At 59.7% G+C, this 57,671-nt stretch carries 50 protein-coding genes and 1 pseudogene (2 of these 51 running past the window's edge); 16 read left to right on the top strand and 35 right to left on the bottom strand.

Going from position 1 to position 57,671, the window contains the following annotated elements; genetic code table 11:
• A protein-coding gene (locus BMY84_RS21540) for an energy transducer TonB (protein WP_256215351.1) crosses the window boundary here: on the top strand, window positions 1–166 show its end. It extends 623 nt beyond the left edge of the window; 166 of the gene's 789 nt are visible here — the last part of the coding sequence; its start codon lies beyond the left edge, outside the window; its stop codon occupies window positions 164–166.
• Window positions 163–1,056, top strand: a complete 894-nt coding sequence (locus tag BMY84_RS21535) for an alpha/beta hydrolase (RefSeq protein WP_093086470.1) — start codon at window positions 163–165, stop codon at window positions 1,054–1,056. The genes BMY84_RS21540 and BMY84_RS21535 overlap by 4 nt, the downstream gene beginning before the upstream one ends.
• 356 nt (window positions 1,057–1,412) lie before the next feature.
• Here BMY84_RS21535 and BMY84_RS21530 read toward each other — a convergent pair whose 3' ends face one another.
• From BMY84_RS21530 to BMY84_RS21520, 3 genes and pseudogenes are all read right to left on the bottom strand, one after another.
• Entirely contained in the window at window positions 1,413–3,662 is a 2,250-nt protein-coding gene (locus BMY84_RS21530; protein WP_093086467.1) for a FepA family TonB-dependent siderophore receptor, read from the bottom strand.
• A 180-nt stretch (window positions 3,663–3,842) separates the two neighbouring features.
• Window positions 3,843–4,727 carry a LysR family transcriptional regulator gene (locus BMY84_RS21525; protein WP_256215350.1) on the bottom strand — a complete coding sequence of 295 codons (885 nt, stop codon included), beginning with the start codon at window positions 4,725–4,727 and terminating at the stop codon, window positions 3,843–3,845.
• Between the two features lie 198 nt (window positions 4,728–4,925).
• Window positions 4,926–6,077 (bottom strand): annotated as a pseudogene (locus BMY84_RS21520) (IS3 family transposase).
• A 241-nt stretch (window positions 6,078–6,318) separates the two neighbouring features.
• On the opposite strand from BMY84_RS21520, the gene BMY84_RS21515 reads away from it, so the two are divergent.
• On the top strand, window positions 6,319–6,780 hold the full coding sequence (locus tag BMY84_RS21515) for an Hsp20 family protein (RefSeq protein ID WP_093011411.1): 462 nt from the start codon (window positions 6,319–6,321) through the stop codon (window positions 6,778–6,780).
• 92 nt (window positions 6,781–6,872) lie between these two features.
• Here BMY84_RS21515 and BMY84_RS21510 read toward each other — a convergent pair whose 3' ends face one another.
• The 8 genes from BMY84_RS21510 to ccmC all read right to left on the bottom strand — a co-directional run bounded on the left by BMY84_RS21510 (window position 6,873) and on the right by ccmC (window position 13,880).
• Window positions 6,873–8,795 carry a potassium transporter Kup gene (locus BMY84_RS21510; RefSeq protein ID WP_093086463.1) on the bottom strand — a complete coding sequence of 641 codons (1,923 nt, stop codon included), beginning with the start codon at window positions 8,793–8,795 and terminating at the stop codon, window positions 6,873–6,875.
• A gap of 146 nt (window positions 8,796–8,941) precedes the next feature.
• Window positions 8,942–9,586, bottom strand: coding sequence for a tetratricopeptide repeat protein (locus BMY84_RS21505; RefSeq protein ID WP_093086462.1), 645 nt, complete (start codon window positions 9,584–9,586; stop codon window positions 8,942–8,944).
• Window positions 9,583–9,993 (bottom strand): cytochrome c-type biogenesis protein, encoded by a 411-nt coding sequence (locus BMY84_RS21500; protein WP_093086460.1) that lies wholly within the window; start codon window positions 9,991–9,993, stop codon window positions 9,583–9,585. The genes BMY84_RS21505 and BMY84_RS21500 overlap by 4 nt, the downstream gene beginning before the upstream one ends.
• Window positions 9,990–10,517 carry a DsbE family thiol:disulfide interchange protein gene (locus BMY84_RS21495; protein ID WP_093086459.1) on the bottom strand — a complete coding sequence of 176 codons (528 nt, stop codon included), beginning with the start codon at window positions 10,515–10,517 and terminating at the stop codon, window positions 9,990–9,992. The genes BMY84_RS21500 and BMY84_RS21495 overlap by 4 nt, the downstream gene beginning before the upstream one ends.
• Complete coding sequence (locus BMY84_RS21490) at window positions 10,514–12,442, bottom strand: heme lyase CcmF/NrfE family subunit (protein ID WP_093086457.1); 1,929 nt, start codon at window positions 12,440–12,442, stop codon at window positions 10,514–10,516. Before BMY84_RS21490 ends, BMY84_RS21495 begins: the two co-directional genes overlap by 4 nt.
• Window positions 12,443–12,566: 124 nt before the next feature.
• The gene (gene ccmE, locus BMY84_RS21485; protein WP_093086455.1) at window positions 12,567–13,013 is read right to left on the bottom strand and encodes a cytochrome c maturation protein CcmE; all 447 of its coding nucleotides are present in this window, start codon (window positions 13,011–13,013) and stop codon (window positions 12,567–12,569) included.
• Window positions 13,010–13,141: a hypothetical protein gene (locus BMY84_RS30555; RefSeq protein WP_256215344.1), complete on the bottom strand. Its 132-nt coding sequence runs from the start codon at window positions 13,139–13,141 to the stop codon at window positions 13,010–13,012. Before BMY84_RS30555 ends, ccmE begins: the two co-directional genes overlap by 4 nt.
• Window positions 13,142–13,157: 16 nt before the next feature.
• Window positions 13,158–13,880, bottom strand: a complete 723-nt coding sequence (gene ccmC, locus BMY84_RS21480) for a heme ABC transporter permease CcmC (protein ID WP_093086528.1) — start codon at window positions 13,878–13,880, stop codon at window positions 13,158–13,160.
• 200 nt (window positions 13,881–14,080) lie between these two features.
• Between ccmC and chrA the strand changes: the two genes are divergently transcribed.
• The 3 genes from chrA (at window position 14,081) to BMY84_RS21465 (ending at window position 17,710) form a co-directional block, all read left to right on the top strand.
• On the top strand, window positions 14,081–15,292 hold the full coding sequence (chrA, locus tag BMY84_RS21475; RefSeq protein ID WP_093086454.1) for a chromate efflux transporter: 1,212 nt from the start codon (window positions 14,081–14,083) through the stop codon (window positions 15,290–15,292).
• Between the two features lie 163 nt (window positions 15,293–15,455).
• A complete protein-coding gene (purF, locus tag BMY84_RS21470; RefSeq protein WP_371262268.1) occupies window positions 15,456–16,916 on the top strand; it encodes an amidophosphoribosyltransferase in 1,461 nt (486 codons plus the stop codon).
• 86 nt (window positions 16,917–17,002) lie between these two features.
• The gene (locus BMY84_RS21465) at window positions 17,003–17,710 is read left to right on the top strand and encodes an SDR family NAD(P)-dependent oxidoreductase (protein WP_093086452.1); all 708 of its coding nucleotides are present in this window, start codon (window positions 17,003–17,005) and stop codon (window positions 17,708–17,710) included.
• Window positions 17,711–17,955: 245 nt separating this feature from the next.
• Here the strand turns inward: BMY84_RS21465 and BMY84_RS21460 are convergent, their stop codons facing one another.
• Both BMY84_RS21460 and BMY84_RS21455 read right to left on the bottom strand, forming a co-directional pair.
• On the bottom strand, window positions 17,956–19,224 hold the full coding sequence (locus BMY84_RS21460) for an SAM-dependent methyltransferase (protein ID WP_093086450.1): 1,269 nt from the start codon (window positions 19,222–19,224) through the stop codon (window positions 17,956–17,958).
• Between the two features lie 36 nt (window positions 19,225–19,260).
• Entirely contained in the window at window positions 19,261–20,637 is a 1,377-nt protein-coding gene (locus tag BMY84_RS21455; protein WP_093086448.1) for a cryptochrome/photolyase family protein, read from the bottom strand.
• A gap of 221 nt (window positions 20,638–20,858) precedes the next feature.
• Between BMY84_RS21455 and BMY84_RS21450 the strand changes: the two genes are divergently transcribed.
• From BMY84_RS21450 to BMY84_RS29390, 4 genes are all read left to right on the top strand, one after another.
• Complete coding sequence (locus BMY84_RS21450; protein ID WP_093086446.1) at window positions 20,859–21,344, top strand: RNA pyrophosphohydrolase; 486 nt, start codon at window positions 20,859–20,861, stop codon at window positions 21,342–21,344.
• A gap of 55 nt (window positions 21,345–21,399) precedes the next feature.
• The gene (locus BMY84_RS21445; protein ID WP_093086444.1) at window positions 21,400–22,308 is read left to right on the top strand and encodes a DUF481 domain-containing protein; all 909 of its coding nucleotides are present in this window, start codon (window positions 21,400–21,402) and stop codon (window positions 22,306–22,308) included.
• An 83-nt stretch (window positions 22,309–22,391) separates the two neighbouring features.
• Window positions 22,392–23,393 (top strand): cytochrome-c peroxidase, encoded by a 1,002-nt coding sequence (locus tag BMY84_RS21440; protein WP_093086442.1) that lies wholly within the window; start codon window positions 22,392–22,394, stop codon window positions 23,391–23,393.
• Window positions 23,394–23,585: 192 nt separating this feature from the next.
• Complete coding sequence (locus tag BMY84_RS29390; protein ID WP_143075126.1) at window positions 23,586–24,125, top strand: hypothetical protein; 540 nt, start codon at window positions 23,586–23,588, stop codon at window positions 24,123–24,125.
• 17 nt (window positions 24,126–24,142) lie between these two features.
• Here BMY84_RS29390 and ettA read toward each other — a convergent pair whose 3' ends face one another.
• Window positions 24,143–25,828 carry an energy-dependent translational throttle protein EttA gene (gene ettA / locus BMY84_RS21435; protein WP_093086441.1) on the bottom strand — a complete coding sequence of 562 codons (1,686 nt, stop codon included), beginning with the start codon at window positions 25,826–25,828 and terminating at the stop codon, window positions 24,143–24,145.
• Between the two features lie 125 nt (window positions 25,829–25,953).
• On the opposite strand from ettA, the gene BMY84_RS21430 reads away from it, so the two are divergent.
• The 4 genes from BMY84_RS21430 (at window position 25,954) to BMY84_RS21415 (ending at window position 29,366) form a co-directional block, all read left to right on the top strand.
• Window positions 25,954–27,327, top strand: a complete 1,374-nt coding sequence (locus BMY84_RS21430) for a M20/M25/M40 family metallo-hydrolase (RefSeq protein ID WP_093086439.1) — start codon at window positions 25,954–25,956, stop codon at window positions 27,325–27,327.
• 157 nt (window positions 27,328–27,484) lie between these two features.
• The gene (locus BMY84_RS21425) at window positions 27,485–27,697 is read left to right on the top strand and encodes a hypothetical protein (RefSeq protein ID WP_093012521.1); all 213 of its coding nucleotides are present in this window, start codon (window positions 27,485–27,487) and stop codon (window positions 27,695–27,697) included.
• Window positions 27,698–28,421: 724 nt separating this feature from the next.
• Complete coding sequence (locus tag BMY84_RS21420; RefSeq protein WP_143075125.1) at window positions 28,422–28,802, top strand: hypothetical protein; 381 nt, start codon at window positions 28,422–28,424, stop codon at window positions 28,800–28,802.
• 42 nt (window positions 28,803–28,844) lie between these two features.
• Window positions 28,845–29,366, top strand: coding sequence for an NUMOD4 domain-containing protein (locus BMY84_RS21415; protein ID WP_093086436.1), 522 nt, complete (start codon window positions 28,845–28,847; stop codon window positions 29,364–29,366).
• Window positions 29,367–29,706: 340 nt separating this feature from the next.
• Here BMY84_RS21415 and BMY84_RS29920 read toward each other — a convergent pair whose 3' ends face one another.
• The 19 genes from BMY84_RS29920 to BMY84_RS21320 form a co-directional block, all read right to left on the bottom strand.
• A complete protein-coding gene (locus BMY84_RS29920) occupies window positions 29,707–29,874 on the bottom strand; it encodes a hypothetical protein (protein WP_177204116.1) in 168 nt (55 codons plus the stop codon).
• Window positions 29,871–30,056: a hypothetical protein gene (locus BMY84_RS21405; protein ID WP_093086432.1), complete on the bottom strand. Its 186-nt coding sequence runs from the start codon at window positions 30,054–30,056 to the stop codon at window positions 29,871–29,873. The genes BMY84_RS29920 and BMY84_RS21405 overlap by 4 nt, the downstream gene beginning before the upstream one ends.
• A 37-nt stretch (window positions 30,057–30,093) precedes the next feature.
• On the bottom strand, window positions 30,094–30,396 hold the full coding sequence (locus tag BMY84_RS21400) for a hypothetical protein (RefSeq protein WP_143075124.1): 303 nt from the start codon (window positions 30,394–30,396) through the stop codon (window positions 30,094–30,096).
• Between the two features lie 58 nt (window positions 30,397–30,454).
• Window positions 30,455–39,367: a DUF7359 domain-containing protein gene (locus tag BMY84_RS21395; RefSeq protein WP_093086429.1), complete on the bottom strand. Its 8,913-nt coding sequence runs from the start codon at window positions 39,365–39,367 to the stop codon at window positions 30,455–30,457.
• 110 nt (window positions 39,368–39,477) lie between these two features.
• A complete protein-coding gene (locus BMY84_RS21390; protein WP_093086427.1) occupies window positions 39,478–40,836 on the bottom strand; it encodes a phage head spike fiber domain-containing protein in 1,359 nt (452 codons plus the stop codon).
• Complete coding sequence (locus BMY84_RS21385) at window positions 40,836–41,195, bottom strand: hypothetical protein (RefSeq protein WP_093086425.1); 360 nt, start codon at window positions 41,193–41,195, stop codon at window positions 40,836–40,838. Before BMY84_RS21385 ends, BMY84_RS21390 begins: the two co-directional genes overlap by 1 nt.
• 8 nt (window positions 41,196–41,203) lie before the next feature.
• On the bottom strand, window positions 41,204–45,304 hold the full coding sequence (locus BMY84_RS21380) for a tape measure protein (protein ID WP_093086423.1): 4,101 nt from the start codon (window positions 45,302–45,304) through the stop codon (window positions 41,204–41,206).
• Between the two features lie 7 nt (window positions 45,305–45,311).
• Complete coding sequence (locus BMY84_RS21375) at window positions 45,312–45,629, bottom strand: phage tail assembly chaperone (RefSeq protein WP_093086421.1); 318 nt, start codon at window positions 45,627–45,629, stop codon at window positions 45,312–45,314.
• Window positions 45,630–45,655: 26 nt separating this feature from the next.
• Window positions 45,656–46,189 (bottom strand): hypothetical protein, encoded by a 534-nt coding sequence (locus BMY84_RS21370; RefSeq protein ID WP_143075123.1) that lies wholly within the window; start codon window positions 46,187–46,189, stop codon window positions 45,656–45,658.
• Window positions 46,190–46,233: 44 nt separating this feature from the next.
• Window positions 46,234–47,151 carry a phage tail tube protein gene (locus BMY84_RS21365; RefSeq protein ID WP_093086417.1) on the bottom strand — a complete coding sequence of 306 codons (918 nt, stop codon included), beginning with the start codon at window positions 47,149–47,151 and terminating at the stop codon, window positions 46,234–46,236.
• Window positions 47,152–47,216: 65 nt separating this feature from the next.
• The gene (locus BMY84_RS21360; protein WP_093086416.1) at window positions 47,217–47,630 is read right to left on the bottom strand and encodes a hypothetical protein; all 414 of its coding nucleotides are present in this window, start codon (window positions 47,628–47,630) and stop codon (window positions 47,217–47,219) included.
• A gap of 7 nt (window positions 47,631–47,637) precedes the next feature.
• Window positions 47,638–47,946 carry a hypothetical protein gene (locus BMY84_RS21355; RefSeq protein WP_093086414.1) on the bottom strand — a complete coding sequence of 103 codons (309 nt, stop codon included), beginning with the start codon at window positions 47,944–47,946 and terminating at the stop codon, window positions 47,638–47,640.
• Complete coding sequence (locus tag BMY84_RS21350; protein ID WP_093086412.1) at window positions 47,943–48,296, bottom strand: hypothetical protein; 354 nt, start codon at window positions 48,294–48,296, stop codon at window positions 47,943–47,945. The genes BMY84_RS21355 and BMY84_RS21350 overlap by 4 nt, the downstream gene beginning before the upstream one ends.
• Window positions 48,293–48,733 carry a DnaT-like ssDNA-binding protein gene (locus BMY84_RS21345; protein ID WP_093086411.1) on the bottom strand — a complete coding sequence of 147 codons (441 nt, stop codon included), beginning with the start codon at window positions 48,731–48,733 and terminating at the stop codon, window positions 48,293–48,295. The genes BMY84_RS21350 and BMY84_RS21345 overlap by 4 nt, the downstream gene beginning before the upstream one ends.
• A gap of 65 nt (window positions 48,734–48,798) precedes the next feature.
• Window positions 48,799–49,797, bottom strand: coding sequence for a major capsid protein (locus BMY84_RS21340; protein WP_093086409.1), 999 nt, complete (start codon window positions 49,795–49,797; stop codon window positions 48,799–48,801).
• Between the two features lie 114 nt (window positions 49,798–49,911).
• Window positions 49,912–50,547, bottom strand: a complete 636-nt coding sequence (locus BMY84_RS21335) for a hypothetical protein (protein ID WP_093086408.1) — start codon at window positions 50,545–50,547, stop codon at window positions 49,912–49,914.
• Window positions 50,548–50,650: 103 nt separating this feature from the next.
• A complete protein-coding gene (locus tag BMY84_RS21330; protein WP_093086406.1) occupies window positions 50,651–51,343 on the bottom strand; it encodes a hypothetical protein in 693 nt (230 codons plus the stop codon).
• 14 nt (window positions 51,344–51,357) lie between these two features.
• A complete protein-coding gene (locus tag BMY84_RS21325; RefSeq protein WP_093086405.1) occupies window positions 51,358–51,552 on the bottom strand; it encodes a hypothetical protein in 195 nt (64 codons plus the stop codon).
• Window positions 51,542–53,185 carry a minor capsid protein gene (locus BMY84_RS21320; protein WP_256215349.1) on the bottom strand — a complete coding sequence of 548 codons (1,644 nt, stop codon included), beginning with the start codon at window positions 53,183–53,185 and terminating at the stop codon, window positions 51,542–51,544. Before BMY84_RS21320 ends, BMY84_RS21325 begins: the two co-directional genes overlap by 11 nt.
• 531 nt (window positions 53,186–53,716) lie before the next feature.
• Here BMY84_RS21320 and BMY84_RS21315 point away from each other — a divergent pair.
• Window positions 53,717–54,040, top strand: coding sequence for a hypothetical protein (locus BMY84_RS21315; RefSeq protein ID WP_093086401.1), 324 nt, complete (start codon window positions 53,717–53,719; stop codon window positions 54,038–54,040).
• Here the strand turns inward: BMY84_RS21315 and BMY84_RS21310 are convergent.
• Window positions 54,007–55,431 (bottom strand): DUF4055 domain-containing protein, encoded by a 1,425-nt coding sequence (locus BMY84_RS21310; protein ID WP_093086400.1) that lies wholly within the window; start codon window positions 55,429–55,431, stop codon window positions 54,007–54,009. The genes BMY84_RS21315 and BMY84_RS21310 overlap by 34 nt on opposite strands.
• A gap of 83 nt (window positions 55,432–55,514) precedes the next feature.
• Here BMY84_RS21310 and BMY84_RS30215 point away from each other — a divergent pair, with 83 nt between their 5' ends.
• Complete coding sequence (locus BMY84_RS30215; RefSeq protein ID WP_218146999.1) at window positions 55,515–56,363, top strand: nucleoside 2-deoxyribosyltransferase; 849 nt, start codon at window positions 55,515–55,517, stop codon at window positions 56,361–56,363.
• Between the two features lie 3 nt (window positions 56,364–56,366).
• On the opposite strand, the gene BMY84_RS21300 is transcribed toward BMY84_RS30215, so the two are convergent.
• On the bottom strand, window positions 56,367–57,671 hold the 3' portion of the coding sequence (locus BMY84_RS21300; RefSeq protein ID WP_093086398.1) for a phage terminase large subunit. Its footprint extends 18 nt past the window's final position; 1,305 of the gene's 1,323 nt are visible here — the last part of the coding sequence; the start codon falls outside the window, past its right edge; it ends in the stop codon at window positions 56,367–56,369.

Below are 57,671 nucleotides of genomic sequence, written 5' to 3'. Positions count from 1 at the left end.
GCTGTCGGTAGAGGTCAATCGCGGCGCCAGCTTCAAGCCCTTCGACACCGAAGCGCTCGACACGGTCCGCCGCGCCGATCCCCTTCCACCGCCGCCGCCCGAAGTGGCCGGCGACACCATCCCCATGCAAGTCCCCATCGGCTTTTATCTTCCCGGAACAAAATGAAACATTTTCCTGCGGCCGTCGGCCTGCCCCTCGCCCTTTTCGCGGGGGCGGCAGCCCCTCTATTCGCGCAGCCCGACACCAGCCTTCCGGCGCCCCAGACGATCGCAGACCGGGGCCATCCCCTCTATCGTTTCGAAACGCTGAAGGTCGCATCACCCGACGGCGCGCGCAGCTATCTGCTCAAGGTCGCGATCCCGAAACGTAAAGCGCCAAAGACCGGCTATCCGGCGATCTGGATGCTGGATGGCAAGGCCGCGATGGCGGCGATCGACGAAAAGATGCTCGACACGCTGGACGCCGCCGGGCCGCCAGTGATCGTCGCCGTCGGCCATGATAGTCCGCTGCGACTGGATACGACGGAACGGACGCGGGACTATACGCCCGGCCCGCAAAGCCAGGATACGCGCGGTCGCAAGAGCGGCGAAGCGGACGCGATACTGGCCCTCATGACCGGAGACATGCGCAGCCGCGTCGCCGCGCTCGCCCCGATCGATCCAAAGCGCCAGACCCTATGGGGCCACAGCCTCGGCGGCCTGTTCACGCTGCATGTGCTGCTCGTCCATCCACAGGCGTTCAGCGCCTATTATGCCGCCAGCCCCTCGCTCTGGTGGAATGACGGCGCGATCACCCATGGCGCGACGACTGGCCTGCGATGCCGCTGCACGCTGGTCATCGGCGAAGGCTCCACCACGGAGGTCGATCCGGCCCGCGCCGCCCGCGCAGGCCGCCGCGCGATCGGCGCAGAGGGGCGGCAGGCCTTCGATGACCGGCTAAAGGCGATCAAAGGCCTGAAGGTCCAGCGACAGGATTTCCCCGGCCTCACCCACGGCCCGATGTTCAACGCCACCATCCCGCCCGCCCTGCGCCTGTCCGTCGGATTGCGGCCGTAGGCCTCACCTTCTGAAACCGAACGAAAAGAACCGCAGCACCTCTCTGGTGTTGCGGCCCTTTCGCCATTTCGCACTTTCAGGCTGCGACGATGTTAAACTTCCGTGCATTTCAAGCGTGGTGAAAAGGCAGGTTTGGGTAGTGTGCCGACATCATCTCCTCTCCCATCGGGAGAGGAAGGGGCCCGCTCGGCGCAGCCGAGTGGGAAGGTGAGGGCAGCCACTTTCGCACCCTGTCCCCCTCACCCTTCCGCCGCTGCGCGGCTCCCTCCCCCTCCCGGTGGGAGAGGGACAAGGTTCGCCTTTGATCGCTTGGCCCCATCCGACCCCACGAGAGCACCGGATGGGAACAAAGCCTATTAGAAGGACGCCGTCGTCGTCACGAAATAAGCACGACCCGGCTCGTTATAATTGTTCGCACCCGACGCATTGTTCGAGCTTTCGCGATAGAGGCGCTTGTTAAACAGGTTGGACACGCCCGCACCGATACGGAAATTGTCGTTCACCTTCACATTGGCGTTCAGGCCGACCTGATTATAGGCCGGGCGCGGCCGCAACTGCTCCTCGGTCGGGGTCGCCCCGCTATAGAAGACGCTGTTGGGCACCTGCTTGCCGTAACGGGTGAAGGTCATCAGCAGGTTGAATTGCGGCGTCACCTGCCAGTCCAGCGTCGAGTTGATCGTATAGTCGGGAATGACCGACAGCCGTTCGCCGGTCGTCTTATTCTCATTCTGGATCATATAGGTGACATTGGTGTTGAAACTCAGCGTCTTGTGCAGCGGCAGCAGGATATTGCCTTCGATGCCTTCCACAACCGCCTTGGGCGCATTCTGCCACTGGAAGATGCGACCGATGGTCGATCCGCCCGTGGTATTGCCGATCGGCACATTGCCCGCGATGATCTTGTTGTCATAATCGTTGCGGAAATAAGTGACGCTGAAATTCCACCCCTTGGGGGCGTAGGCGATGCCGATTTCCTTGTTGACGCTGCGCTCCGCATCCAGATCCGCATTACCCTGCACATAGCAGCCGCCGCCCAGGTTCGAATAGTCAAGGGGACAGCCATTGCCGCGCGTATAATAAAGATAATTGGGGTTGGACTGATACAGGTTCGGCGCCTTGAACGCGCGGGCGATGCCGCCCTTCAGCGTCAGATTGGCGATCGGCGCGAAGGACAGGTTCAGGCTGGGCGACCAGTTGCTGCCAAACTGGCTATGCCGGTCGAAACGCATGCCCGGCGTCACCGTCACCGGCCCCAGGATGATATTATCCTCGATGAACGCGGCGAACGTATCGGCATCCGAAGTCGCATCGCGCGTGCCCTCTTCTGCGCCGGGAATTTCCTGCGTGTTCTGAAGAACCTGCGACATGGCATAGGGATCGTTCAGATATTCGTATCGGAATTCGCCGCCGACCGTCACGACATGCATCAGGCTGCCGGTCTGGAACGGCACGTCCAGCGATCCGTTCACATACCAGTTCTTCATGCGCGACGTCGAAAATTCGCTCGTCGTATTGAACGTCCCTTCAGGACCACCGGCCAGACCTTCGTTCAGGCGGCGGTTCTTGGTATATTCATATTGCGCGATCAGCTTCGCCGTACCGAAATCGAAATCGCCCTGATAATTGGCGCTGGCGGTCTGGCGCTTGATGACATTGGTCTCCTCGCCCACCATCGCCGACACATTCTCGCTGGTCGCGCCGCTGCCCGACAGGCGATATTCGCCCGCATATTCATTGCCCTGACGGCTGAAGCTGGTTTCGATGTCCAGGCGCTGGCCGCTGCCGGGCGTGAAGCGCAGCATGGCGTTGATATCCTTGTTGGTCACACCTTCGCGCGCACCGGGCGGATTTTCACCTTCGGCGGTCCCCGATGCATCGGCGTTGATCAGCGCATTATCGGCCGACGTCTTGTTATAATTGCCATAGAGGCGGAAGCTGACGATATCCTTCACGATCGGCCCGCTCAGCGAGAAATTGGCGCGCTTCGTGTTGCTTTCTGACGTGTCGTCAGGCTGCTGGATATAGCCGGTCACCGATCCGTGGAAGTCCTGCGAAGGCCCCTTGGTGATGATGTTGATCACACCGCCGGCCGCGCCCGAACCGTAGCGCGCCGCCGCCGGGCCGCGCAGGATTTCGACGCGCTCGACTTCCTCGGCCGGCACCCAATTGGTGTCGCCGCGCGAATTGCGCTCGCCGTCGCGGCCCATGCGCGTAGAATTGCGCGACTGGACCGGCTTGCCGTCGATCAGGATCAGCGTGTTTTCCGGCCCCATGCCGCGAATGTCGATCTGGCGATTATTGCCATAGGTGCCGCCCGATCCGCTGTTGGTCAGGTTGATGCCCGGCTGGCGACGGATGATGTCGGCCAGATCATTGACCGGTGGCCGCTTCTGAATATCCTCGGCCGTGATGATGGACGAACCCAGCGCCTGACGCGCCTGCGCCTCGGCCGTATCCAGCACGCGCAGTTCATCCAGAATCTGCGTCTCGGCCTGTTCTTCCTGCTGCGCGGCATTGCTGCTTTCGCTCGTCTGCGCGATCGCCGTCGCGCAGACTATGGTGCTGAGCGCAGTCGCGGACAGCAGGGTGAAGATATCCAGTTTCATAAGCCCCCTTCGAGCATAGGCACAGGACGCCGCCCCGCGGAATCACATGGGTTCCGGGGCGGTCATCCAAGAGCGTCTTTAAAAATCACGGCGCGGAAGCGCTTTATGTTTGCGATTAGCTCGCATTAGCGCCGTTGCCACAGGGGTTAGCGGAAGGCCACAATCTGAAATGAATATCGATTATGCGTGGCCCGACCGGCAGATATCGGCGACCAGATCGACAAACCAGGCGGTCGACGGGTCGCGCCGGATGCGCTCATGCCATAGCAGCCAATAGTCATAGCCGGGGATTTCCGCAGGGGCCGGCAATTGGGCCAGGCGCGGGTCCAGGCATAGCTGATCGGCTACCCGACCCGGCACCGTGGCGATCGCATCCATATCATACAGGAAGGCGCCGACGCCGAAGAAAAAGGGTATGGTCGCAACGATCTTCCGCTCGACCTGCTGAAGGGCCAGAAGGCTGCTCAGCGGATCGACGCCCTCATCGCCAACCGTCACATTGACATGCGGATAATCAAGATAGGCCCCCAGATCGATCCCGCCCGACAAGGCCAGCAGGGGATGATCGCGCCGGATCACGCAGACGGACGTTTCCGCCATCAACCGGCGGCTATAGGCCGTGCGATCGTCGGGCAAATAGCCCGATATCACGAAATCCGTCTGCCCCGACGCCAGCCGGTTTGCGACATTGTCACTATAAAACTGGATATCCACGCGCGCATGGGGTGCCAGCGCGGCCAGCCGTGCGTGCACGAGAGAAAAGATCGCGGCAAGCCCGGAATCCGTTGCCGAAATGCGGAAGGATTTTTCCAGCGCGCCGGGATCGAATATCTTGGGTTCGAACAGGGCATCGGCATTGCCCAGCCATTCGCTGAGCGGCTCCAGCAACTCCTCGGCCCGCTGCCTGCGCTGCAACCCCTGATTGGTGCGAATGAACAGCGGATCGTCGAAAATCTCGCGCAGCCGCGCCAGCCCCCGACTGACGGTCGGCTGGCTCACCCGCAACCGGCGAGCCACCACGCTCACGCTGCCCACCTGCAAAAGCTGGTTCAGCATGACAAGCAGGTTCAGATCGATGCCGTGCAGACGGATCTCGCATACTCCCTCATTCAGAAATGAATATGGGGATCACGCTATTGCGGCGCAATATCAATAACAAGGAAATAACCATTTTTGCGGCCATCCATCGGACTTCTTATAGTATCAGTGCCATATTTTATCGGTCAGCAATAAACCCAGTCTAACCAGCAATGTGAGCAACCCCTATTTTTCTGATTTCGGAATCTGCTGATGGTCGAACTGCGTGGGAGACAGCATCCAGTTCCTGACAGGCTTGCATTCCTGATTGTAAAAGATCTCGATATAATCGAACATGTCCTGCCGGACTTCCGCGCGTGTTTTGCAGGTGCGTCGTCGGATGCGCTCGCGCTTGAGCGGCGAGAAGATACTCTCGGCTAGCGCGTCGCCATGACAGTTGCCGCGCCGACTCATCGAATGCTCAAAGATTTTGAGCATGGATGAAGGCTGCCCAATCCACGCTGGTGAATTGCGAGCCTTAATCCGAATGGATCAGCATTCTCTGCTTTGGCTTGCGCCGCCATACTGCCATGTGCAGCGCCTAAAGTATCAAATCGGTGGTCGACCGGCCCTCCCTCAACCAGCCCACCGCGCGGCGGGAATAGAGATCGATCACGACGGCCAGATAGGCAAAGCCTTCAAAGGCCGGATGAAGGTGATGTCTGTCACCCAAGCCCTGTCGTGCGCAGCGACATCAGAATGTTATCGACAGTCAGGGATGGCTTGCCGCCATAGCTCTCCGGCCGGCGCTTGTAGCCGATCTGCGCCTTCACACCCGCCAGCCTTGGCGGGCGGGCAATGTGGTTTGGACTAATATCTCTCGCCTTGATCCAGCAGATCAGCATGCAGCTTGCAGTAGCCATAAACCTTGCCGTTGTCGCTTCAGGCTTGACGGATCAACTCTGTCTGCCGAGCATCCAAGCCCTCGCACTCAAGGGGCTCTTCTGACAGGCATGGAAACCGCTGGGCTGGATGCGCAGGCACCTGCATATCGACCGAACCCGGAACTGGTAGCGATGCTAAGTAACGGACGCGTATCTCACTTTGCGTCCTTGGCGAAACGAAGTGACCGCATGTCAAATACGCGGTGGCTTTTTTAGGACGTCGCGCTCCCCGTCACCCGATCCAGTTCGCGCTTAAACTGACGGAACTCTGCATCCTTGCTGACACCGCCCGCGCCAATTGCCGCTTCAATGCGTACAGAAAAATGCTGACTGAAGCCGAGTCGCTCAGAGCCGAAGGCCAGCGCACCTAAACCTCGGCTACCGGATACCCACGTTCGGTGATCTGGGCAACTGCATCACGCTTGAACTCATCGTTGAAAATGAACTTCCCCATCGCCGTCTCCTGTCCTCAAAATTAGGATGGAAGGCGTCTAGAAAACTAGGGGCTATTCAGTTCAACGCCTAAATCTCCTTCAATTTTGGAGTGAAATTGCCAACATCGCGCTCGCTCTTGAAAGCCGCAAAGCCGCAACCATATCAACGCTGTCCGGTCGCCAATTGGGGCCGGACAGACTATCGCCGGATGCCAGATACGGGTCCGGCAGGTTCATTTTGCTCTTTTGGAGATTATGACAATGCGTGGTTTCGACCTGACCCCCTATCGCCGCTCGACCGTGGGTTTCGATCGTCTGTTCGACCTGATCGAAAATAATGCCCGTCTGGCGCAGGGGGATAATTACCCGCCCTTCAATATCGAACGCCTGTCCGAAGACCGCTATCGCGTGACCCTTGCCGTCGCCGGCTTCCGCCCGGAAGAAATCGACATCACCGCGCAGCAGAACCTGCTTCAGGTGATCGGCCGCAAGGATGACAATTCGACCGATCGCTCCAAATTCCTGCATGTCGGCATCGCTAACCGCAGCTTCGAGCGCCGCTTCGAACTCGCCGATTTCGTGCGGGTGGAAAAGGCCGATCTGGCCGATGGCCTGCTGAGCATCGAACTGCTGCGCGAAGTGCCCGAAGCGATGAAGCCCAAGAAGATCGCCGTCAATGGCGGCCACCTCGTCGACATCAACGAAGGCCGCGACGCAGCCTGATCCGGCATCGTTCAACAAGATAAGCGAAGGGCGCGTGCCGCAAGGCTGCGCCCTTTTTTATGCCTGAAAATCCTCCCCTTACGGGGGAAGAATTATATCTCGACCTGGCTACCCAGTTCGACCACCCGGTTCGTCGGCAGGCGGAAAAACTCCATCGCGCTTTCCGCGTTGCGCAGCATCCAGGCGAAGATCTTTTCCCGCCACAGCGGCATCCCCGGCTTGGCGGACGGCAACAATGTTTGGCGCGCCAGGAAGAAGCTGGTGTCCATCATCTTGAACGCCTGCCCGCAACCGGTCACATTCTTCAGCGCGGCCGGCACGTCGGGTTCCTGCATGAAGCCATATTGCAGCACCAGACGGAAGAAGCCCCGGCCCAGATCCTCCAGCTTACACCGCCCATCATCCTCCACGACCGGCACATCCTTGATCTTCACTGTCAACAGGATGACCCGCTCGTGCAGCACCTTGTTATGCTTGAGGTTATGGAGCAGCGCATGGGGCACGCCATCGGGCGTCGATGTCATGAACACCGCCGTTCCCGACACCCGCACCGCGCTGTTGGCGGCGGAGGCGACGAAGACCGGGATCGGCATCGCCGCTTCGCGCAAACGATCCTGCACCAGCCGGCGACCGCGCGACCATGTGGTCAACAGGGTGAAGACGATGAAGCCGATCAGCAGCGGGAACCAGCCGCCGTCCGGCACCTTGGTCAGGTTCGCAGCCAGATAGGCGCCATCGACCACATAGAATACCGCCAGCAGCGGCGCCGCATAATACCATTTCCAGTGCCACAAGCGATAAAGCACCACCGTCAGCAGCACATTGTCGATAAACATCGCACCCGTCACCGCGATGCCATAGGCGGCGGTCAGGTTGGACGATGTCTGGAACACCAGCACCAGCAGGATCACCATCACCATCAGCCCCCAGTTGATCAGGGGGATATAGATCTGGCCCGCGGTCGACGCGCTGGTGTGGGAAATGCGCAGGCGCGGCATGAAGCCCAACTGGATCGCCTGCTGCGTGACCGAGAAAGCCCCGGAAATCACCGCCTGCGACGCGATGATCGCGGCCAGCGTCGCCAGCACAATCAGCGGCAACTGGCCCCATTGTGGCGCGAGATTATAGAAGGGGCTGTGCAGCGCCGCCGCGCCTTCGCGAAACAGCAGAGCGCCCTGCCCCATATAGTTGAGCATCAGCGCGGGCAGCACGAAGAACAGCCAGGACACCCTGATCGGCTTGCGCCCGAAATGCCCCATGTCGGCATAAAGCGCCTCCGCCCCCGTCACCGCCAGCACGACCGCGCCCAAAGCCAGGAAGGCAGGCAGCGGATCGGTGACGAAGAACATGAACGCCCAATAGGGGTTCAGCGCATAGAGGATACCCGGCGTCTTGAGGATCGAGAGGACGCCCAGCGCCGCGATCGTCACGAAATAGGTCAGCATGATCGGGCCGAAGAAGGCAGCGACCTTGTTGGTGCCCAGCCCCTGTATCCAGAACAGACCCAGCAGGATGACAATCGCCACCGGCAGGATCGCCGGGGCCAGCGCCGGATTATAGACGGTCAGACCCTCGACCGCCGAAAGCACCGACACCGCCGGCGTGATCATCGAGTCGCCATAGAAAAGCGCCGTCGCGAACACGCCCAACAGCACGATGCCGCGCGACCAGCGCTGCGTCTTGGTCTGGCCGTTGATCAGCGCCAGCAGCGCCAGGCTGCCGCCCTCGCCCTTGTTATCGGCGCGCATGATGATGCTGACATATTTCAGCGTCACGACCAGCATCATCGACCAGAACATCAGGCTGATCACGCCCAATATATGGTCGGGGTCCAGAGCAAGATGATGATGGCCCGCAAAGGTTTCGCGGAAAGCGTAGAGCGGGCTGGTACCGATGTCGCCGAAGACGATGCCGATGGCGCCGACGACCAGCTTTACCGTCGCCTTTTGCCGCCCATGGCCGTGGCCATGCTGCTCGTCATCGGCCGGCGCCGTATTGGGAAGAAGATCAGCCATGAAAGGAAAACCTGATGGTCATCGCACACCGGGCTGAGGGATACCGCGCCGAAGGATAGCGGATTGGAAAGGATATGTCATACCCTGCATAGCGCCGCGCCCTATCACGCCTCCAGACGGGGCGCAATCATCCGCGCTGCGGCGCATCATTGCGGGACAGTATCGCCATTGGCCAGCATCGCGTCGATACGCGCGATATAGGCTTCCAGTTCCGCCTTCACCTGACTGCCGGCCGGCGCGCTGGCGGCCAGCGGCGCCCACATATCCCGCGCGCCCTGCAACTGGTTGTTCCGCGCCAGCGCCAGACCATAGAAATAGCGCGGTGCCGGTCCCGCCGGATCGATCGCCAGCGCCCGGCGATAGGCGAACTCAGCACCGGGCGAGAGCACGCCATCGGCATGATTGACCAGCGCATTGCCCAACCCCAACCACAAATTGGCGTCATCGGGCGTCGCGCGCAGGCCCGATAGCAGCACATTGGCTGCCTCCTTGGTCTTGCCCTGCCGTGCGAGGCCATCGGACAGCATCATCCATTGCGCCGCCGGGCCGAAGCGTTCCGCCAGACCACGGCGCTTTTCCGCCTGCTTCTCGTCGAACGCCTCGCCTTTGCCCTGCGCCACATGGCGCGGCGCCCCGGCCTGTCCCGGATGCCCCTGCCAAGCATAGCCAGCCAGCCCCAGCAACAGCGCCGCCGCACTGATTTCCCGCGCCGACCGGGGAATGCGCCCGATCAGCAGCAGGGCGACGAAGACGAAAGCCGCGAGGCCAAAGGCGATGAACCATCCCGTCATCGGCTTTTCCTCCGCTTGATCCGGCCGCGCAGCAGCAACAGCCCCAGTCCCAGAAACAGCAAAGGCGCGCCCCAGAGCGGCCACAGGATCGGCGCGGCGGTCGGCTCATAGCTGACCCAGTCGCCATAGCGAGAGATCAACCATGTGCGGATCGCTTCGGGCTGTTCCCCGGCCATGATCCGCTCGCGGATCTGCGATCGCATGTCACCGGCCATGCTGGCACCCGAGTCGGCGATCGACTGACTCTGACAGGTGAGGCAGCGGATGGTTTCCATCAACGCCTTGGCCTTGCGCTCCTGCGCCGCATCGGGAATTTGCCGATCAGCCCAGGGCGCGGGCGGCAGCGCCGTCTGCGCCACGGCCGGTACCGCGACCAGCGCTATCAGCAAGACAAGCAGCAGCTTCATTGCGCATCCTTCAGCCGGTCGAGGATCATCGGCACGTCATCGGCGCGAATATCGCCGATATGCTGATAGGCGATCCGCCCCTTGCCATCGATCACGAAGGTTTCCGGCACGCCGGACGATCCCAGCGCCATCTGCACGGCGCTGCGCGCATCCAGACCGATCCGGGCATAGGGATTGCCATAGCGCTTCAGGAAGCCGTCGACATCAGGCCGGGCGTCGCGAATGGCGATGGCGTCAATCTCGACCCCCGCCCGTTTCAGCGCCATCAGTTGCGGCGCCTCCGCAGCACAGGGCACGCACCAGCTGGCGAAGACATTGAGCAGGCGCGGCTTGCCGGTAGCGAGTTGAGCGCTGGTCAGCGCCGGCCGGTCACTGGCCCCCGCCGGCAGGGTGAAGGCCGGCAGCGGCTGACCGACAAGACGCGAATGGATGATGCGGTCGTCGGGCTGGAAAAGCCCGCTGGCGAACAGGCCGATAAAGGCCAGAAACAGCATGAGCGGCAGCCAGATCCAGACTTTCCTCATGCCTCAGCCTCCCTGCGCGCCCGCCATTTCAGCAGCCAGCCGCGCCGCTCCCGCCCGACCAGCGCCAGCGCGCCGCCCAGCGCGATCATGATGCCGCCCAGCCAGATGAAGGTGACGAACGGCTTCCACCAGATACGCATCTGCCAGCGGCCGCCCTCCACTTCCTCACCCAGCACGACATAAAGCTGTCCGTTCCAACGGGTCAGCAATGCCGCTTCGCTGGTGGTGGTCGGCGGAGAGGCGAAGAAGCGCGATTGTGGCCGGATCAGCACCGGCGCACCGCCCCGATCGACCTGCATATCCGCCTGAAGCGCGGTCCAGTTGTCCCCCGCGATCGGCATGATCTGCACGAAGCGCAGCGTCCAGCCGGCCGTCTGGATCGTGTCACCGGGGCGCGCCGCCACCAGCTTCTCGACCGTGAAGGCCGAATCGCAGGCCATGCCGGCCAGACTGACGGCGCAGCCCAGATGCGCGATCACCATGCCCCAGGTGAAGAGCGGCGTGCGCAGCAGCTTGCGCTTCCACAAAGGCGCGATGCTCGCCGCGCCGACCGCGATGGCGATGACGAGGCCCAGGAAAGGCAGGATGCCGATCCGGCCCCATGCGAGGATCGCCAGCGCCCCCGCCGCCACGACAAGCAGCAGCGCAGGCACGATCAGCCGCTTGCCCACCGCGCTCGCGCTGTCCCGCCGCCAGCGAGTCAGCGGCCCGGCCGCCAGCACGACCATCAGCGCCAGCGCCAGCGGCCCGGCGATCCGGTCGAAATAAGGCGCGCCCACCGACACCTTATGGCCGAAGGCTTCGGTCATCAGCGGATAGAGAGTGCCGATCAGCACGATCCCCAAAATCACCGACAGCAGCAGATTATTGGCCACCAGCATGGTTTCCCGGCTCACCAGTTCGAACGGCGCGCCTTCACGCACCGATCCGATCCGCCAGCCGAACAGCGCCAGTGCCCCGCCAATATAGATGGCTAGCAGCGCCAGAATGAAGCTGCCCCGCGAAGGATCGACGGCGAAGGCATGGACGCTGGTCAATATGCCCGATCGGACAAGGAAGGTGCCGACCATCGACATGGAGAAAGCGATCACCGCCAGCATGATCGTCCAGGCGCGTAGCGCGTCGCGCGTCGCCAGCACGGTCACACTATGCAGCAGCGCCGTCGCCGCCAGCCATGGCATCAGCGATGCATTTTCGACCGGGTCCCAGAACCACCAGCCGCCCCAGCCCAGTTCATAATAGGCCCAATAGCTGCCCGCCGTGATGCCCAGCGTCAGCAGCACCCATGCCGCCAGCACCCATGGCCGCATGGCGCGCGCAAAGGCGGCATCGACCTGCCGCGTCAGCAACGCACCGATGGCAAAGGAGAAGGCGACCGACAGGCCGACATAGCCCAGATAGAGCGTCGGCGGATGGAAGGCCAAACCGGGGTCTTGCAGCAGCGGGTTCAGCCCCTGCCCGTCCGGCGGCGGATCGATCCGCGCGAAGGGATTGGAGGAAAAGAGCAGGAAGGCGTAGAAGCCCAGCGAAATCGCCGCCTGCCCGCCCAGCGTCGCCATATGCGCGTCGCGCTTGAGCGCCCGCTCGAACAGCGCGACGGCTGCGCCCGCAACGCCCATCACCGTCACCCACAGCAGCATAGACCCTTCATGATTGCCCCAGGTGCCGGCGAATTTGTAAAGCCAGGGCTTCATCGAATGGCTGTTGGTCGCAACCAGCAGCACCGACATGTCCGACCGCAGGAACAGGGTGATCAGCAGGGCGAAGGCAATGGCGGTCAGCAGCCCCTGCGCCACGGCAGCGGGGCGCACGGCGGCCAGCAATTCAGTCTTGCCACCCTTCAATCCCGCGAAGGCCAGCAGTAATTGCAGCAGAGCCAGCGCCGCCGCCAGCCACAGAGCGGCCAGACCGGTTTCGGCGATCATGCCCGCCCCCCATTCACATCATCGTCATGCCAGCGAAAGCTGGCATCTCTCTTCTTTTGCCCTCGCGCTGAAGAAGAAGTGAGATCCCAGCCTTCGCTGGGATGACGGAGGTGGAGAATTGGAATCACCGCTCCGCCTTCATCTCGTGGGTTGTCTCATTATAAGTCATCCCCTCCAACTCGCGGGGCATATAGCGTTCGTCATGCTTGGCGAGCAGGTTGGTCGCGACGAATGTGCCCTTCGCGTCGAACGAACCTTCCGCCACGACTCCGCTACCTTCCTTGAACAGGTCGGGCGCGATCCCGCTGAAGGTGGCTGGCACGGTCGCCTTGCCATCGGTCACGTCGAAATGGATGGTGACGCCATCGGCCGCCCGCTTCAGGCTGCCTTTCACCACCATGCCGCCCAGCCGGATATTCTTGCCCGGCTCGACGCCCTTGGTCTTCACGTCGCCGGGCGTATAGAAATAGGCGGCCTCATCCTTGAGCGCCGACACCGCCAGCAATCCGGCGCCGATAATCGCCACCAGCGCCGCCAGCGCCAGCATCAGCCGTTGATGTTTGGCCTTCATGACCGGTCCGACAGCTTTTCGGCCCCGCGCTCAGCACTCCGCATCGCACGCCAACTCAACAGGCTGACCAGCCCCGTCCCTATAGCCGTCACCGCATAAGCGGCGATCACGAAAGCCCATTGGTTCATCTCTACCCTCTTGCCCTTACCCTCGGGCCAGACGCTGCATGCGCGCCTCGACTTTATTCTGTGCCAGTATCGCCCGCATCCGCATCAGCACGATCGCCCCGAACCACAGCGAAAAGCCCAGCAGGGTCAGCCCAAGCGGCCAGAGCAGCGATCCGTCGATGCTGGACCCGCGCAGGGTGATGCTCGGGCCCTGATGCAGGCTGTTCCACCAGACGACGGAGCGATTGATGATCGGAATATTGACCGCGCCAACCAGCCCGAAAATGGCCGTGACATTGCTCACGCCACCCTGCCCGTCACGCGCGCTGGCATTGGCGAGCGCGATATAGCCCAGATAGAGGAACAGCAGGACCAGCATGGACGTCATGCGTCCGTCCCATTCCCACCAAGTGCCCCAGGTCGGCCGCCCCCAGATGGAGCCGGTCATCAGGCAGATCGCGGTGAACAAGGCGCCCGGCGCAGCGATCGCCCGGCCCGCAATGGCCGCCAGCGGATGGCGCCAGACCAGTTGCATCAGCGCCGCGATCGCGATGCCGCTCCATCCGCCCATGCCCAGCCAGGCGGCGGGTACATGGATATAGAGAATACGCACCGTATCCCCCTGAAGATAGTCGGCGGGCGTCACGAACAGGCCGCATGCGCTGCCGATCACGATCAGCAACAGACCCGGCCAGAACAACCAGCCGGTCAGCGGACGCGCGATCTTCAGGAAGCGGGCGGGATTGGCAAAACGGTGCATCAGGGCTGCGTGTGTAGCGGTGCGTGAAGCGCTGCGCCAGTAGGGCATTTTGCCGATAGCCATGGACCACGCACCCGCTTGACAATCGCCGCTTTCCCGATCGATACCCTGCCCTATCGGGCCGACGCGGACGCCCGGTGAGGCGGTGTCCGCCCAAGTCCGCTCCATTCGCCGCATGCGCGGCGCAAAGGGGCGTTGCCATGACCGATACCGCCGATGCCGCTGGCATCTTTCCGACCCGACCCTCCCAGTTCAGCCTGACGGCGCTGTTCCTGAAATTCCTGCGTTTCGGCGCGCTCGCCTTTGGCGGACCGGTCGCGCAGATCGCCATGATCCGCCAGTCACTGGTCGAGGAGGAAGGCTGGATTGAGCCGCGCCGCTTCAACCGCCTGCTGGCCATATTGCAGATATTGCCCGGCCCGGAAGCACATGAACTTTGCGTCCATATGGGCATGGTCGCGCGCGGCCGGATCGGCGGCCTGCTCGCGGGTCTGGGCTTCATGCTGCCCGGCTTCCTGCTGATGTTGGCGGCCGGCTGGCTCTATATAGGGTGGGTCGCGGGCAATCCGTCGCTGGCCGGCCTGCTGCTGGGCGTGCAGATCGTGGTGCTGGCGGTCATCCTGCGGGCGGTGGTGCGAATCGGACAGCATATCGTCGAAAGCCGCCTGCTTGGGCTCATCGCCGCCATCGCCTTCGCCGCTACCCTGCTGGGCGTTCCCTTCTGGCTGCTGCTCGCCACTGGGGCAATCGCGCATATGATGCCAGATCGACCAGCGCTGGCCGTCGCCATAATGCTCGGCCTGACCGTCGCGGCAAAGCTGGTACTTCCCCATCTGCCTCTACCCCATACAACGCCGATCGCCACCAGCGGCGCGCCCGTCACCCTGGCCATGCTGTTCCTTGCCGGACTGAAGGGCGGCCTCCTCACCTTCGGCGGCGCCTATACCGCTATACCTTATGTCCGGGCGGACACGGTGGGACGCGGATGGATCAGCGACGCGACTTTTCTGGATGGCGTCGCGCTGGCGGGCCTGCTGCCCGCGCCGCTCGTCATCTTCGCGACCTTCGTCGGCTATGTCGTGGGCGGGCCAGTCGGGGCGATCGCGATCACGGTCGGCATGTTCCTGCCGGCCTTCGCCTTCTCCCTGCTCTTCTTCGAACGGCTGGAGGCGGTGGTCGAGCACCCGGCCCTGCATCACGCGCTGGCCGGCGTGGCCGCCGCCGTCCTCGGCATCATCGCGGCGACCTTCGTCGATCTGGCCTGCGCAACCGGCGCCCATATAGACAATGTCCTGATCGCCTTGCCCATCTTTGCCGTCGCGCTGATCGTCGCCTGGCGGATGAAAGGCGCCTGGGTGACGCCTGCGATCATGGCCGCAGGGGCTCTAATGGGCTGCCTTTTGCCGCTATAACCAGACCCATTCTCCAGTAAATGGCCGGAAACACTGGGTTTCCGGGCCGTTCATCGCCTTTTTTATGACAGGGAGGCGACAAAGCGACCTTTACGCACTATATGCGCGCCCATGGATGACCCTTACAGGGTTGTCAGGAACGGCTATGGAACCGCTCACACCCATGATTACGACCAATCCCTTCGACGACGACAAGTTGCGCGAGGAATGTGGCATTTTCGGCGTTTCCAATGGGGAAACGGCGTCTGCCATCGTCGCGCTCGGCCTTCACGCGCTGCAACATCGCGGTCAGGAAGCCGCCGGCATCACCAGCTGGGACGGGCATGATTTTCATACCCACCGGGCCATGGGCCATGTGGCGGGCAATTTCGACCGGGACGAAGTGATTCGGGGCCTGCCGGGTGAAAGTGCCTGCGGCCATGTCCGTTACTCGACCACCGGCGAAACATCGCTGCGCAACGTTCAGCCGCTTTATGCGGAACTGAATTCGGGCGGTTTCGCCATTGCCCATAATGGCAACATCTCCAACGCGATGAAGGTGCGCCGCGAACTGATTCGTCGCGGATCCATCTTCCAGTCGACGTCGGATACCGAAGTCATCATCCATCTGGTGGCGACCTCCAGCTACCGCACCCTGCTCGACAAGTTCATCGACGCGCTCAAGCAGATCGAGGGCGCCTACTCCCTGATCGTCATGACTCCCGAAGGCATGATCGCCTGCCGCGATCCGCTGGGCATCCGCCCGCTCGTCATGGGCAAGCTGGGCGACGCCTATATTTTCGCATCGGAAACCGTGGCTTTCGACGTGGTCGGCGCGGACTATGTCCGCTCGATCGATCCGGGCGAACTGGTCATCGTCACCAATGACGGTGAAATCCGCTCGCACCGTCCCTTCGGCGAGACGCATGCGCGCCCATGCATCTTCGAACATGTCTATTTCAGCCGCCCCGATTCGATCATCGACAATTCCAGTGTCTATTCGGTCCGCAAGGCGATCGGCGCGCAACTGGCGATCGAAAATCCGGTCGATGCCGACTATGTCATCCCGGTGCCGGACAGCGGCGTGCCTGCGGCCATCGGCTATGCCCAGCAATCGGGCATTCCGTTCGAACTGGGCATCATCCGGTCGCACTATATCGGCCGCACCTTCATCCAGCCGGGCGACAAGGTCCGCCATCTGGGTGTGAAGCTGAAGCATAATGCCAACCGCGCGCTGATCGAGGGCAAGAAGATCGTGCTGATCGACGATTCGATCGTGCGCGGCACCACATCGCTCAAGATCGTACAGATGATGCGCGAGGCTGGCGCGGCCGAAGTGCATATGCGCATCGCATCGCCGCCGACCAAGCATAGCTGCTTCTATGGCGTCGACACGCCCGAACGCACCAAGCTGCTGGCGCACAAGCTGGACGTGGGCGGGATGCAGGATTTCATCCACGCCGACAGCCTGTCCTTCATCTCGATCGACGGCCTGTACAAGGCACTGGGTGAGGCCAAGCGCGCGGACATCCGTCCGCAATATTGCGATGCCTGTTTCACTGGCGACTATCCTACCAAGCTGACCGATCAGGACGACGCAGTCGTCACCAACCAGTTCGAACTGCTCGCCGAGCGCGTGGTCTGATCCTTCTTTGGGCGGCCCGATCGGGCCGCCCTTTCCATTTCTGACGCAAACAGGCTCCGGCAGTCGACCGGAGCGACGGGAGTGCCATGTCCGACCTTCCCCTTTCCGGCAAACTGGCTCTGGTCACGGGCGCAAGTCGCGGCATAGGCGCCGCCACGGCCTTGGCGCTGGGCGCGGCGGGCGCTCATGTCGTGCTGACCGCACGGACGAGCGGTGGACTGGAAGAGGTCGAGGATCGCATTCATCAGGCCGGCGGCCATGCGACGATCGCCCCGCTCGACCTGATCGACGGCGAAAGCATCGGCCGACTGGCGCAGGCAATCGGCGGACGCTGGCAGGCGCTGGACATATTGGTGCTGAACGCCGCCACGCTGGGATCGCTGGCGGCGGTGCAGGCCATTGACGCCAAGGAATTTTCCCGTCTGCTGACGCTCAACATCGCCGCGCCGCAGGCGCTGATCGCCGCATTCGACGGCATGCTGCGCGCCAGTGGTGACGCCCGCATCGTCGCGCTGACCTCCTCGGTCGCAACGCCCCGCGCCTATTGGGGTGCCTATGGCGCGTCGAAGGCGGCGCTGGAAACGCTGGTCGGCGCCTATGGCGAGGAAGTGAAGAATATCTCCGCCATCCGCACCCATATCGTCGATCCCGGCGCCACCCGCACCGCGATGCGCGCCCGCGCCTTCCCCGGCGAAGATCCGGCAAGCCTGAAGGGGCCGGAAGTGGTGGCCGATGCCATCGTGCAACTGGTCACGGCCGATACGCCGACCGGGCACAGGATGCGCGTGGAATAGAGGGAAGCAGCACAAGGGCTGCTTCCCTCCTTCAGAGACCGCTGTCCAACGGTAACAGACATCAATTTGGTGTCACTGAAGAACAACATCAGTAATATTGCTGTCTGTTTGTCACTTGCCTGCTTGACGCCTTGTCATCGCCACTCAGGGTAAGCCGAGGCGAAGCAACAAGGTACGCTTCGTTTAGCCTACCTACCCAATCTATCACAAAATGGGATTACCGCAGAACATATAATGCCGAGACATCAATTACCGGATTTGACCAGCGTCACCTGCGCCACGTCGATCCCGCCTCCGCGAAAACCGCCTTCGCAATACATCAGATAATAGCGCCACAAGGCCACGAAATGCTGGTCGAAACTGGCGGGCAACTGACCTTCCTCGATCGCCCGGTCGAAGCGCTGGCGCCAACGTCGCAGCGTCTCCGCATAATGGAGGCCGAAGCGGTGGACGTCCCGCCATTCCAGCCCCTGCGCCGCCGCCAGCGCCCGAAAGCGGCTTTCCGAAATCAGCATGCCGCCGGGGAAGATATAGGTCTGGATGAAGTCGGCGCCGCGCGCATAGCTTTCGAACAGGGCGTCATCGATCAGGATATATTGGATCGCCGCCTTCCCGCCGGGTTTCAACAGGCGATGGACCGCGGCCAGATAGGCGGGCCAATAATGCTCCCCGACCGCCTCCACCATCTCGACGCTGGCGATTGCATCATATTGCCCCTGCGCATCGCGATAGTCGGTCAGCATGATGTCCGCGCCTGATCCCAGCCGGTCGCGCGTATAGTCCGCCTGCTCGGTCGACAGGGTCAGGCCCGTATAGCGAATCGCCTGCCGCTCCATCGCCTGTTCGGCCAGCCCGCCCCAGCCGCAGCCAATTTCCAGCAGAGCGTCGCCATCCTTCAGGTCCAACCGGTTGAGGATCGCATCCACCTTGCGCCGCTGCGCCTGTTCCAGACTTTCAATCCTGCTGTCAGGGTCAAGGAACAAGCCACTGGAATAATGCATATATGGGTCCAGCCACAGGCTGTAGAAATCATTCCCCAGATCATAATGATAGGCGATGTTAAGGCGCGACCCGGCCCGGTTGTTCCGCCGCGCCCAATGCGCGATCCGGCCGATCCAGCGTGCCGGACCACGCGGCCGCGCTGCCCGCCCCAGCGCTGCGGCATTGCGCATGAACAGCGCAAAGAGCGGCACCGGGTCCGGGCTGGACCATTCGCCCGCCGCCCATGCCCGATACCAGCCGGCCGATCCGCCGCTCGCCAGTCGAAGCAGCGCGCGCCAGTCATGGACTTCCACGATGCAGGAGGGCCCATCCGCCCGGCCGCCGAGCAGCCGTCGGGTTCCGTCCGGCAGGACCGCCTCCAGCGCGCCCTGTTCCAGCCCCAGATCGATCCGGTCGAGCATGCGATGAAAGACAGGGGCCACCAACCGTGCCAGTCGCCCCGGCGATCCGCTAAGCGGCGGTTGGTGTACGGACAGGGCGCGTCGGCCGCGCCGGGGATCGGTGGCGTTCATGGCGCCGATCCTGCAACAAGGTGAACGCGGCTGCAATCATCCCTTCATATGGCGATAGGCGGCCAGCGCGCGTTCCCGTCCCTCCCGATGGCCAATGATCTTCGCGGGGTAGTTTTTGGGCCGCGCATCATGTGCATCGGGATCATGGATCACGTCGTCGGACAGGTCGGCCAGTTCCGGCACCCATTCGCGAATATAGTCAGCCGCGTCGAATTTTTCCGACTGGCTGAGCGGCGCCATGATGCGGGTGAAGAGATTGGCGTCGACGCCGCTGCCTGCCACCCACTGCCAGTTGACGCTGTTATTGGCATAATCGGCGTCGACCAGCGTATCCCAGAACCAGCGCGCGCCATGGCGCCAGTCGATCAGCAGATGCTTGATCAGGAAACTGGCGGCGATCATGCGCACCCGGTTATGCATCCATCCGGTCGCCCAAAGCTGCCGCATGCCTGCATCCACGATGGGATAACCGGTTCTTCCCGTCTTCCAGGCGGTGAAATCGGACCGGGCATCCCGCAGATCGCGCCAGCGCAGTGCATCGAATTCGCCGCGCGCATTGGCCGATCCATAGGTGGGCAACTGGCATATCTGTACATGCGCATAATCCCGCCAGATCAATTCCTTGAGGAAGATATTTATATCTTTCTGCGAAGATGTGACGCGGTGCCAGACAGTGGCAGGCGACACTTCCCCGAAATGCAGATGCGGCGACAGACGCGACGTGCCTTCAATCGACGGCAGGTTGCGCGCTTCGGGATAGTCGCCCACTTCATCAATGAAATCCGTGACATGCCGCCGCGCGCCCTCTTCGCCCGGCGTCCAGTCCCGGCTGAAACCCGCCGCCCAGTCCGGCGCGGTCGGCAGCAAGGCCCAGTCCTCCAGCGAATCGCTGGCGGGCCAATGCGCCGGCGCATCGACCCGGTGCGGCGCTGGATGGGGCTGCGCGGGCGGCATATGCTCCATCACGGCCCGCGCGAAAGGCGTATAGATACGATATTGCCCGCCAGCGCCCGTCCGCACTGCACCGGGCGGCAACAGCAGGCCGCCATCATGCAGCGTGAGGTCCAGCACCCGCCCGACCGCCTTTTCTGCATTGCGCCACCAGGGCTCATAATGGTGCAGGCCATGGACCCGCGATGCCCCCACCTCCTTGGCCAACCCCTCCAGCACCTCGGCGCAATTGCCGCGCCGCAGGATCAGGCGGGAGCCCTTCGCCCGCAGACTGGCGTCCAACTCGGACAGGCTATGGTGCAGCCACCAGCGCGCCGCACCGCCCATCGCCCATTGGCGCGGAGCCTCATCATCCAGCACATAGACGGGAATGACCGGCCCCTCGGCCGCCGCCGCGGCAAGCGCGGCCTGATCGGAAAGGCGGATATCCTGGCGGAACCAGAGCAGAACGGGATCGGACATGCCATGCCAATGCGCCGCCCCCGTCCCGGTTCCAAGCGGCCGTTGGGGCATATTGCCTTCATCGGCGCGCCTGCATCACCTCGTCGCAAATCGCCGCAATCGCGATTCGTCCAATGGACGTGGCGCGTATGCCTGCCTATTCTGACGGCGCGCGCCCATGTTCGGCGCCGAAGGCAGGCCAAGGGGTATGGTCTGCCGGGATCAGGATTATAGGGGACATAATGGCTTCGACGCCGAATGAACGGGAATTGGCATACCGGCCCTGTGTCGGAATCATGCTCGTGAACATGAATGGCCAGGTATTCGTCGGCCAGCGACTCGATAATGTCGTGGAAGCCTGGCAGATGCCACAGGGCGGCATTGACGAGGGCGAGGATGCGAAGACCGCAGCTCTGCGCGAATTGCGCGAGGAAACCGGCATCGGCCGCGAGCATGTCGAGATCATCGCCAAGGCAAAGGATGAGCATTTCTACGATCTGCCGCCGGAATTGGTCGGCAAGCTGTGGGGCGGCAAATATCGCGGCCAGCGCCAGTTCTGGTTCCTGGCCCGCTTCATCGGCGACGACAGCGATATCGATATCCAGACCAAGGATCCGGAGTTTCGGGAATGGAAATGGGCCGCGCCCGAAACGCTGCCGGAGCTGATCGTACCGTTCAAGCGCAAGCTCTATCGCGACATATTGCAGGAGTTCCGGACGCTTATCTGAACAGATAGACGTTTTGGGGGCTTAAAATTCGCGGTCGCGGCGGTATGACGGGGGCATGCGTGCCTGTCTGATCCCCATTCCGCTGCTGATCGCCACTCTGCCCGTCGCGGCCCAAGCCGCCGACGGTGCGCTATTGCCGCCGTCGGTCCGCGAGATGATGGAAGCGGCGATCGCCAATGGCAACGAAACGGAAATCGCGACTGTTGCCAAGATCGCCAAGCAGACCAATCCCGCTTCTGCCGATGAAATCCAGCGCATGGTCAATAGCTGGAAGGAACGGACCAAAGCGACCCACGACACGGTGATTCGCGAAGCGCGCTTCAACGAATTGTGGACCGGCCGGATCGAGGCGGGCGGCTTCCGCTCCACCGGTTCGACAAGCGAAATCGGAATCAGCGCCGCCGCTACCGCGACCCGCACAGGCATCCAGTGGACACACAAGCTGACCGCCAGCGCCGATTATCGCCGCGCCAACGGCGTCACTTCGCGCGAACGCTATTTCGGCAGTTACGAACCCCGTTATGAATTTGACGCGCGCGGCTTCGCTTATGGCCTGGCCCAGTTCGAGCGCGACACGTCGATTGGCTATGACGAACGCTATACCGGATCGGTCGGTGTCGGTTACAAGCTGATCATGTCCAAGCCGGTCGATCTGTCGGCGGACATCGGTCCGTCCATCCGCCATGCCAAATATATCATCGGCGAACGCGAAACGAAGCTGGGCGTTCGTGGATCGATGGCGCTGGCCTGGCGCGCCACCCCGACGCTAACGGTCAAGCAGACCGCATCGGGCTATGCCGAAAGCGATGTCTATACGCTCAATTCGCTGACATCGGTGGAAACCAAGGTCAGCACCCGCTGGTCGGCCGCCTTCTCCTATAATGTCCAGTATGAATCGGAAACAGTGCTGGCGGCGCGCGATTTCGACACGCTCAGCCGCCTGACCCTGACCTATGATTTCTAAGTCGATCTGACACGTATCGATCGGCTTTGACCTCTGCCTGCGGATTAGGCAGCCTCCATCCGTCCGACAGGGGTGGAGGAACGATGCGCGGTTCGATGATGACGATGCTGGGGGCGCTGCTGCTGACCTCCGTGGCGGGCGCGGTGCGGCCGGAGTGGCACTGGCCAACGCTGCCTGATGGCGTCGCCGCGCCCGCCCTGCCCGAAGGCATGAGCATGACGGCCGCCAAGGTGGAACTGGGCCGCCGCCTCTTCTACGATCGCGCGCTATCCCAGAACAAAAGCATGGCCTGCGCCGACTGCCATCAGCAGGCCCGTGGCTTTACCGATGGCCTGCCGACCCATGTCGGCGTCACCGGGGAGATGGGCGTGCGCAACGTGCCGGGCCTGACCAATGTCGCCTGGCGCACCGGCCTTACCTGGACCGAAGCCGGCCTTTCGACGCTGGAGGCGCAGGCGATGGTCCCGATGACCGGCAGCAAGCCCGTCGAAATGGGCATGGCCGACGGTGACGGCGAACTGGCGCAGCGGCTGTCGGCAGATCCCTGCTACCGCGGCCTGTTCGCGCGGGCTTTCCCCGGCACGGCATCGCGAATAGACTATGCCATGGTGACGGCGGCGCTCGGCGCGTTTCAGCGGACCCTGATTTCCTTCGGCAGCGCCCATGACCGGGGCGCCCAGACGCCGCTGGCGCGCAAGGGCGCCGCGCAATTCGCCGTATCCGGCTGCGTCGCCTGCCACAATGGCCCGGACCTTACCGACGGACAGGTTCATTATGTTGGTACGGCAGCGCCAAGCGAAATGGACGCCAGCCTCTATGGCGGCAAGCCGCTGCCTCCCGGCTTCGAGCCGCCGCCCGAACGCTTCCGCACCCCATCGCTCCGCAATGTCGCGGTAACGGGACCATGGCTGCATGACGGCCAGAGCCCCAGCATCGAATCGGCGATCCGCCGCCATGCCGCGCCGCAACTGGCCGACATGGACATGCCCGCCCTGCTCGCTTTCCTCGATTCGCTGACGGATCGCGACTTTTTAGAAAACAGCGCCTTCGGTCCACCACCGGCCGCCTGCCCCACCGGCATCTGACCAAAAAAAAGACCGATCCAAGAAGGACCGGCCTGAAAGTTTTTAGGAGAGGATGCCTGAAAGGCCCGCTCTCTATGAAATGTTAGCGCCACCATCGCAAGTGCGAAATGGATTTCCACGGTTGCAAAGATTGCAACCGTGGGGCGATTAGGCAAATCCATAGCCCTACGGCTTCAACCAGCGAGGTGTTGCTTGAACATCAAAAAAGATCGATCGATCATCAAATTGCTTCGCCGGACAGCGTTAACCGTAACGGCAACTGTCGGCGGCATTGGATTGCTGGCCTTTGCAAGCCTGTGGATTGCTGCCCGTCCGGTACTGAATGCAGCAAGCACAGAATTATCTGCGATCGGCCCGGTTTGTGATCGGCCGTTCAGCCATCCCAGCGGCTATCCTAAATCACTGCGAGAAATACAATCTTTCGAAAACGCAGAATGGGAAGTCTATCGTGGCATATGCAAACGTCACGACATCAAAGGATGCTTTCACCTAAGCGAACTGGGATTTGCCGTTTACCGGCCGGCTTATCTGAATCAGTGCCAGATAAGAGCGCTGACGCTGAGACATGATTCACCAGTCGGAATTGCCCTAAATCGGCTCTACCCCGGTCGAAACCACGAACAACTCAATAATCATGAGTTGGATTGCGTCGCAGCAGTGCTTCGAGCGGGATGGACACATCGCGCCGAGATTTTGGGTAACTGCACTTTGCCGAAGCGTCCGCCGCTTTAGCGGCGGACGCTATTCGATCAGCGCGTCAGCTTCTTATAGGCCAGCGCGGTCGGACGATCCGCCGCATCGCCCAGACGACGGCGCTTATCTTCTTCATAAGCCTCGAAATTGCCTTCGAACCATTCGACATGGCTGTTGCCTTCGAAGGCGAGGATATGGGTCGCCAGACGGTCAAGGAAGAAGCGGTCATGGCTGATGACCACGGCGCAACCGGCGAAATTCTCGATCGCTTCTTCCAGCGCGCCCAGCGTTTCGACGTCAAGATCGTTGGTCGGTTCGTCGAGCAGCAGCACGTTGCCGCCCTTTTTCAGCATCTTGGCGATGTGGACGCGATTGCGTTCACCACCCGACAGCTTGCCGACATTCTTCTGCTGGTCCTGCCCCTTGAAGTTGAAGGCGCCGACATAGGCACGGGTCGACATGTCATGACCATTGACCTTCACATAATCGAGGCCGTCCGACACTTCTTCCCAGACATTCTTCGAATCATCGAGATGGTCGCGGCTCTGATCGACAAAGCCCAGACGGACGGTCGACCCGATATCGACTTCGCCACTGTCGGGCGTTTCCTGACCCGTGATGATCTTGAACAGGGTCGATTTACCCGCGCCGTTCGGCCCGATGACGCCCACGATACCGCCCGGCGGCAGCAGGAAGGACAGATCCTCGAACAGCAGCTTGTCGCCGAACGACTTGGTGATGCCCTTGAACTCGATCACCTTGCCGCCCAGACGCTCCGGCACCTGGATGACGATCTGGGCCTTGCCAGGCGAACGGCTGTTCTGCCCCGCGACCAGTTCCTCGAACTTCTTGATACGCGCCTTGGACTTGGTCTGGCGGCCCTTCGTGCCCTGACGGATCCATTCCAGCTCGTCATTGATCGCCTTCTGGCGGCCGGTCGCTTCGCGATCTTCCTGTTCCAGACGCTTCGACTTCTTCTCCAGATAGGTGGAGTAGTTGCCTTCGTACGGGAAATATTTTCCGCGATCGAGTTCCAGGATCCAGCCGACCACATTGTCCAGGAAATAGCGGTCATGGGTGATCATCAGGACCGACCCGGCATATTCCTTCAGGTGATTTTCCAGCCAAGTGACGCTTTCCGCGTCAAGATGGTTGGTCGGTTCGTCGAGCAGCAGAATGTCCGGCTTCTGGATCAGCAGGCGGGTCAATGCGATCCGGCGCTTTTCACCGCCCGACAGGCTTTCCACCGACCAGTCCGACGGCGGGCAGCGCAGCGCTTCCATCGCCAGTTCAAGCTGGCTGTCGAGCGACCAGCCGTCGACCGCGTCGATCTGCTCCTGAAGCGTACCCATTTCCTCCATCAGGGCGTCGAAATCGGCGTCCTCCGGCGGGTCGCCCATGATCATGCTGATCTCGTTGAAACGGTCCATCTTGTCGGCGATCTCGCGCGCGCCGTCCTTGACGTTTTCCAGCACCGTCTTGTTGGGGTCGAGTTGCGGCTCCTGCGGCAGATAGCCGACGGTGACATTCTCGCCCGGCCAGGCTTCGCCCGAAAAATCGGTATCGATGCCTGCCATGATCTTGATCAGCGTCGATTTACCCGCACCGTTCGGACCGACGATGCCGATCTTGGAACCACGGTAAAATTGCAGGTTGATATTGTTCAACACCGGCTTGGCTGCGCCGGGGAAGGTTTTCGTCATGCTCTTCATGACATAGGCATATTGTGAGGAGGCGGACATGGGTGCGGCTGCTCCGAAAATACAGGTAGGAAAAGACAGATAGAAAAATCAGTTAGAAATTTGGGCCGAGTTAGCGGAGGCGGATGATATTGGCAAATGGGTGATGGCTCGTTACGCCTTCATTCATGCAGAAAATCCGATCGGGCCCGCTCGCCGCCCTCCTCCTTGGCAGCATCCTCGCTCCTTCCCTGGCTCAAGCCGCCCCGGCGGACAGTAGCGCGATTCGCGAAGCGGCGCTGAAGGATGATGTCGCCTGGACCTTCACCGAAGGGCTGACGACCGAAGTCGGCCCCCGTCCCGCCGGCACGCCGCAGGAAGCGCGCGCCCGCGACTGGGCCGTGACGAAGCTGAAGGCGCTGGGCTTCTCCAACGTCCGTGCCGAACCCTATAAGATGCCGGTATGGCAGCGGGTGCATGACGAAGCCCGCATCGTCAGCCCCTTCCCGCAAAATCTGGTGATCGCGGCGCTGGGCAATAGCGGCTCGACCCCGGAACAGGGGATCGAGGGTGAAATCGTCTATTTCCCGACCATTGCCGATCTTCAGGCCGCGCCGGACGGCAGCCTGAAGGGCAAGATCGCCTTTGTCAGCCATGAGATGAAGGCGGCACAGGACGGATCGGGCTATGGCTATTATGGTGCCGCACGCCGCCAGGGGCCAAGCATCGCCGCGAAGAAGGGTGCGATCGCCATCCTCGTCAAATCCATCGGCACCGATCATCATCGTATCGCCCATACCGGCGTACAGATGTGGGCCGATGGCGTCACGCCGATCCCGGCGGTGGCGCTTTCCGTGCCCGATGCCGACCAGCTTGCCCGCGTCGCAGCGCGCGGCAATCCGGTGCGTATCCATCTGACCGCCGTATCGAAGACGCTAAAGGACCAGCCGTCAGGCAATGTCATCGGCGAAATCCCCGGCAGCGATCCCAAGGCGGGCGTCATCGTCGCCGCCTGTCACCTCGACAGCTGGGATCAGGGCACCGGCGCGATCGACGATGCGTCGGGCTGCGGCATCATCGCCGCCGCCGCGCTTCAGGTCGCAAAGGCCGGCACGCCCCGCCGCACCATCCGTGTCCTCTTCGCAGGCGCAGAAGAGGTCGGTGGCGATGGCGGCCGCGCCTATTTTGCCGCTCACGGCAAGGAACCCCACGCCCTCGTCCTCGAATCGGACTTTGGCGCGGACAAGGTCTGGCGGGTTGATTTCACCCTGCCTGAAGCGGCAGCGCCGCTGGCCGGGCGCATCGGCGCGGCCCTCGCCCCCCTGGGCGTCGTGCCAAGTCGGGACAAGGCGCATGGCGGATCGGATATCGAACCGCTTGTCGATGCAGGCGTTCCCGTCATCGATCTACAGCAGGATGGCACCCGCTATTTCGACATCCACCACACGCCTGACGATACGCTGGACAAGATCGATCCGGCCCAGCTTCAACAGAATGTCGCGGCCTGGGCGGTGACGCTGCACCTCGCCGCAAATGCGCCAGAAAGTCTGGGCGCTAACTGAACTTTTATTGTAGACAACATCCCGTCGTGTGATTCCGTCGTTTCACCGGCGCAAAAAATCATTGATTTGTGCAACGCACACGTTAATGCGGGTCGCTCGCGTAGGGTCACATTTGTAACGTGCCAGACGCGGCAAAATGCTATGGGAGCCCTACACAATGAAGAAGATCGCTGTTGTTTTCGCTTCGGCCAGCCTGATGGCCCTCGCTGCTTGCGGTGAGAAGCCGGCCAACGAGACCGCGAACGCTTCGAACGCTGTCGTCGAAAACGTTGTCGACAATGCCGCTAACGCTGCTGACAACGCCGCGAACGCTGCCAACGAAGCTGCTAACGCCGCTAACGTTGCTGAGAACGCCGCGAACGCGAAGTAATCTTCGCTGTAGCGAGATTTCGAAGGGCGGGCCGCTCCCTGCGGCCCGCCCTTTTCGTATGTGCGCCAAATTCGTCCGCTAGAAAGGCGGAACATCCATGCCGCTCTGAGGGTTTTTCAGCCATAACCTCGATAAGGAGAAGGATCATGGGCAAAGGCATATTATTGTGGCTGCTGGGCGTTCCGATCCCCATCATCCTGTTGTTGTGGCTTTTCTTTCACTAACAGCATGATCGCGATTGACGGCGCGCAACCTTCCCCGCTAAGGCCGCCCCTCGTCGGGGAGTAGCGCAGTCTGGTAGCGCGCCTGCTTTGGGAGCAAATTCATTGCTCCAAAAACACTCGTAAATCCGCCATTTTTGAGTAAATCCCCAGATAGGTCTGGGGATAATCTGGGGATTTGCATTTTTGGCTTTGCCTGTGTGCGGCCTATATCTAGCTTCGAACGATGAGGAATAAGATCGCGTGGATCGTCGTTTGGACGTTCGGCTTCTTTTTATGGGGCGGTTTCCTAGATTAAAGCCCGTGAACCTAAAGACCCCGCCAGCAGGGAATGCTGACGGGGTCGCAATGGTTATCGGACTGTCAAGCGGGGGGGCGTGAAACTAAGTCCGATGTTGGGATAACCGACGTCCTCAAAGCCGGTTCCGGTCCAAACACCATGAATCTACTTGAAAGCACGAATAGCGCCCGGCGCTAATCGGCCCCGCTGCATAAGTAAGATCATGGACACCCATGATCTTCCCCACATGCTGGCCGGTGACGGCGCTGACTGGTCCACCGTCGACATGACCGACGAAGAGCAGGCCGACTTCATCGCTAGCTTGGCCGACCAAGAGCGCGCCGAATTCGGCCTGCCTCCCCGTGGTCGTCCGGCGTACCAGCCGCAGGCCCGTGACCTCTATCATCCCGGCCGACGTGATCACCTGAGCGACTTCCATCGGGTTCGCTGGTTCGCTTCGCGGGGATATCGTCAGGCAGCCCAGTTCGCCGAACTGGATGGGGACGCAATGGAGGCCAGCAGGCTCCACATGGAGGCCAGCGCGATGGCAATGATGGAGGAAGGCGACCTTCTGATCGCCGACCTGCAAAACCTCGTTTTTTAGCCCTTAGTCGAGGGTCAGCAGGGTAATCATGCTAAATAATGCATGAGTATAATTCAGCATGAGGAGTGGCGCTCGGTAAACGGCTACGAAGGCTTTTACGAAGTTTCAAATATGGGTCGGGTGCGGTCGCTTGAGCGGTTCACCAGTCGGGGCTTGAAAGGCGGCAACGTGCTTGCAACGCCGCCTAGCGCCGTAGGCTATTCGACGATCACGCTGTGTCGCGATGGAACGCAGAAGTGCGCTTACGTCCATCATCTGGTGGCCGCAGCGTTTCTTGGTCCACGCCCGTATAAACATGACATCTGCCACAACGATGGCGATCGCCTGAACAACGAGGCCGCCAATCTCAGATATGATACGCGGGCAGGCAATTTTGCGGACATGCACGTTCACGGGACAAGATATGTCAGCAAGCGGCGCAAACTGACACCGGACGTGGTGCGGCTGATCCGCAGTCGACTGGACGAAGGCCAGTCCGGTCGATCATTGGCGTTCGAATATGACGTAACGCCTGCTGCCATCACCCACATCAAACAGGGGAAAAACTGGTCCCATCTCGATTAAAATTGAACCCGCCTCACCTCCCCCGCTATCATGAGGAACAACCAAGGTGGCGGTGAGCGCTTCGTCAGGTTCAGGGCCGGTCCATGCGATCGGCCCGCCCATATAAGTATGTCGTGTATCTGATAGACCTATTTCAGCGCGAGTATGACGCTGCCACGACCACGAAGCGAAAGACGCTGCTCATTAGCAGATGGCGAACATCGATCGACCTCACCCGCAATGGAAAATTGGAGGGAGAGACGAAGCGCCGCCAGACGGTTCGGTATCTGCCGTATTGGCGAAAATTAACTGACGACCAACTTGATGCACTGGCTGGTGTGATCGCGACTTTCGATCAGACCTAACTTTTTGATCGACTTTGCCACTTTTCTACAAACCATTCGGTCAGCCGGATCAGGGTCCAGACAATGGACAAAACGGCAGCTAGGTGCGGCAGAAACTGGCCCACCGTCGCCACTGTGACGGTCAGGCTGAGTGCATCGCCGATATTCTTCACATCGTCGATCACAGGACGCTACCAGCGATGATAGCGATGAAATGAACATACGGTTCGACGTCCGCCCCGTTGGTCGCCACCCCGGCAAAGGTGAGGCCACCCGCGACAGCAGCCGCCAACAGTTTTTTAAAGTGCGGTGCGCGCCAAAGCTTCTTGGCGGTTGATTTGATTCGAGATTTTAGAGCGCGGGTCATACATCTAATTATGCTGACCCGGTCGATCGGTCGGGCGCTAGGGAAGCGGGTCCATTAGGTGACCTACCGCACCCCACACCGCCGTCAGGATGTCAGCCGCCTTGCTCAGATGCGGTTCCCAATCCTCGCCCGGCCCGGCAATCTCCTGCGCGATCTGTTGAATAATATACTCATTGTCCGACCCCAAAGCCGTCCGCAGGATATGCTCCGCCAGACGGGCCATCTTGAAGCCGCTTTCGACTTGGACGTAGGTGCCATGCTGGTCGACCTCATCGTCGCCAAGCTGGTGGCGTAGTTCCTTCACTCCCGCGTCAACGACCATCTGCCTGAAATCGCTCATGCTATCCTCCGATATCGTCACGTCATTGAAACGAAACGACATCGGAGATGCAAGCCTGTCATTCGACCGTATTGATCCCGACCCGCTGTTGGATCGACACCCCACCCGATGGCGTGAAATTCCGCGCGATCGTCGCCGCGAAGGTCCGGGCGTTCGTCGATCTTTCGGGGTCAGTGTAGGTCAGCGATTTCGCGAAGCTGTACGTGTAGCGAATTTCGCCCTGCTGCCCGTCGCCCGGTTCTGGGCGGATGCCCATTATCGAAACGTAGCCGGTCACGCCGCCTTCGTTTGCCACAGCGGCCCCGCTTTTGCTGATCGACAACGTGAACTGGCTGCTATCGCGACCATCGTTTTTGTAGCCATCATGGGACGCACCACCGTCCTGCGTTGTGATGGTGTACCCGCTGGACTGGAGCGATGCGATGGCAGCGACATAGTTGGACCGCCCCTGTGCAGTGGCGGCGAAAATCTGCGAATCCACACTGTTCCAAGACCAGCTTGCTACGACGACGATTTGATTGCCATTCGATCCGAACGGACCGACCGACGTGGATGCGTTGCCGGTAACCAGCGATGTCGCATTTGAGTTGCGCAACGTCCCAGCCAGCAGTGCCCCACCGAAATAAGCCGAGCCATCCGCGCGCAGGTAGCTGGTCGCGTTTGACTCGCTGCACTGATTGATATTGCCGAGCGCCGGGCCAAACCATTCGATGAACTGGCTGTTAGTCCCGAAACCGGAACCCGACACCTTCATTACGCTACCGTTGTTGAACATGATGCGACCGTTGGTGACATCGAACTGGCTGGTCCCTGCCGCGTTGCGGATCATACCGGCCTGTACCGTCCCGATATCAGCCGAAATGGCCGACAGAGTGTTGACGCTCAGACGGTTCGCTTGGATGGTGCCGGTGGTGATGCGGTCACCGTGCATGATGGTGCCACCGTAGTTCACGTTTAACTGGTTCCCACCCCACCAAGCAGCAACCTGCACGGTGTTGTCGGTGATCATCAGGCCTTGATTTTGCGTATAGCTGAAGGTCGCCGAACCCTTGGTCCAGTAGATGAATTGATGCGCAGGCGCGCTAGCCGTGTTGCCCGCGCTGACTAGAGTGGCGACCAGATTGTTGTTGTCATCCTGCCAATAGATATAGCCGTTGGACCATTCCACCCGATTGGCCGCCGGGTTCCATTCGAAGTTGAACCCGATAAAGCCGATGTTGCGGTTACCTAGCGTCAGCTTATTTGCTGTGATCGTGTTGGCAGCGATCGAGCCACCTTCGATCTTCGTGTTGTCCCCGCCGTTGCGCCAAGAGGCCAAAGACGTGCCGCCGCTGATCAGGATTTTACCCGGATCAATCTGGGTCGAATTCTGATTGACCTGCTTGGCCGGGTTGATTTCGGCTTCGGAGGCGTAGCGCCAACCCGCATAGTGCCATGTGATATCGTTGGCCGTCGCCATAGAGCCGATGCCGCCGTAATGGTTCATCAGATACATTTCCGGCCGCGTCGAACTACCGACGTTGGTAGCGATCAGCTTTCTGAATGAATAAGACTGGCCGACGTTGCCGTTTCCGGAAACGAAGCCGCCAACATCCGGGTCATTGGCGAAATTCAAATATGTGTCGCCACCGCTGGTGGCGCGCACAAGGATACCCGCGCCTTGCAGGTTGCCGCCGTTCAGGGTGATATCTGCTTCGATGACGATCCATCGCGAGTTGTAGAGCGCGTAATTGCCCGCGCCGGTCGCGCCGTCGCCAGTCTGGACCATGCCATTTTGCCCGTTGGCCGTAGCTGTGATGCGGACTGCGTTGGCTGACTTTGCGCCGGTCACCTTTGTCAGGGTACCCTGCGAACCCCATGTATTCCAACCGACTGGGGTGGTGCCCGCCCATGCGGCGAACAAGGCGTTGAAAGTGGCGAGCGGGGTCGCGTTGGCCAGCGCGTTGTTGATCGTGCCCAGCGCAAATCCGGTTCCGCTGATCGTCAGGCTCGCTGGCAGACTGGTCGCACTGTTGATCTTGTCGCCGGTGATTTCACCCGCCTTGATCTTCGAGGCTGTGACTGCGTTGGCCTGCAACTGGTTGGCCGAAATCGAGTTTGCACCCATTTCGTCGACGGTGATGCTGCCAGCCACCAGACTGCCCGCACCCATCGATCGCGCCGCGATTCGGTCACCGGACAGCGTCCCGACCGTGATGTGCTCAGATATAATTTCGCCCGCTTTGATCTTCGACCCGATAATCGCGCCGTCGACGATCAGTTCGGAGTTTGCCGCCCGGATCATCACAGGTTTTGACCAAAAAGTCGGATCACCACTACCTGCGGTGCGCTCGCTTTGTAGACACATACGCAGAGCCGCAACGCCAGTCGGAACGGTGTAGATGCCGCTAACCTTGGTCCAAACATTTTTGGCATCGGTAAAGGCGACCGGGGTGATCGTCACCGTCCCGCTGACCGTCTGGTCGGCGTTTCCAAAGGCATAGATGTTCGCCCGGCCGCCGTGCTGATTGTAGCACCACGCCTGCATGTAATAGGTTTCGCCCGGCGTCACCGCGACCGCAGCCGACGTCGCCTGATCGCGGCCGATCGACTGGATACGCCAGCCCGCAGCAGCCCCAGCGCCATTATCAGGGGAAAAATTGGTCACATTCTGTGTGGACCACCCTTCAAGTTTGCCGTTGCTCCAGCCATTGTCGACGATGTTGGCCGTGTCGCCGATCACCAGCTTATTGGCCGTGATGGTGTTCGCGGCAATCTGGTTTGCTGTGATGGTGTTGGCCGTGATCGCTCCACCTTCGATGGTGGTGGTGTTGGGCGTCCGCCAGTTGTCGAGCGTGGTCGTACCCATGATGGTGATCTTGCCGGGGTCGATGTTGGTCGCCGCCGCATTGATAACGCTGGCTGGGTTGAGCGCATTGGCGCGGATGGTCGATGCTGCCGTACCGTTGATATTTCCTGTATAGTTCGCGGTGGCTGTAGCCACGTTGGTCCACGCTGAAATGGTCTGGATCGCACCAACTTCGATGCCATTTTCGGTGCGACGTGCCGCAGCGATGCCGAACGACATTGCATCGGTCGGATTGATGCCTTCGAAGATATAATAAGACGCGGCCGACGTGTTGACGTTGACCGGCACCGCGCTGTCGTTGACTGTGGGCGTGGTGGACGCTTTCCGCCAGAACAGCATCAACAGGTCGGCTTTGCGCGTCCCCTGCGTGTATGCAGCCCAGTCTAGGCGGATGTTGCGGGTGCCGTTGGCGTTCGCCGTGACCGTGATGGTGGACGCGGTCGGATTGTTCGACGGGACGCCAGTGACCCGATAGCCGCTGGTCCCGTCGAACGCACCCGCTGCCTGTGTCTGGACGGTGCCAATGGTGTCCCCGCTGGTACCGACAAATAGACCGTTCGGAAGCTGGTTGTCCGAGACGTTGCCCCCGGCGACGACCGACATCTTGTTCGCTGTGACCGCGCCAGCAGCAATCTTGCTGGCAACGATCGCGCCGTCGACGATCAGTTCGCCTGATGCGGCCCGTCTGAAGGTCGGGGAGATACCTTCAACACGCACAGCCGAAGCCGAAGCAGGTTTTTGCCACACAACCGTTGCAGACCGGGCCGACGCTGGCGCGACCAAGATTTTGCTCCAGATTGACGAAAAACTCGCGTTCGACTGACTGCCGACCAAGTCGGTCGCGACAAGGCCAGTCGACCCGCTGCTGCTGGTGAACCAATTCACGTACAGGCTGGTAGTGGTTCCGGCTGTCGAAGGCCGCACGCCTCCGGCCACGAAATATTCCTTCCCGGCCTCGACCTGAATGGGCGTCGTTGCAAACTCAGCCACAGCCGTCGTCGTCTGTGACTGAAGGAAATTGGTCGACAGATAGGTGCCAGACGCAACTGCGGTTGTGACCGTCCCTGACCACGCCGCGATGTCGACCATGTTCGGGTCAGGAATCATGTTCGACGTGTCGCCGATCGCGATCTTGCTGGCCGTGATCGTGCTGGTCGTGATGATGCCGCCGTTGATCGTGGTCGTGTTCGGGGTGCGCCAGTTGTCCAGCGTCACCGCTCCAGCGATCGTAATTTTACCCGGATCGATATTGGTCGATGCGGCATTGATCACGGTCGCCGGATCGAGCGCGTAGGCCTTGATCGTGGTTGCGGCAGTGCCGTCGATGTTCGCGGTGAAGTTTGGCGTACCGCCACCACGGTTCCGCCAGTTCGGTGATGTCGGCGCTACGATGGCCCCGACCTCTAGGCCGTTTTCCGTGCGCCGCGCAGCAGCGATGCCGAAGCTATACGTGTCCGCAGCACTGATGCCTTCGAAGATGTAATAGGACGCAGCCGAATTGACGGGGAAGCTAACTGCTGAATCGTTGACGGTCGGCGCAGCGTTGCCCTTTCTCCAAAAGATCATGATGAGGTCGGCCCGACGCGCGCCCTGCGTGTAGGCGGCCCAATCCAGACGGATGTTGGCGGTGGCGTTGCTATTATCTGTCCATGTCAAGCCGGTCGGCGTGGGTGCATTGGTCGGCACCCCAGTCGTGCGATACTGTGCCGTTCCGGTCAGAGCCGTGTTCGCATTCGATTGGACAGCCGCGATCGTGTCGCCAGTCGATCCAACGAACAGGCCCGCAGGCAGTTGATTATCCGCGACGTTACCGCCCGCGACCACGCTCATCTTATTTGCGGTGACGGCACCGGCTGCGATCTTGCTGGCGACAATCGCACCATCGACAATCAATTCGCCGCTGGTTGCACGACGCATGACCGGCTCGGCAAAACCGACCATTGCATTCGCAGCCGATGCAGCTTTTCGCCAGCCAAAGCGTGCCGATCGGGCATTAGCCGGGGCCGTCAGGATGGTAGAAACGCGGGTGTTCACATCAATCGAATTGGTCTGGCCTACGACAGGGCTGCTGATGGAGGTGCCTCCCGTCGTATCAGTGTACCAATTGATGTAGACCGTCCCGGTCGTGGCCCCGGAGATGACCCACGCGGCGCAACTAGCGAAATAGTCCTTCCCGCCCTCAACTGGAAAAAACAGGGAATATGCGTCCTGCTGGGTCGTCCCGGACGGGCTTTGCAGTCGATTCGTCGATGCCACGCTGTTGGTCGTTGGGACCAGCGTGTAGATGTTGAGCGCGTAATAAGCCGGGTCGACCATCAGCGGGTCGCCGAAGATATTGGACGTGTCCCCGATCAGCAGCTTGCTGGCTGTGATCGATCCCGCGACGATCTTGGTAGCATCGACCGAATTGGCGGCAAGCTTGTCAGCGATGATTGCCCCATCGACGATCAGTTCGCCGGTGGCCGCGCGACGCATGACGATGTTGGCAAAGCGGCCTTCGCCTGTGTCGCTAGTGCCGGGCGATCGGGCCAGTACAATCTTGGCCCGGCGCGCAGTTACCGGAGCGGTGACGATCGCCGTTTTAAGCGTCTGGCTAGTGCTGGTCGACGACCCGATTTCCACTGCTGAACCAATCAGGGTCGTCGCCTCAATGTCCGAATACCATTCGACGGAGATGGTCGAAGTCGATGAGTTGGCAGCACTCCCGAACGGGATACCTGAAATCGCGTAGGCGGTGCCCTTTTCTACCGGGATCGCCGCCGAACGGACCTGCTGCGGGGCCGCCGCCGTTGGTAGAATGCGGAGATAGTAATCGCTCGCGAAAATCGAAGTCGTGGTCGACAATGCGTAGGCTGAACCCGTCCAGCTTGCCTGATCGTTAAAGCCGGGATCGGGCACCATATTAGACGTGTCGCCGATGAAGACCTTGCTGGCCGTGATCGCCCTTTCACCAACCTTGTTGTTGGTGACCGCACCAGTGGCGATTTTTGTCTCGATGATGGCGTTGGGCGCGATTTTCGCATCGGAAATCGTGAGATTTGCCAGTTCAGCAACGGTTACGGCCAGCGGTGCAATTTTCGCAGTGCTGATGGCGTCATTGGCGATCTTAGCCGTGCTGACGGTCAAGTTGGCCAGTTCCGCAGCCGTCACAGCCAGCGGCGCAATCTGCGCTGTTCCGACAGCATTTTCGCCGATTTTAGTCTGCGTGACCGCGCCGGTGGCGATCTGGGTGTCGACCACCTGACCGCTGATCGCAGTCATGTCGATCGCCTTTTTCCAAACTCCAGCCTCCAGAACGTAAAGCGCGCCATCGGTGGTATTGCGGATCAGTTTTGAACCGGTCCACGATGCAGGCGTCGGGTTGCTGGCGACTTCCTGCGGCACGACCAGACCAAGGGTCGGATCAAAATCGGTGAGGTTGACGCCCTTGCTGACGGTGGCCGTTGCAACGCTGCTGAAGCCGCTGGCATTGTTCGAGGTATCGACAGCCTTCAGCCAGTAGTACCGCACCGCAGATGCAGGCAGACCCGACCGGCGATAGCCACCAATCTGACCAGCCGACGCATTGACCGTGGCGATCTTGGTCGCCGAACCACTGGCGTTGCCGGTGTTTTCGTAAATGTCGATGTGGTCGAGGTCGGTCGCTGTAGGGTTGGTCCAGTTCAACTGGATCGCGTCCAACGCCTGCGCTTCGGCCGTCAGCCCTGTCGGTGCCGCTGGCGCTGCGGTGTCGCGCGCCGTCGTGATGTTAACGATGGTCGACCAGTTGCCGACATTCGCAGAATTGTCGAAAGCGCTGACCCGCACACGATAGACCGTGTTTGCCAGAATCCCAGCGCTGTACGCAAAAGTCGTGGCTGTCTTGCCGACGCTACCGACCTGCATGAAGGTTGTTGACGATGCACCCTGCGCTATTTCAATCGAATAGCCCGCAAGATCGGTTGCCGACGATGCAGTCCAAGCGATGTTCAGGGTGATGATCTGGCCGCCAACGGCGTCGAACGAAGCGGTAGAACCGACCGTCAGCCCGGCAACTGCCGCAGGGGCAACGGTGTCGATCTGGACAGCGCCCTGCGCCAGACCAGCAAGGATCGCCGCCGTCGTGTTGCCGATGGTTACATCGTTGCCAATGGAGCCAGTCACGGTACCAGCGAAGTTTACGGTCGCAGCCGGACGATAGGGATTTTCGTCCGATCGCGTCGACTTCACTGCTGCCGACTTGATGACCCCGCTTGTCGCGACATCCTTGTCGACCGTGCGATAGGCTTCCACGAAGAACGTGTAATAGAGATTAGCGGGGACACCGCTGGCGATGAAGGTACGGCGATCAGCAGGCAATTCGACCGCCTGCTCCTCACCCACCGCCGCACCGAAGGTGTAGGCCGTCGATGTCGAAGATGACCGCATGACCAGACGGAAGCCGTCTATATCGTCGTTGCTGCCGCCCCACGACCATTTGACCGTGATGTTGGCCGAACCGTCAGTATTGAGCGCATGTTCGATCGCACTGCCGTCGGTGGCGAAGGTCGGCGCGGGAACAGCCGTCGCAAGCCGGTCATTGCGGTTGTTGAAGTTGTTGTAGGCCGTGATGATGTTGGCAGCAGGTTCACCGCCGACATATTCGGTACGCTTGGCCAATGCCGCCGTCAGAGTCACGACCGCATCGGGAAACGCATTTAACGCCGCATTATACTGCGCCGGATTGATCGGGGTATCCTGCGTTGTATCCGTATAGGCAGGCGACAGGCCCGCCAGATATGACATCAGCGAATTGTAGGCCACTAACACTGCATTGCGCTCGGAGGTCACCGGAGGCTGCACCGCCGTGCGCGCCGATTCTGTCTCCCATTTGTTCTTTTGCAGCGTAAATTGCTGGACCATCTGAAGCAGTTGATGTTTCTCGCTCCGGTCGAGCCAACCATCGCTGGACATCGTCGCTACCCGGCTCTTCACCAGCGTGGCGTCGGCCTGCGCCGCGTCCGCTGCATCCTGCGCGGTATCAGCGGCAAACTGCGCTGCGTCGGCCGCTTCCTGTGCTTCCTTCAGCGCTCCACTGATTTCAGTGCTGCTATGCTTGGCCCAGACGCGATCATATCCAACCTTGAGGTTCCAAACCTGCGGGTTTTCGCCGGTGCGACTGATCTCTTCGACATTGTCGCCACGAGTAAGGTTGATCGCCGTTGCGGTCTGGGACTGGTCGCACGCGCGCCACACGCCCTGCGCGTCCGCGAACAGATTGCCGTTTGCCTGATACAAAGCATCGCGCGCGACATCGCCGATGGATGCCTGTTCAGCCGTATAATAGGACCAGCTACGCCCGCTGAACTTGTTCAGGCTGGTCTGGTTGATCTTGGCAGCAGGCACCCCAGCCCGCTTGATAAGGCTGGGGACGATCGCCGAAATCGTGTTGACGTAGGTCGTCCCGTCCTTTGCGCCCCGGACGTCGGCGGTCAGCTTACCAGAAGCATTGCCCCCCATGCGAAACATGCCCAATTTCGGACATTTCAGCCATTGGTCAGGTAGCAGGTTCGGCGCGGTGAGTGCCGCATAAGTTTCCACGATCGACGGAACCAAACCATCGATCCTGACCGCGTTTTCATAGATTGCCAGCACATCCTGCGTCTCGCCATAGCCATGGTACTGATAGACCCGATACGCTGGATCGATCAGGATCGGTTCGACATTGATGCACTCGCCGATCGAAAACGGCTTCAGCTTGCCCTTCAATTCAGCGCGCCCTTCAGCGCCTCCAGTACCCGCATAGGTCAGAGTCAGAAGGTCTTGGGCCAGCGATGCTTCCGGCCCGAAAATCTCCATTTCGAGATTGATGCCAGCGACGCTTGCCGGGCCACAGAACCCTTCGATTTCCTGCCGGTAGGAGGCAAACGGCGCGCCCTCGTCGCCGCTGAACAGCCGGACTAGCGCGCCATCCCAGATGAGGTTACGCCAGTTGAGATTACCGAATTCGGCTTGATCCAGCCGGAGGACGAACTTGCCGAATTTCGCATCATAGGCGGCGACCATCGCGTCTTTGCCGATGACGATGGTCGGGACGGGAGACACCGCGATGCAGGGCAGCCACTCGTAACCGCCGACATTGACGCCTGCTGCGGTGGCGCGCATCCACGCGCAGCGAATAGTGATGTTACTTGAAGTAGCGGGGTTGTAGGGCGAAGCCTCTATCAGGATGTTTTTAGTCACAGACCTATTTAGTCGTGACTAGAAACCTTCGATCATAGGACGATGCTTGTAACGGTCAGGTCCAATGAGTTATAATCATATGCGTTCATCTTTACCGGTGTCGATTTTGTAATGAAACCAAACACCGCGTCATTTTGCTCCATCGCAGCATAATGTGTGTCGTTAGCCAAGGCCGCAGAAGTCGGTGCCCAATCAGTCAGTTCCCCGCCGCGCTCGATCTGGGGACCGCTGATAGAATTCTTTCCGACGCCTGCGGCGCTGCTACCGGTCAACGGGCTGCCGGGCGTCGTGATGGCTGGATAGATTCGGATACGCGCGCTGGTGTGGCCCACACTATTCCCCAATGGTCGCCAGATGCGCCAATAGTCACCGGCGTCGAGCACGTTAGAGTTGCCCGCAAAGTTAGTCGCTCCAGTGGCAGGATTGACCGCAACAAAGGTCGAGACAGCGGCCACGCCTTCCCCGCCGGTCAACTCAATCGCAACGCGAACCGGAGGGCCGTCCGATTTTCTTACGAAGGCACTAACTGTGTAGGTCGCTGCATCTGGCGGGATGGTAATCGTCTGATTGAAATTGCCAACGGCCCCAGTTGGATCGGCGTCCTCCATGATGGCCGCTGTCAATGATCCATCGTGCGCATAATCGGTATTTCTGAGCCAACTAACTGCACCGGTCACGCTCCAAACTGAAAAGGTCTGGCTGTCGCGCAGCAGGTTTGGATTGGCCTTCAATTTGTAATTGGGGACGAACAAGACTGCCTTGGTGATCCCGGCCTTGATCAGCATCGGTTGCCATTTCTGGAGGCGTTCGCGATCGCTGATGTAGGGGATCGACGCTTTGAAAGACTGACCCAGTGGAAATTGGTCAAAGTAGGCCATCCCTGCGACCGTGTAGGGTACAGACACGTCGTTGATGGCGATTTCTGATCCACCACCGATGCCCTCATTGTCGACGGCGGAGCCAATGACCAATCGACTAATCTGTACATATTCATCGGTGTGGCCAGTCGCGGTAACATCCACGCGAACAAACTTGTCATAGACTGGCACGGGAAGACGCAGCACGGTCATTGGCAATTTTTCATCTGCCTTCATACCTGAGTATGCAGGCATCGTGTAGTCGGCGGTGGCAGTCCCCTCCCCGCTGACCGCTGCCGCGCTGGACCCGACGCGGATGCGGACGGTGTCCCGGTTGCGCAGGTTGGTACCAACGATAGCGACCACGTCGATCGGGGTGACACAGGATGACTGGACCACAAAAAAAGGCGTTACCGTCGAGGATCGGTAAACCCGACTTGGCGTGTCGACGGCCATATTGGTCGCCGGGTTGGCTGCCACTGCCGCCGCTTCCACCACGTTGAAAGCTTCAGGGAAACAGACGAACGCGACCATTAGCCCACCACCGTCAACGTGGTCTTGTTCGCGCGAAAGTCGGGTTCAAAACTTTCTAGTCGGGTGAGCAGGCCGTTCAGCCCCAGCCTATCATCATAGAGGCGGAACGTCGGCACTCCGCCATCAAGCTGACTAAGGCGCAGGATGTCGTGCCAGATGACCTGATAGACACCTGTGCGAACCCGGACGATTTCGAAGATGGTGTCCGCTATCGCTTGTGCCGCAGACTGCGATAGCTGGGTCGGTTTTTCGAAGGTGATCGCGTTGGTATTGCTGCTTCGGACCGCCTGATCCTTCTTTTCGATCAAACGGTAATCGGTCTGCACATAGGAAGCGCGGGCTGCGTCTAGAGTTGCCATGATCCTATTTAGCGCTGGCCGTTCGAGGTCGTCCCGCGACCGTCCGACAGGATAGTCGTGTTCTTCACCAGTGTCTGAAGCGCTGCCGCCTGCGCCTCCTGCGCCGCCAAGATGGCCCGCTGAAGCTGGTTATTCTCCGCCAACGCCACATTGGTGTTTGTCTGCTGGTTGACGATCGCAGTGGTCTGGGCCGTGATCGCCGCGTTGGTGGCATCGTTGGCCGCCGTGACGGCATCGGCTCCGGCCGCAGAATTAAAGCCGGTTTCGATATTCTTGCGCAGCGCAAGCGTGGTTTCCTCGATTTCCTTGAGGATCGAACGATTCTGACTGGTTGCGGTACCCCAGACCTCATTGCTGCCAGCCATGATCTTTTCTACCAAAGCAGCATAGGCCGACTGGTCGATGGTATTGTCACCGGCAGCGATACGATCCTGATAGCTGTCGAACGTCGCCAGATTTTCGTTCAGGATGTCGAGCGCAGTCCGTCCTGCGGCTTCGCCCCGGATCGAAGCAAGGATATCGTCGACGGTGGAAAGCTGCTGTTTGCGCAGTTCATCCATCTTGAGTTGGCGATACTGTTCGATCTTGGCCAAATCGGTCGACGATGCGCCCACCGCTTCCATCTGGCGCTTGAGGTCATCCAACGGGCTGTTGAGCGAACGCAGGCTATAGCCGATCGGATCAAGGATTTCGTCGATCCCATTTTCGATCGTTTTGAAGCCTTCGACCAGTGAAAGCGCCCCGTCTGCACCAAGCTGCTTCAGTGCCTTGCTCGCAAGATCGCTGATCCCGGTGATCGCGCCATCCTCAATCGCGTTCTGGATCGCGTAGGCGATGGCAGCCGCACTATCGTCGCCGAAATCGTGGAGGCCGTTGGCGGACGATCCCTTGAAGTTGAGGCGACTGCTGTCCATTCCGGTCGAGGTATCGCGCACCCGCCATTTCTTTTCGTAAGTACCGATCACAAGATCGAACGCGCCGACTGCGCCACCGAAGGCTTCAGCGATCGACGCCAGACCTTCCTGCACCGATCCCGCCGCCGACGATGCGGCCTTACGATATTTGGACTTGTTGCCGGTGACGTTGACGTCGGCTTCTGTGCCACCAGTAACAACGGCGCTACCATATTTCGGCTTGCGCAGGATGCTGCCGACCAATCCGCCCAGTATCGACGCACCCGCCGCGATCAGGGGATTGCCAGTCAGACCGCCGATGGTCCCACCAATTTGCGCGCCGGTACCGCTGCCCTTCAGGCCGATCGCTTCCATACCGCCCCCGATCGCGCTGCCCATTTCGTAGCCTTGCATTGCGCCGCCAACGGCCTGACCGATACCCTTCATGAAGGAACCGTTCGGCCCGCTAAACCCATCCTTGAGAGACTGGAGCGGGTTGCTCAGGTCTTTCAGACCCTTACCCCAATCGGTCATGTTGCGTGCGCCGTCAGCGAACCCGCTACCGAGCGTGCCATCGATCCGGGTCAGCACTTTGGCGATCGGGCTAGTGCCATCTGCGTTCGCCGACATATTGTCGATCGCTTGACCGAAGTTGTCCAATAGCTTGCCCATGGTGCCGCCGAACATCCGCGCAATGGCACGGACGCCGTCCGCCATCGTGTCGGCGAAATCATTCGCGACCAGTCGGTTCGCCTCCCGCATCCGCTGTGTGTAATCGCGGGTGACTTCCTTCATGGCCCGATCCTGATCGGCAGCCGATAGGCCCGATCCCGTAATGGAGGCTTTGGCCCGATCATAATCGGACTGGGTGTCATAGCGGTCGAGTTGTGCCTGTGCGGTCAGACTCCCAGCGCGAGACAGGTTGTCGAGCGCATCCATCAGCGGACGATTTTTCAGCGCAACCCGCGCTTGATCATATCCCGCAAGAATGGAATCGAAGACCTCTGTGGTAACCTGCTGGCCTTCGATAATGCCGCCGCCATCGGTCCAAGCCTTGACGAATGCGTCACGCTCTTTGCCCATCTGACGAAGCTGGTCCGACATATCGAACGCTGCGCTGAACCGGCGTGCAAAGTCACCGGCCTTGGCCAGCAAAGCGTTCTGTTCCTTGAGCGCCTGAAGCTTCGCCAACTGAGTTTTCAGGTCGGTTTCTGCCGCCTGATAGGCAGCCGAACTGATGTCAACGCCACGGCTGAGGGCGTCGTTACGACGCTGGAAAAGCTGATCCTCTACCGCACGCTGTTCGCTGGTCAGTCCCAGCGCCCGCTGACTTTCAACCGTGTATTCGTTCTGCGCATCCCGCTGGGCCTGCTTGAGAGCCGTCAGAGCGCTTTCTGTTCGTGTGGCTTGCATGATGGAAGCCAGCCGGGTCTTTTCGTCCCCCAGCATGGCGCGGCCGAGGCTGCGCTGAAACTCCAGTTCCTTGCCGAAAACTTCTGCCTCAAGGGTCAGCAACTTGGCCGTCGCCAGTTCGTTTTCGCGAGCCTTCCAGAATTCTGTCTGCTTTTTCAGCGCATCGGCCGCAGCCTTGGCCTTTCCATCGTCCTTCTTTGGATCAGCCGTCGCGGTTGGTACCGGCCCAGCCAGTTCGTCGAGGGTTGCGCCGCCCTTCTTCTTTTCACGCCCAAGCATCCGGTCCCAAGCATCGGCAGCACCCTTGCTATCCTTGGCGATGGCAGTTGCCTTATCAGAGATTTTGCCAAGCGCTGCGGTGCCCTTATTGAACTGGGCAGCTAGCGCATCACCCATCCCGTCGAACGCCGACCAGTTCCCTCCGAAGAAATCTGCGACCCGTTTGCCGATCGTGCTGAACATGCCGCCGATCGTGCCGAGCGCAATGCTGAACAGCTTAGGAAGCTGTTCGGTCATATATTTGGCAGACCGCAGGACGCCGACGAACGACACTCCCATATCCCCGGTGGACTTGCTGGATGAGAGTCCGAGCCAGTCCCATAGCCCCGCAAATAGGGTACGCACCGTACCAACTACGCCACCTATCACGCCGCCAGCCAGTGAAAATGCGCCTCCGATGAGGTTGCCCGCGACCTGTGCGCCCTGCCCGACTACATTTAGCGCAAGAGTCAGGGTTTCCACGAAAGTGAGGCCAACACCGCCGTTAGTCACCATGCCGGAGAACAGCGACGACAGGCCTGACCCGATTGATGCCACGCCATTCACGACCCCAGCCATCACGTTGCCCAGCCCGACCAAGATCGGTGTGGCGCTTTCGATGCCGCTGGTAATCATGTTCATCACACGTGCGATTGACGTGGACAGGCCGCCATCACCGATCTTGGCGAGCGTCTGGGACCATGTGTCGGACAGATTGGCCGCAGCACCGGCGAAGGTTTCCATCTGACGGTCCATCGCCCCGGCAAACTGCGTGTTGCCGATGGCCATCAGGTATTTCTGGATTTCCTGCGAGTTATTGGCGACCGTCGTCTTTACGTTCTGGAATGTGAAGCTGACCTTGTCCCCCTCGTTGACGGACTTGATCCCAAATTCCTTCAACCGCTCGAATTCACCAGTAGCGGCATCCGCGACCGCTTCGACCATCTGGTTGAGGTCTTTGCCCATAGCGCTGGCCGTGTTGCCATAGGATATCATAGCGGCTTCGCTAGGCTGGAGGCCCAGAGCCTTGAGTTTGATGAAGCCCTCAACCGACTGATCGAGGCTGAAGGGAGTCTTCGCAGCAAATTCGGTCAGCCGGTCGAACGCTTGTCCGGCTTTATCCGTGTCCCCCAGCACCGTGGTCAGGCTGGCCCGGTACGACTGGAATTGCGCGCTGGTTTTGACCGCAGCCATTCCCAGCGCTGCCATACCGCCGACGACGGCAGTGATCCCTAGTGCAGCGCCAGCCAAGCCGATCGACGTGAACGCGCCGCCCAGTCCACCGATATGGTTGGCGGCAGCCGATGCACTTGCACCTAGTCCGCTAATGATACGCTGGAGGGCGCTGGTCTGGGTAGCAGCGCCACCGGCTGCGCTCCCCGCGCCGCCGAACGCATTGGCCAGTCGATCAAAAATGTCTTGGATGCCATTACCGGTTTGACCAAGGCGACCAAGATGGTTGTTAGCGGCGTTGACCGCAGGCACGACGGCACTGGAATCGACGACAATCCTGACAATCGGGGATGCAGCGGGGGCGGAACTCATCCCCTATTTAGGTTCCGCCGCCCCCACGCTGTTTTGCCACGGCCTGCATGTAGGCGGTGTCAACGGCCCGGATCACGCGCAACAGTATCGCGGAATCGGTCCAGTCCATTTCTGCCTCATCGGCATATGCGACGATGGCGCTTCGTGGGATCGGGCCTGCCGCCATACCGATCGGCCGTTCGGTCGAAAGGTCACCAAAGGCGCGGTAGAAGCCGAATTCATAATCCGATAGGTCGGGAATCTTGGCCAACTGAATGCGGGCCTTTTCCGCCTGCGGCCCGTCGAGGTGCGCAATCGCCCGCCAATTTGCGATGCGATCACCCATCTCGACTTCATGCACGATGCGCCTGATCAGTTTTTTTCAGGCAAGCCCTTCTGATCGACAGGCTGGAAATTGATAAGGTTGGAACAGAAGTTCGCGACCTTATGGTAGAGCCATTCATGTGTCATGATCGGCTTGCCAGTCTCCTCGTCAATGTCATGCTGGCTGAAAAAGCTGATGGCATTTTCGACCGTGAACGGGACCGGCTTGTCATTGGCATCAAGGATGTTTTCCCAGCCCAGAAGGCCGCCGACTTCGACCAGAATTTCGATCAGGCGCTTCATCTTTTCGAGATCGGAAATCTTGCTGTTGTCCGAACCCTGATACTTGCGCTGAATTCTTTCCGAAGCCACGCGGACACGGGGAAGCGCGTCATCGACAAGACCGCAAAGGAACGGGCCATAGGTCACGCCAGTGAAAACATCGTCAATTTCGCAACGTCGACCAGCCATTGCCGCTTTATAATCGTAACGCGACTTGGTCTTTTTGAACTGAACCATAATACTCCTGCTATGCAATATGCTTTTGTATTTATACGGCCATGAGAAAGGGCGGCCCCACAAGGTGGAACCGCCCCCGTTCTTCCAATCCGGTAGCAGTGAAGGGATCAGGAGAACGTGAAGAATACTTCGCTGTTCAGCGTGGTATCGTTGGCAGCGTAAAGCTGGACGCTCCACATTTCGCTGTTGTCGGCGGTCTGACGCTCCAGCGGCATCGCAAAGCAGCGCGGCATAGCGACAGTCGTCACGTTACCAACACCACCGCCCAGCGCGAAGGAAACAGGGATTGGGGTGTTGCGCGCGAAGACCGTGTCCGGGTTGAGGTCATCGCGGTAGCCCTGAATGGTGATCGTGGTGACGCGGTTACCGCCCGTGGCGATCCCGAAAGCATCAGGCGCAAACAGGCCGAATTTCGGCGATAGGTTGGTCGTCACGCGCAAATCGATCGAATAGGCGGTTGCCGTCAGGCCAGCGATGGTAATCGACCCAGCGCCCGAACCGTCGATCAGCTTGCCCTGCGTAGCTGCGGTATAGGTCGCACCGGTCATGATGGCGGTGCGCTGCGTCTGGGCCATACCAATGATGCTGCCGCTCCACGTCGCCTTGCTCTGCGCGTCCAGCGTCAGGCCGAATTCAGAGGTCCGGCAGCCCGCATTGGCAAAGTAGAGGAACGAGCCGGTGCCGGTCGTCATGCGCTGCTCAAACGTGTTGTAGATATTGCCGCTGCCGCCCACGATCTTGTTCGAGGCCTTCGCGCTGCCGAGAGCGCTTTCCAGCACCAACTCTAGGGTGGTGTCACGACGCCATTCGCCCGCCAGACTGCCGTCGACGGAGAAGCCCGACGTGACCATATCGCCGGGTGCGCGGTTGGCGCGGGTGATATCAGACGTGATCTGATTAGCCGCAGACGTGTTGAAGGTAGCATCGGTGGTGTCGAGGTAACGAAAACCGGGGGCGGCCGTCGGGGTAACGCCGGGGGTAACCTCGCGGATCACAGAAAGAATTGTATCGGCGGTATCAGCCATTCGGAAAACTCCTATTAGATTTGAGGAGCTACGCGCCCCGCTCTATTTAGGAATTTTGGTCGATTTCAGATTCTGTGTTCGGCCTTGTATTTGATCGTAACGAGGATCGTGTAGGGTTCACCTTCACGATCGATCGACTTATAGGCAGGCGCTTCAGTCCGAACACGCCAATCTTCCGAATGCCAGTCGCGAAACGCATTGCCGATTTCTTCAGCCATCGCCCACCCATCGCGGTCGGCTTCATCTTCCGGCATGAAGACCTGTAGATAGGCCCAGCCACGCTGATCATAGGTCCGCAGCGCCACGCCGGGACGGCGCTTCTGCTCACCGGGTTGGACGGAAAAGCGCGCCCAAGTGCCTTCATGTCCGTCGATCTGAGGTTCGTTATCGAAGATATAGGGGACGCCGGAAAATGTCGCGTTCCAGACAGATTGGAAGCGCAGGCGTAAGGCAACGATGTCGTCGAAAGCGGTGGTCACAACGTATTTAGGTTGACCAGCCCTCATCAATGGCGCGGCCGATGAAGCCAGCCGGTGACTGCGATGACGATCCATCGTCCAGTTTGAGGATGTAGGGCAGATGGTTCGTCAGCGCCGGGTTCATCGGATCAGAGAAATCCATCTGCCAGTTATTCGATGCTGCCCGCGTGTCGATCGGGGTGCCCTGCGGCGGCGCACTTGTCAGGATGACGAACACATCGGTCGTCTTCTCTTCGATGATGTCCTGAACCGCTTCCATTAGACCATCCACGACACCGGTCAGGTCGACCGTGACGGAGTAGCGGCGGGAGGTCATTTTACGACAGCCAGATAGATGATGGCCGTATCCTCACCGAATGGATTGGTTTCCTCGACAGTCAGAACCGTCACGGTGCGTGCGCCGATCGTAAGCACATCGTCGGGTAGGACAGGCTTATCCAATCGCACGGTGGCTTCCTGCCGGTAGACGCCTTCGGAGACAAAAACCTTGCGCGATCCAAGGGTGCCCCGCGCCGTCATGGCGATCGTCGAGGATGATCCCTTGCGGCCAGCGGCACGGTCGGCATCGGATCGGACGGTAGACGTGTGGGATATGGTAATGCTGGGCAGTTCGAAGCGGTCCCCCAGTCGGTCACGAAGATCACGGAAACGATCGCTGAGGCTCACCGGATCAGCCTCCCCACGACAAGACCAGCCGGGGCATCAGGGCGTTTGCGTTCGGCGACATCGGACAGCATTGCAGTGATGCCGGGATAAGGGTCACCGGGTTGGGCGTCGTCATAGATGGTGGAGATTTCGCCGGTCCCCTCCAGCTTTTCGGTCTGACCCTTGATGCCGCGTTCAGCCGGGCCGGACAGTGGTCCAGCCAACGCATATAGCGCCAGCATGATGGTCGCCGCCTTCACTGGTTCGGGAAGCCCGGTCACCCGGTACGCGGAACGAACATAATCGGTGGCGCGAACAAGGGCGCTGACCTTCTGCGGCTCACCGGCATCGGTCCAGTCAGCGTACAGGCGCAAGGCGTGGAAAGCGTCGGCTTCAGCGACCGATGCGAAACTATTGGATTGAGGGATTCCGCTCCCGTCTTCGACGATGATGCTCATGTCGTATTTAGACAGGCACAAAAAAGGGGCGGTTGCCCGCCCCTCTCCTGTCGTTGGTTGTTCAATCAGCCGTTGGTCTTGAGGAACGCCAGCTTGACGGCCTTGCGGTCGAAGACGCGCTCATGGGAAGCAGCCAGCTTGTAAGTGTCGTTGGTCGGCGACTTACCGCTGCCGATCAGTGCAGCCTTCGAGGTCGAACCCTTGATGTGCATAAGCTGATCATAGGAGGTGACCAGTTCGGTCGCGCCGTAGCCCATACCAGCCTTCTCGTCACGGACGATCACAGAACGCTCATTTCCGGTGGCGAACGCCACCGAGCCGGTACCGAGCAGGTAGCAGGTATGAATCTGCTTGTTGGTTCCCTGATGATAGCCGATGCTATCGTCGATGATGACGATACGGCCATAGTAGCGGTTGAACGGCTCGATATCGCTCTTGCGGACCACGTTGGCCGCGTCGATGCGCATAAGCTGACCCCACTGCACCGAATTCATCACCATCGCGGTGATTTCATCGAAGCGGTCACCCATCGTCAGGGTAGCGTCAAGGATCGCGTTGAAGCTGATCTTGTGCGCATCAGTCAGGGAAGCCGTGGTGTCGATCGAGATATCCTTGACCATGTCCCCGGCGTTGTTCGCCACGTTGCTCGCTGCGAAACCGGCAAACTTGGCGATTAGGGTCTTCTGCTGCTGGCGCAGGCGGTAATCACCTACCAGCTTGACGGCAGCGCCGATCAGGTCTTCGCCTGCGATGCGGGCAACGAGGTCAGGAACGCCCCACGACTTCGTGCGGAAATCCTTCTGATACACCATCTTACCCATGGTGACGGGATCGGGCGAAATCAGTTCAGACGCGACACCCGACGCTACGCTTTCCTCACCGGTCAGATCGTCGATGAACGGCAGTTCGCCAAATTCACCACCGGAAAGCAGACGTGCTGTATATTCGCCGCTACGTTCCAGAATGCCCGACTGGACAAAGGCGGATTTCTCAAGTGTGTAGTTCTGCACTGCGGCCGCAAAATCGACCGGATCGTAAATTTGTTCAAACGTCGTAAACGCCATGTTTTGAATTCTCCAAAGGTAATGGCGCTCCGAGATTTGCGGTCTACGCCCGCGATTATTTATTCACGCGAGCGTTTTCCGATTTTCGGGACATTACTTTTGGGTCAGGCGGTGTTACTTTGGATTGAGGAAGCCATTGCCGGTAGCATCAGCCCATAGGGCAGCAGCAGCCGGATCGTCCTTTTTGAGGATTTGATATTCGGTCTGGTTCCAAGGCTTGTTCGCCACGCTGGACGCGGACGCAGTTGCGCCGGTCGCACCAGCGCCGCTGTTCTGGCCCCCGCTGATGTAGAGTTTTGCCCGGTCACTGGTCAGGAAGGACTTGGCGTGATCGGAGAAGGGAATTGCACCTACCATCGGTTCGCCATCGACCATCTGGACATTCGCCTTCAGGAACGCCGCGACCATGTCATGGTGATCGCCCATAACGCGATATTCGCCCATAAGCTGGGTAACGACGGCATCGATCTTATAGGTGGAGAGGTCAGCGCCCAATGTCGCAATGGTCGCGTCACGTTCCTTCAGCGTGGCGTTGAGGGCTTCGATAGCGCGTCTGTGGGTGTTGGCTTGGCGTTCCAGTTCGGTCTCGCCCGTATCGGCGGCGGCTTCGCGCTCTGCCTCAAGTTCGGTCAGCCGATCTTCGAACTGCTTGGCGTCATTCTTCGCCTTCTTCAGCGCGGCGCGGAGTTCAGCATTGTTCGTTTTCAGTCCCGACAGGTCGTCGGTTGTTTCAGTGGTATTGTCTGTCATAGTTCCTTTCTGGGGCTTCCCCTTCGTGGTTGCGGGCTTCCCGCGTTGAGCATCACGGGCCACCCGTGACGATCTATTTAGACGAAGGAGGCGAAAGGAACTGTCAAGCGGACAGAAGCACGTCGTCTAGCTTGCTCAATTTCGAATCAATGGCACGAATTTCACGGCTTATTTCCATCATCATCGCGTTTAAAGCGTTTATGACATCAAAATTAGCATTTTGAATTTCTTCTTTTGCTTCATCGGAACGTCTCAGGACTTTAGCCCATTCCGCTTTCGTGTATCTGTGGATGTCATCATTTTGCTGATCCGCATGTGGCCCCCAAATTTCATCAAGGAGCGAGACAAGTTTTTCGAGAGACTCGTCGACTTTCGTGCGCGCCATTTCAACTGAAACCGAGTTTCTCCAAACATACCGCACACGAAGCCAAGCCATCGCCCGAGTCAGGGACTGACTGAACTCAAAAGCATCATCATTATCTAGCTTTTTGTCCGTGCTAAAGATGTCGAGCGCAAATGACAATTTCGTCACTGCATTGTATACTTTTTCTTCAATGGCTTCTTGTGCTTGCTGAAGTTCTTTCTGACGGTTCAGAAGCATGTCGCGCATAACTGCGTTCGACTGCGTCTGCGTCAGCTTGAGTTGTTCGCGCACCGGGCGATATGTGAGATAGGCAGCCCCCAGCGCCATGAACCCCGTGATCAGCGTTTGCCAATGGTCCACTAAAGAGTAGAGGCCACCGAGCGCCGTCCAGATACCGTATGCCACCAATGCTTGCCCCATCAACGCGATCATGGGCGCAGCATAAATCATTCCATGGGCGGAATGTCACCCTCATAGAGCGGGTCGTTCACGACAAGCGCGATCCCTTCGAAAACCATGGCAAGGTCTTCGCTGTCCTCCAGCGGCACATCGACCGCGATCATCTTAATCTGGTTCAGGTCATACTGATTCAGCTTCGAACCACGATCCCGGACCAGTTCAACTATTTCATCAATTGCCATTAGTCACCTCATCCAAAAGCCTTTCGATCAATTCAGCGACCTTGGGATCAGCCAAATCCTTGCGTCCCATGAAGTAGAGGCCGAAACTTTCGGCCCACCATTCATGGCCATTCTCGCTGGAATAGCGGGACGGCAGATTATCATAATTCGTGAGGTCGCGGAACATGGCCGCCAGCGCCTTCTCAATCGGTGGCGTCCCGACCTGTGAACGGCGTCCCTGCTTCCCACGCATCTGATGAACATGGTGCGCAAATTCATGGTAGAACAACATGCGCGCACGATCCAAAGGCCGCTCGAAATAATTTATGGCGTTGAAGGGCTTCTCCTTCACGTCATCACCGGGCTTCCACTGGGACACCGGTCGATCAGCAGCGGAATCAGTGCGCCTTGCTGCCAGAACCTTTTTGTCCAGCTTCAACCACTGCTGGCGCTTTGCATTGAAGGCATCGGCCATGTCGAGATAGCGAAGGATCATATCGTCCTTTTCCTGACCGGTTGCGCCTTGGATCGCGACCTTGACCGCATCAATGGCATCCCGTTCTGCCTGCAACTGCATGGCCAGCGCATCCCGTTCCGCGATGACCTTGGCAGCAACCTTGGTGCCCGCACCACCGCCGACCTCCGCAGCAAAACCATTGATGTACACTGGGTTCAGGCGCAGCACGCCGTCGCCCATGGTTCCCATAGTCGTGGTGCCGCCGCCGCTCTTGATCGCCCGCAGTCGGGGAATGGCGAAGGCGTCAGCCAGCTTCTCCAGTTCCGGCATCAGCGCTGCGATCATGCTGGCAGCCTCATCGGTAAAATCGGCGTTCAGGACCGCCTTCCCGATATCTTTGACGTTAACGTCGCGGAATTCAGGGCGCGGATCATAGCGCGGATCAGCAGCGCTAGCCGCCATTCTCGCGTTCAGCGCTTTGGTCACATCCTTCTTTTTCAAGACTGCGATCGTCGCAGCGCTGACATCCGGGTCGATTGGACTGGTGAACCTAGCGGGGACAGGCCGAAGGCCTGGCCCCTTCGGGGCCGGTGCAGCCTTCTCGCCAAACAGACTGGCGTCATACTCGCGCAACTCTTTCAAGGTTCGGCGTCGGCCGCCTACTTCCTTGAAGAACGCATCGTAATTCATCTTTGGATTGGCGCGGAATATTTCCCCTCGCGCCTTGCCCAATATCCCGTCCTGCACATCGGCTGATTGATCGCGAAGCCAATCCGGGAACGGTCGATGCTTGGTCCCTTCGTTGTCCCGGCGCGGGATCAGCGTCGACCGGCAGTTGGGGTGGATAGGTGGAGCCTGTGGCACATCATCAATGGGGTAGATTTTACCGCTGAGGCTCTGACAGGGATCGGACGTCCGACTATCCAGTACACTGGACCACTCGACGAATTTGATCGTCTTCATGCGGCGATAGGTTTCGAGCCGCGAAGCGTTCTGGACACCAGCGGTCGCTGTGCGGGCGATCGTCTGGGCACCGTTGCGGGATGCGTTCAGAACGCCATCGCTGTAATTCTTGGCTTTGGTCCCACGGATGCGCTGGACCATCTGGCCCGTAGTCTGTCCCTGCAAGATACCAAGCTGAAGCGCCCCCTCCAGCGCCCGCAGGCGTCCCGCCTCCTGCGTATCCAGCCAAGGCATCAACCGGGTGACACCATCCTTGCTGAAGGGCAGCATGGTCGTGGTGACGAGAGTTTTGAGGACGGCTGTCGGCGGGATCGCGGTTCCAAGATCGACGCTGAGGCCCACGGCCAGCATCGCACCGGCAGCGAATTCCGCCTCTAACAGTCCGACGTCGGTCAGGCTGGCGACCAAGCCATCACGGACCGCCTGATAGGACTCCTTGTTGACCTTGCGAAACATCTCACGGATGTCTTCCAACCGCTTGGTCGTGGCCGGCCCCTTGTCAAAGCCATCGGCTTCGATCCGCGCATATCGCTTTGTCAGTTGGTCGGTGAGGTCATCGTCGTTGCGGTTGAGGAGCCGTACGATGTCGTCGCCGATTTGATTACCGACGGCGTACGCACCAAGCTGGTGCCGATATGTAAGGTCTCTGAGGCGGTCTTGATCCACCCTTTATTTAGACGTGGGCAATCTCCGACCGGTCAGCAAGCCATTGCAAAACGCAAAAACTTATGACAGCGCCAGCTATCTGATTGCGGGGGTGGATCAATGACGTTCGTATTTTGGCTGACTGCTATTCTCGCTGTTTGCTTGGGCTTGTCAGTCGCGCGAATGGCTATGACCTTTATTTGGCCAAGCGATGATCCCGACGCAAAATCCTATTCCCGCGAGAATTTCATCGGGTTGACCGTCGCATTCGTGATTTGCGTAGGTATTGCTTTCTTCGCAAACGAAGCAGCCAAACCATCCGCCTACGAACTGTGCATGAAGGGCGTAAAGTCTGGCTACATCGCCGACGAATTGGAGCGGAAAGCCGTCGTGGATCACACGGTCAATTGCTACATGGAATCTGCCACGCCTACGGCAAACTGATTATCCGAAAACGTGTCGACCGGAGGGCGGTCAGCCGCTTCCATGGCCATCCGATCCTTGTCCGCTTCAATGTCGAAATCCTCTGGCAGCGCCCCACCGGCGACCATGCGTTCGATCGCCTGTTCGTGTGAATAGAGGCCTGCCTGCCATTCAGCCACGATCTGCTTACGCTCCTCCGAACTCAGCTTGGCGCTGGTAAAGTCGCCGCTCATCTCAAAAACAACCTGCGTTTCGTCTGCACCGGCCCACCATGCCGCCCACTGTATCTGGTCAAGAATGATGCGGTTCGTGGTACGGCGGACCTGATCCAGCGATGCGGTCTGCGCCGCGTTACGGATTTCCAATGCCTGTCCTGATTCTACGGCTGCCTTTTCAGGGGCCAGAATTCGCGCACCCGCCGACGCCATATAGTCGCGCAGATTATTGGCGCGACTTTCAAGCTGGGCGGCCTGCGCGCCCGTATACTCAAGCATCCCGACCTTGGCGTTTTCCTCCTCGAATTGCCACATCGTGCCGGGACTGATGGCGACGTCATCACGCGGCTTTGCGCCAGTGGTCCACGGGATCGGGTTGGACAGCCAATAGTCGCACGTCGCAAGATTGGCGCTGGCATGGTAGTGGCTGCGGTTGAGATCGCACACGTCGGTCAAGGGCGCGGTCGATGGTCGAAGGCGACGTCCGAGTGTGATCACGGTGGCGGGAATTTCGTCAATGGCTTGGCCTAGCCGAGTGGGCGTAATCGCTGGACCGGGTAACCACTGGGACTGCCGGTTGCCCTTCACCTTCGTGCGAGTCCACAGGCGGACCTGATAGACGCCGTTGACCAACATAAGTTCGCGAATGGTGTCGACGTCCTGCTGGAGCCGGATATTCACCGCCTGCTGCCTGTTATTGACCAGCCCGACATCGATCCCAAGGATGGCTTCAGCGCGGTAGATGAGGATGCGGGGTCGGATACCCAGCTTCTCTTCCTCCGCAACCGACATGGCCTGACTGGAGGCTGGCAGGTCAGTGAGCAGCAGGCCGAAATTGACCGACAGCAGTTCGTCAGCGACATCTTCAGCAAGGTCTTCGATCGGACCAGCGTCGGCCTTGATCGTGTTGAGGAGGGTGAGGAAGCGTTCTTCTGCGTCGACCTTGGGCGGCTTGCGGAACAACAGGCCCATCAGACCTTCATGGGTGCGAGACGCGCCGGGAAAGAACGCGGTGCGTTCGATGATGGCCTTGTGCTGCGCAACGTCAACGGAAGGCAGACGGGGTAGGAATTTCTCACCACCTGCGCGGACCATGCGCGCTCCAGCGATCATCGCACGGTTTACTGCCCATTCGTCGTGGTACTCAGCAATAACAGGATCGATGACGTGGATGGTCTGCGGGGTGTATTCGGTCATATCCTATTTAGGAAAACCAAACACTTGTATTGGCCCGCTCCTTACGCCTTAACAGGAACTACGTGTTTTTTGGGAGTGCCACATTGACCGTCAAGCCGTTCGCATTTGTTTTGATGCCGTTTGATGATACATTCGACGATATCTACAAGCTTGGGATTCAGGCTGTCGCCACCGAATGCGGAGTTGTGGCCGAGCGCGTCGATGAACAGACGTTTTCTGAAACGATACTAGAACGAATCTATCGGCAGATTGACGCAGCCGATTTCGTAATCGCTGATATGACCGGCCGAAACCCAAACGTATTTTATGAAGTTGGATACGCACATGCTCACGGCAAGCTATGCACGCTGCTGACGCAATCGGCGGATGATATCCCCTTTGACATGAAGCACCATCGCCACGTCATCTATAATGGCTCTATCCAAACGCTAAAATCCAAACTCACAGCAGAAATTAATTGGCTGAAATCCGAGCGGGAGAAGCAGAAAACTAATGCGTTTTCCATAGAATTGAAAAGCGCTAACGGAATTCTTGAGAAAACAAAATATTCTGCAACAGCCGTAGTAGATATTGTAATATATATTGCGAACAAGTCGAAAAGAAAGTCGCCGGAAATCGATGCAATTTACATACATACAGCCAAGGGTTGGACGTTTTCGCAGTCTGGAGAGGATTGCGCCCACGGACAATCCGAACTTGTAAAAAAAGTGATCCGGCATTTCGTGAAAGCACCGATCACAAAATTATCTCCCGGCATGTGGGGGCAGATTAAAGTCAAAGGAAAGCGACAAATGGCATCAACGTGGAAAGGAGATGAGTTGAAGGACTCTTACGATTTGACAGGCTATATTATTATTGAGGTGTACACCTCCGAAGGAACATTCACGGAGAATCTTGATCTGTCTTTGAGTGTAGACGAACTACCATTTTAGTATTCAATTGAACCACCCCTTGATCTTGCTGATGACGACCGGGCGCACTGGCCCCTTGCCGGTCAGCAGTTCACTGATCGCATAGACGTAAGCGTCGAACCGATCGGGGGATTTGCCCTTTTTGCGGTCATAGTCGCCGGTCATGGACAGCATCTGGCGTTCCAATTCCTTGAACTCGCCTTCATCGTAGGGGTGGTGGATGCGCCTCGATCTCATAAGCGTGGCGATCGGCTTCGCCCGCTCATTCTTCCCTTGTCCTTGCCCCGGACGAACCGTCTCGATGTTCACGCGGGGATCGATCGAATGGAGGATATAGGCGTTCTGGTCGCCGCCCTGATTGACCTCGACCACGATGCATTTGGCACCATGCCGCCAGTAGGCTTCGATCGCCTTGGTGGCCCACTCTTGCGGGTGATACCGGCCGCTGAGGTCTTCGATAGGGTAATAATGGGCGTCAGGCTCCTGCCCCACCGCCCCGCAAACGAAGATGCCGGTTTCGTCCGCTTCCGGCCCACTGGTCATCGCTGGATCGATGGCGACGACGGTCAGGTCGAAGGCGTCAGGGGTCGATGATCGGTTATCGTTGAGGTCGGCGCGGCTGAACAGCGCGCCCTCCAGTTCATCATACCATTCACCGTCTAGAAATCGAGTACGCTGCTCATCATTGAAGTTGAGCATTCGACGGTAATAATTCGGATCGACATCGGGGTTGGAATCCTTGTCGAACGCGACCCACGCATGTTCTTCAGGATCGACGATCGGGCGATCGGTGCCGGGGACTTTATGGTCGACCCACTGCTGATAGACCCAGTGGGATTTGGACTTGGGGTTGCAATCTGCAAACAGCTTGGTGGCAATGCGAACGCCAGTCTTGTCGACATCGCTGGCGTTAAGGCGGGTGATGACCTTTTCGTAGGTCTCATGGGACAGGAGGACGACTTCGTTCAGGAGGATGGTGGCGAATTCTGCGCCCATGATCTTTTCGACCGCACTGTCGTCCTGACAGCCGAAAAACCAGATGGTCGACCCATTGTGCAGTGTGATGCACCGCGTGCCGGTGCTAGCTTCGATATGTTCGTGATAGCCCGGTGCCAGCGCCTTGAGGACAGCCATGGCCGTGGGCCAGACAGTGGAGGGGATTGACGCTGCGGTCTGCCTGATGACGCAGTGGTTCGACCCGGCATAGTGCAGGCCACGCATCACCATGAGGGCAAAGAAAACGTAGGTCTTGCCGCCACGGGATGACCCATAGGCGAGAACGGATTCATGATCTTGGACCGCTTCGACGATGCGATGCTGGTCAGGGTA

The sequence above is a fragment of the Sphingobium sp. AP50 genome, assembly GCF_900109095.1.
In the GTDB taxonomy this organism is placed as follows: Bacteria; Pseudomonadota; Alphaproteobacteria; order Sphingomonadales; family Sphingomonadaceae; genus Sphingobium.
The sequence above is the reverse complement of the archived record's forward strand: the minus strand, read 5'-3'. Positions and strand labels throughout refer to the sequence as shown.

Excerpts from the sequence above, each read along its gene's own strand:
- BMY84_RS21535 (WP_093086470.1), top strand. The coding sequence starts at position 163 with ATGAAACATTTTCCTGCGGCCGTCGGCCTGCCCCTCGCCCTTTTCGCG.
- BMY84_RS21530 (WP_093086467.1), bottom strand. The coding sequence starts at position 3,662 with ATGAAACTGGATATCTTCACCCTGCTGTCCGCGACTGCGCTCAGCACC.
- BMY84_RS21515 (WP_093011411.1), top strand. The coding sequence starts at position 6,319 with ATGCGTGGTTTCGACCTGACCCCCTATCGCCGCTCGACCGTGGGTTTC.
- BMY84_RS21510 (WP_093086463.1), bottom strand. The coding sequence starts at position 8,795 with ATGGCTGATCTTCTTCCCAATACGGCGCCGGCCGATGACGAGCAGCAT.
- BMY84_RS21505 (WP_093086462.1), bottom strand. The coding sequence starts at position 9,586 with ATGACGGGATGGTTCATCGCCTTTGGCCTCGCGGCTTTCGTCTTCGTC.
- BMY84_RS21500 (WP_093086460.1), bottom strand. The coding sequence starts at position 9,993 with ATGAAGCTGCTGCTTGTCTTGCTGATAGCGCTGGTCGCGGTACCGGCC.
- BMY84_RS21495 (WP_093086459.1), bottom strand. The coding sequence starts at position 10,517 with ATGAGGAAAGTCTGGATCTGGCTGCCGCTCATGCTGTTTCTGGCCTTT.
- BMY84_RS21490 (WP_093086457.1), bottom strand. The coding sequence starts at position 12,442 with ATGATCGCCGAAACCGGTCTGGCCGCTCTGTGGCTGGCGGCGGCGCTG.
- ccmE (WP_093086455.1), bottom strand. The coding sequence starts at position 13,013 with ATGAAGGCCAAACATCAACGGCTGATGCTGGCGCTGGCGGCGCTGGTG.
- BMY84_RS30555 (WP_256215344.1), bottom strand. The coding sequence starts at position 13,141 with ATGAACCAATGGGCTTTCGTGATCGCCGCTTATGCGGTGACGGCTATA.
- ccmC (WP_093086528.1), bottom strand. The coding sequence starts at position 13,880 with ATGCACCGTTTTGCCAATCCCGCCCGCTTCCTGAAGATCGCGCGTCCG.
- chrA (WP_093086454.1), top strand. The coding sequence starts at position 14,081 with ATGACCGATACCGCCGATGCCGCTGGCATCTTTCCGACCCGACCCTCC.
- purF (WP_371262268.1), top strand. The coding sequence starts at position 15,456 with ATGATTACGACCAATCCCTTCGACGACGACAAGTTGCGCGAGGAATGT.
- BMY84_RS21465 (WP_093086452.1), top strand. The coding sequence starts at position 17,003 with ATGTCCGACCTTCCCCTTTCCGGCAAACTGGCTCTGGTCACGGGCGCA.
- BMY84_RS21460 (WP_093086450.1), bottom strand. The coding sequence starts at position 19,224 with ATGAACGCCACCGATCCCCGGCGCGGCCGACGCGCCCTGTCCGTACAC.
- BMY84_RS21455 (WP_093086448.1), bottom strand. The coding sequence starts at position 20,637 with ATGTCCGATCCCGTTCTGCTCTGGTTCCGCCAGGATATCCGCCTTTCC.
- BMY84_RS21450 (WP_093086446.1), top strand. The coding sequence starts at position 20,859 with ATGGCTTCGACGCCGAATGAACGGGAATTGGCATACCGGCCCTGTGTC.
- BMY84_RS21445 (WP_093086444.1), top strand. The coding sequence starts at position 21,400 with ATGCGTGCCTGTCTGATCCCCATTCCGCTGCTGATCGCCACTCTGCCC.
- BMY84_RS21440 (WP_093086442.1), top strand. The coding sequence starts at position 22,392 with ATGCGCGGTTCGATGATGACGATGCTGGGGGCGCTGCTGCTGACCTCC.
- ettA (WP_093086441.1), bottom strand. The coding sequence starts at position 25,828 with ATGTCCGCCTCCTCACAATATGCCTATGTCATGAAGAGCATGACGAAA.
- BMY84_RS21430 (WP_093086439.1), top strand. The coding sequence starts at position 25,954 with ATGCAGAAAATCCGATCGGGCCCGCTCGCCGCCCTCCTCCTTGGCAGC.
- BMY84_RS21425 (WP_093012521.1), top strand. The coding sequence starts at position 27,485 with ATGAAGAAGATCGCTGTTGTTTTCGCTTCGGCCAGCCTGATGGCCCTC.
- BMY84_RS21420 (WP_143075125.1), top strand. The coding sequence starts at position 28,422 with ATGGACACCCATGATCTTCCCCACATGCTGGCCGGTGACGGCGCTGAC.
- BMY84_RS21415 (WP_093086436.1), top strand. The coding sequence starts at position 28,845 with ATGAGTATAATTCAGCATGAGGAGTGGCGCTCGGTAAACGGCTACGAA.
- BMY84_RS21405 (WP_093086432.1), bottom strand. The coding sequence starts at position 30,056 with ATGACCCGCGCTCTAAAATCTCGAATCAAATCAACCGCCAAGAAGCTT.
- BMY84_RS21400 (WP_143075124.1), bottom strand. The coding sequence starts at position 30,396 with ATGAGCGATTTCAGGCAGATGGTCGTTGACGCGGGAGTGAAGGAACTA.
- BMY84_RS21395 (WP_093086429.1), bottom strand. The coding sequence starts at position 39,367 with ATGCGCGCCACCGCAGCAGGCGTCAATGTCGGCGGTTACGAGTGGCTG.
- BMY84_RS21390 (WP_093086427.1), bottom strand. The coding sequence starts at position 40,836 with ATGGTCGCGTTCGTCTGTTTCCCTGAAGCTTTCAACGTGGTGGAAGCG.
- BMY84_RS21385 (WP_093086425.1), bottom strand. The coding sequence starts at position 41,195 with ATGGCAACTCTAGACGCAGCCCGCGCTTCCTATGTGCAGACCGATTAC.
- BMY84_RS21380 (WP_093086423.1), bottom strand. The coding sequence starts at position 45,304 with ATGAGTTCCGCCCCCGCTGCATCCCCGATTGTCAGGATTGTCGTCGAT.
- BMY84_RS21375 (WP_093086421.1), bottom strand. The coding sequence starts at position 45,629 with ATGGGTGATCGCATCGCAAATTGGCGGGCGATTGCGCACCTCGACGGG.
- BMY84_RS21365 (WP_093086417.1), bottom strand. The coding sequence starts at position 47,151 with ATGGCTGATACCGCCGATACAATTCTTTCTGTGATCCGCGAGGTTACC.
- BMY84_RS21355 (WP_093086414.1), bottom strand. The coding sequence starts at position 47,946 with ATGACCTCCCGCCGCTACTCCGTCACGGTCGACCTGACCGGTGTCGTG.
- BMY84_RS21345 (WP_093086411.1), bottom strand. The coding sequence starts at position 48,733 with ATGAGCATCATCGTCGAAGACGGGAGCGGAATCCCTCAATCCAATAGT.
- BMY84_RS21340 (WP_093086409.1), bottom strand. The coding sequence starts at position 49,797 with ATGGCGTTTACGACGTTTGAACAAATTTACGATCCGGTCGATTTTGCG.
- BMY84_RS21335 (WP_093086408.1), bottom strand. The coding sequence starts at position 50,547 with ATGACAGACAATACCACTGAAACAACCGACGACCTGTCGGGACTGAAA.
- BMY84_RS21330 (WP_093086406.1), bottom strand. The coding sequence starts at position 51,343 with ATGATCGCGTTGATGGGGCAAGCATTGGTGGCATACGGTATCTGGACG.
- BMY84_RS21325 (WP_093086405.1), bottom strand. The coding sequence starts at position 51,552 with ATGGCAATTGATGAAATAGTTGAACTGGTCCGGGATCGTGGTTCGAAG.
- BMY84_RS21320 (WP_256215349.1), bottom strand. The coding sequence starts at position 53,185 with ATGCCTTGGCTGGATACGCAGGAGGCGGGACGCCTGCGGGCGCTGGAG.
- BMY84_RS21315 (WP_093086401.1), top strand. The coding sequence starts at position 53,717 with ATGACGTTCGTATTTTGGCTGACTGCTATTCTCGCTGTTTGCTTGGGC.
- BMY84_RS21310 (WP_093086400.1), bottom strand. The coding sequence starts at position 55,431 with ATGACCGAATACACCCCGCAGACCATCCACGTCATCGATCCTGTTATT.